At 55.4% G+C, this 57,671-nt stretch carries 60 protein-coding genes and 1 tRNA gene (2 of these 61 running past the window's edge); 14 read left to right on the top strand and 47 right to left on the bottom strand.

Annotated elements, in window-relative coordinates:
- Together HDF15_RS14140 and HDF15_RS14135 are read right to left on the bottom strand one after the other, a co-directional pair.
- Window positions 1-127 carry the 5' end (the start) of an alpha/beta hydrolase gene (locus tag HDF15_RS14140; RefSeq protein ID WP_184256586.1) on the bottom strand. The gene continues 521 nt to the left of window position 1, outside the view, so 127 of the gene's 648 nt are visible here — the first part of the coding sequence; the start codon lies at window positions 125-127; its stop codon lies beyond the left edge, outside the window.
- Entirely contained in the window at window positions 124-1,080 is a 957-nt protein-coding gene (locus HDF15_RS14135) for a ring-cleaving dioxygenase (protein WP_184256584.1), read from the bottom strand. Before HDF15_RS14135 ends, HDF15_RS14140 begins: the two co-directional genes overlap by 4 nt.
- A gap of 204 nt (window positions 1,081-1,284) precedes the next feature.
- On the opposite strand from HDF15_RS14135, the gene HDF15_RS14130 reads away from it, so the two are divergent.
- The 8 genes from HDF15_RS14130 (at window position 1,285) to HDF15_RS14095 (ending at window position 9,406) form a co-directional block, all read left to right on the top strand.
- Complete coding sequence (locus tag HDF15_RS14130) at window positions 1,285-3,093, top strand: sodium:solute symporter family protein (protein WP_184256582.1); 1,809 nt, start codon at window positions 1,285-1,287, stop codon at window positions 3,091-3,093.
- Window positions 3,094-3,226: 133 nt separating this feature from the next.
- A complete protein-coding gene (locus HDF15_RS14125; RefSeq protein WP_014266132.1) occupies window positions 3,227-3,421 on the top strand; it encodes a hypothetical protein in 195 nt (64 codons plus the stop codon).
- 32 nt (window positions 3,422-3,453) lie between these two features.
- Window positions 3,454-4,614 (top strand): galactokinase, encoded by a 1,161-nt coding sequence (galK, locus tag HDF15_RS14120; protein WP_184256664.1) that lies wholly within the window; start codon window positions 3,454-3,456, stop codon window positions 4,612-4,614.
- Complete coding sequence (locus HDF15_RS14115) at window positions 4,611-5,669, top strand: UDP-glucose--hexose-1-phosphate uridylyltransferase (RefSeq protein WP_184256580.1); 1,059 nt, start codon at window positions 4,611-4,613, stop codon at window positions 5,667-5,669. The genes galK and HDF15_RS14115 overlap by 4 nt, the downstream gene beginning before the upstream one ends.
- Window positions 5,670-5,738: 69 nt before the next feature.
- Entirely contained in the window at window positions 5,739-6,707 is a 969-nt protein-coding gene (galE, locus tag HDF15_RS14110; RefSeq protein WP_184256578.1) for a UDP-glucose 4-epimerase GalE, read from the top strand.
- Between the two features lie 49 nt (window positions 6,708-6,756).
- Entirely contained in the window at window positions 6,757-7,134 is a 378-nt protein-coding gene (crcB, locus tag HDF15_RS14105) for a fluoride efflux transporter CrcB (protein WP_184256576.1), read from the top strand.
- 35 nt (window positions 7,135-7,169) lie between these two features.
- Window positions 7,170-7,499 (top strand): DUF190 domain-containing protein, encoded by a 330-nt coding sequence (locus tag HDF15_RS14100; protein WP_184256574.1) that lies wholly within the window; start codon window positions 7,170-7,172, stop codon window positions 7,497-7,499.
- Window positions 7,500-7,618: 119 nt separating this feature from the next.
- A complete protein-coding gene (locus HDF15_RS14095) occupies window positions 7,619-9,406 on the top strand; it encodes a voltage-gated chloride channel family protein (RefSeq protein ID WP_260331084.1) in 1,788 nt (595 codons plus the stop codon).
- A 196-nt stretch (window positions 9,407-9,602) separates the two neighbouring features.
- Here HDF15_RS14095 and HDF15_RS14090 read toward each other — a convergent pair whose 3' ends face one another.
- Together HDF15_RS14090 and HDF15_RS14085 are read right to left on the bottom strand one after the other, a co-directional pair.
- A complete protein-coding gene (locus HDF15_RS14090) occupies window positions 9,603-12,053 on the bottom strand; it encodes a TonB-dependent siderophore receptor (RefSeq protein WP_260331083.1) in 2,451 nt (816 codons plus the stop codon).
- Between the two features lie 226 nt (window positions 12,054-12,279).
- Window positions 12,280-12,675, bottom strand: coding sequence for a septum formation initiator family protein (locus HDF15_RS14085; RefSeq protein WP_184256570.1), 396 nt, complete (start codon window positions 12,673-12,675; stop codon window positions 12,280-12,282).
- A 685-nt stretch (window positions 12,676-13,360) separates the two neighbouring features.
- On the opposite strand from HDF15_RS14085, the gene HDF15_RS14080 reads away from it, so the two are divergent.
- Window positions 13,361-14,215, top strand: coding sequence for a menaquinone biosynthesis family protein (locus tag HDF15_RS14080; protein ID WP_044178743.1), 855 nt, complete (start codon window positions 13,361-13,363; stop codon window positions 14,213-14,215).
- 236 nt (window positions 14,216-14,451) lie between these two features.
- Window positions 14,452-14,527, top strand: a tRNA-Lys gene (locus tag HDF15_RS14075).
- A 184-nt stretch (window positions 14,528-14,711) separates the two neighbouring features.
- Here HDF15_RS14075 and HDF15_RS14070 read toward each other — a convergent pair.
- From HDF15_RS14070 to HDF15_RS14020, 11 genes are all read right to left on the bottom strand, one after another.
- Window positions 14,712-15,146, bottom strand: coding sequence for a hypothetical protein (locus tag HDF15_RS14070; RefSeq protein ID WP_184256568.1), 435 nt, complete (start codon window positions 15,144-15,146; stop codon window positions 14,712-14,714).
- A gap of 12 nt (window positions 15,147-15,158) precedes the next feature.
- Window positions 15,159-15,398, bottom strand: coding sequence for a hypothetical protein (locus HDF15_RS14065; protein WP_184256566.1), 240 nt, complete (start codon window positions 15,396-15,398; stop codon window positions 15,159-15,161).
- Complete coding sequence (locus tag HDF15_RS14060; protein ID WP_184256564.1) at window positions 15,395-16,003, bottom strand: hypothetical protein; 609 nt, start codon at window positions 16,001-16,003, stop codon at window positions 15,395-15,397. The genes HDF15_RS14065 and HDF15_RS14060 overlap by 4 nt, the downstream gene beginning before the upstream one ends.
- Window positions 16,000-16,494 carry a hypothetical protein gene (locus HDF15_RS14055; RefSeq protein ID WP_184256562.1) on the bottom strand — a complete coding sequence of 165 codons (495 nt, stop codon included), beginning with the start codon at window positions 16,492-16,494 and terminating at the stop codon, window positions 16,000-16,002. The genes HDF15_RS14060 and HDF15_RS14055 overlap by 4 nt, the downstream gene beginning before the upstream one ends.
- Window positions 16,495-16,564: 70 nt before the next feature.
- On the bottom strand, window positions 16,565-18,646 hold the full coding sequence (locus HDF15_RS14050) for a GDSL-type esterase/lipase family protein (RefSeq protein WP_184256560.1): 2,082 nt from the start codon (window positions 18,644-18,646) through the stop codon (window positions 16,565-16,567).
- Between the two features lie 740 nt (window positions 18,647-19,386).
- Entirely contained in the window at window positions 19,387-19,608 is a 222-nt protein-coding gene (locus tag HDF15_RS14045) for a hypothetical protein (RefSeq protein WP_184256558.1), read from the bottom strand.
- Complete coding sequence (locus HDF15_RS14040; protein ID WP_184256556.1) at window positions 19,608-20,174, bottom strand: hypothetical protein; 567 nt, start codon at window positions 20,172-20,174, stop codon at window positions 19,608-19,610. The genes HDF15_RS14045 and HDF15_RS14040 overlap by 1 nt, the downstream gene beginning before the upstream one ends.
- Before the next feature lies 1 nt (window position 20,175).
- The gene (locus HDF15_RS14035) at window positions 20,176-20,571 is read right to left on the bottom strand and encodes a hypothetical protein (protein WP_184256554.1); all 396 of its coding nucleotides are present in this window, start codon (window positions 20,569-20,571) and stop codon (window positions 20,176-20,178) included.
- On the bottom strand, window positions 20,568-21,119 hold the full coding sequence (locus HDF15_RS14030) for a hypothetical protein (protein WP_184256552.1): 552 nt from the start codon (window positions 21,117-21,119) through the stop codon (window positions 20,568-20,570). Before HDF15_RS14030 ends, HDF15_RS14035 begins: the two co-directional genes overlap by 4 nt.
- Window positions 21,120-24,815, bottom strand: coding sequence for a hypothetical protein (locus HDF15_RS14025; protein WP_184256550.1), 3,696 nt, complete (start codon window positions 24,813-24,815; stop codon window positions 21,120-21,122).
- Window positions 24,816-24,827: 12 nt separating this feature from the next.
- Window positions 24,828-25,598 (bottom strand): hypothetical protein, encoded by a 771-nt coding sequence (locus tag HDF15_RS14020; RefSeq protein ID WP_184256548.1) that lies wholly within the window; start codon window positions 25,596-25,598, stop codon window positions 24,828-24,830.
- Between the two features lie 152 nt (window positions 25,599-25,750).
- Here HDF15_RS14020 and HDF15_RS25925 point away from each other — a divergent pair, with 152 nt between their 5' ends.
- On the top strand, window positions 25,751-26,251 hold the full coding sequence (locus HDF15_RS25925) for a 50S ribosomal protein L7/L12 (protein ID WP_260331080.1): 501 nt from the start codon (window positions 25,751-25,753) through the stop codon (window positions 26,249-26,251).
- A gap of 287 nt (window positions 26,252-26,538) precedes the next feature.
- Here the strand turns inward: HDF15_RS25925 and HDF15_RS14010 are convergent, their stop codons facing one another.
- The 4 genes from HDF15_RS14010 to HDF15_RS13995 all read right to left on the bottom strand — a co-directional run bounded on the left by HDF15_RS14010 (window position 26,539) and on the right by HDF15_RS13995 (window position 30,432).
- Window positions 26,539-27,240, bottom strand: a complete 702-nt coding sequence (locus HDF15_RS14010; protein ID WP_184256546.1) for a hypothetical protein — start codon at window positions 27,238-27,240, stop codon at window positions 26,539-26,541.
- A gap of 57 nt (window positions 27,241-27,297) precedes the next feature.
- Window positions 27,298-28,029: a hypothetical protein gene (locus HDF15_RS14005; protein ID WP_184256545.1), complete on the bottom strand. Its 732-nt coding sequence runs from the start codon at window positions 28,027-28,029 to the stop codon at window positions 27,298-27,300.
- Between the two features lie 164 nt (window positions 28,030-28,193).
- Complete coding sequence (locus HDF15_RS14000) at window positions 28,194-29,459, bottom strand: hypothetical protein (RefSeq protein ID WP_184256543.1); 1,266 nt, start codon at window positions 29,457-29,459, stop codon at window positions 28,194-28,196.
- Between the two features lie 706 nt (window positions 29,460-30,165).
- A complete protein-coding gene (locus tag HDF15_RS13995; protein WP_184256541.1) occupies window positions 30,166-30,432 on the bottom strand; it encodes a hypothetical protein in 267 nt (88 codons plus the stop codon).
- A 126-nt stretch (window positions 30,433-30,558) separates the two neighbouring features.
- Here HDF15_RS13995 and HDF15_RS13990 point away from each other — a divergent pair, with 126 nt between their 5' ends.
- Window positions 30,559-31,434 (top strand): hypothetical protein, encoded by an 876-nt coding sequence (locus HDF15_RS13990; RefSeq protein WP_184256539.1) that lies wholly within the window; start codon window positions 30,559-30,561, stop codon window positions 31,432-31,434.
- 232 nt (window positions 31,435-31,666) lie between these two features.
- Here the strand turns inward: HDF15_RS13990 and HDF15_RS13985 are convergent, their stop codons facing one another.
- From HDF15_RS13985 to HDF15_RS13885, 21 genes are all read right to left on the bottom strand, one after another.
- Window positions 31,667-32,491 (bottom strand): hypothetical protein, encoded by an 825-nt coding sequence (locus HDF15_RS13985; protein ID WP_184256537.1) that lies wholly within the window; start codon window positions 32,489-32,491, stop codon window positions 31,667-31,669.
- A gap of 251 nt (window positions 32,492-32,742) precedes the next feature.
- A complete protein-coding gene (locus HDF15_RS13980) occupies window positions 32,743-32,901 on the bottom strand; it encodes a hypothetical protein (protein WP_184256535.1) in 159 nt (52 codons plus the stop codon).
- A 208-nt stretch (window positions 32,902-33,109) separates the two neighbouring features.
- Complete coding sequence (locus tag HDF15_RS13975) at window positions 33,110-34,174, bottom strand: hypothetical protein (RefSeq protein WP_184256533.1); 1,065 nt, start codon at window positions 34,172-34,174, stop codon at window positions 33,110-33,112.
- Window positions 34,175-34,421: 247 nt separating this feature from the next.
- Window positions 34,422-36,602 carry a hypothetical protein gene (locus HDF15_RS13970; protein WP_184256531.1) on the bottom strand — a complete coding sequence of 727 codons (2,181 nt, stop codon included), beginning with the start codon at window positions 36,600-36,602 and terminating at the stop codon, window positions 34,422-34,424.
- On the bottom strand, window positions 36,603-37,199 hold the full coding sequence (locus HDF15_RS13965; RefSeq protein WP_184256529.1) for a hypothetical protein: 597 nt from the start codon (window positions 37,197-37,199) through the stop codon (window positions 36,603-36,605). It abuts the gene before it with no gap.
- A gap of 126 nt (window positions 37,200-37,325) precedes the next feature.
- Window positions 37,326-37,871 (bottom strand): hypothetical protein, encoded by a 546-nt coding sequence (locus tag HDF15_RS13960; RefSeq protein ID WP_184256527.1) that lies wholly within the window; start codon window positions 37,869-37,871, stop codon window positions 37,326-37,328.
- A gap of 114 nt (window positions 37,872-37,985) precedes the next feature.
- Window positions 37,986-38,555 carry a hypothetical protein gene (locus HDF15_RS13955; protein WP_184256525.1) on the bottom strand — a complete coding sequence of 190 codons (570 nt, stop codon included), beginning with the start codon at window positions 38,553-38,555 and terminating at the stop codon, window positions 37,986-37,988.
- Between the two features lie 255 nt (window positions 38,556-38,810).
- Window positions 38,811-39,608 (bottom strand): hypothetical protein, encoded by a 798-nt coding sequence (locus HDF15_RS13950; RefSeq protein ID WP_184256523.1) that lies wholly within the window; start codon window positions 39,606-39,608, stop codon window positions 38,811-38,813.
- A gap of 230 nt (window positions 39,609-39,838) precedes the next feature.
- Window positions 39,839-40,168, bottom strand: a complete 330-nt coding sequence (locus HDF15_RS13945; protein WP_184256521.1) for a hypothetical protein — start codon at window positions 40,166-40,168, stop codon at window positions 39,839-39,841.
- Between the two features lie 467 nt (window positions 40,169-40,635).
- Window positions 40,636-41,142, bottom strand: a complete 507-nt coding sequence (locus HDF15_RS13940; protein ID WP_184256519.1) for a hypothetical protein — start codon at window positions 41,140-41,142, stop codon at window positions 40,636-40,638.
- A gap of 15 nt (window positions 41,143-41,157) precedes the next feature.
- The gene (locus tag HDF15_RS13935) at window positions 41,158-41,709 is read right to left on the bottom strand and encodes a hypothetical protein (protein WP_184256517.1); all 552 of its coding nucleotides are present in this window, start codon (window positions 41,707-41,709) and stop codon (window positions 41,158-41,160) included.
- Entirely contained in the window at window positions 41,699-42,586 is an 888-nt protein-coding gene (locus tag HDF15_RS13930) for a hypothetical protein (protein ID WP_184256515.1), read from the bottom strand. The genes HDF15_RS13935 and HDF15_RS13930 overlap by 11 nt, the downstream gene beginning before the upstream one ends.
- Complete coding sequence (locus HDF15_RS13925) at window positions 42,576-42,842, bottom strand: hypothetical protein (RefSeq protein WP_184256513.1); 267 nt, start codon at window positions 42,840-42,842, stop codon at window positions 42,576-42,578. The genes HDF15_RS13930 and HDF15_RS13925 overlap by 11 nt, the downstream gene beginning before the upstream one ends.
- A 53-nt stretch (window positions 42,843-42,895) precedes the next feature.
- Complete coding sequence (locus HDF15_RS13920; protein ID WP_184256511.1) at window positions 42,896-44,449, bottom strand: phage terminase large subunit; 1,554 nt, start codon at window positions 44,447-44,449, stop codon at window positions 42,896-42,898.
- Window positions 44,446-44,868, bottom strand: coding sequence for a hypothetical protein (locus HDF15_RS13915; RefSeq protein ID WP_184256509.1), 423 nt, complete (start codon window positions 44,866-44,868; stop codon window positions 44,446-44,448). The genes HDF15_RS13920 and HDF15_RS13915 overlap by 4 nt, the downstream gene beginning before the upstream one ends.
- A gap of 14 nt (window positions 44,869-44,882) precedes the next feature.
- On the bottom strand, window positions 44,883-45,182 hold the full coding sequence (locus tag HDF15_RS13910; protein ID WP_184256507.1) for a hypothetical protein: 300 nt from the start codon (window positions 45,180-45,182) through the stop codon (window positions 44,883-44,885).
- Window positions 45,183-45,495: 313 nt separating this feature from the next.
- On the bottom strand, window positions 45,496-45,789 hold the full coding sequence (locus HDF15_RS13905) for a hypothetical protein (RefSeq protein ID WP_184256505.1): 294 nt from the start codon (window positions 45,787-45,789) through the stop codon (window positions 45,496-45,498).
- 45 nt (window positions 45,790-45,834) lie between these two features.
- Window positions 45,835-46,140, bottom strand: coding sequence for a hypothetical protein (locus HDF15_RS13900; RefSeq protein ID WP_184256503.1), 306 nt, complete (start codon window positions 46,138-46,140; stop codon window positions 45,835-45,837).
- A 34-nt stretch (window positions 46,141-46,174) separates the two neighbouring features.
- On the bottom strand, window positions 46,175-46,516 hold the full coding sequence (locus HDF15_RS13895) for a hypothetical protein (protein WP_184256501.1): 342 nt from the start codon (window positions 46,514-46,516) through the stop codon (window positions 46,175-46,177).
- Window positions 46,513-46,929: a hypothetical protein gene (locus tag HDF15_RS13890; RefSeq protein WP_184256499.1), complete on the bottom strand. Its 417-nt coding sequence runs from the start codon at window positions 46,927-46,929 to the stop codon at window positions 46,513-46,515. The genes HDF15_RS13895 and HDF15_RS13890 overlap by 4 nt, the downstream gene beginning before the upstream one ends.
- A 159-nt stretch (window positions 46,930-47,088) precedes the next feature.
- Complete coding sequence (locus tag HDF15_RS13885) at window positions 47,089-48,018, bottom strand: NADP-dependent oxidoreductase (RefSeq protein ID WP_184256497.1); 930 nt, start codon at window positions 48,016-48,018, stop codon at window positions 47,089-47,091.
- A 175-nt stretch (window positions 48,019-48,193) separates the two neighbouring features.
- On the opposite strand from HDF15_RS13885, the gene HDF15_RS13880 reads away from it, so the two are divergent.
- Complete coding sequence (locus tag HDF15_RS13880; RefSeq protein ID WP_184256495.1) at window positions 48,194-49,144, top strand: helix-turn-helix domain-containing GNAT family N-acetyltransferase; 951 nt, start codon at window positions 48,194-48,196, stop codon at window positions 49,142-49,144.
- A 38-nt stretch (window positions 49,145-49,182) separates the two neighbouring features.
- Here the strand turns inward: HDF15_RS13880 and HDF15_RS13875 are convergent, their stop codons facing one another.
- Complete coding sequence (locus tag HDF15_RS13875) at window positions 49,183-51,153, bottom strand: PAS domain S-box protein (protein WP_184256493.1); 1,971 nt, start codon at window positions 51,151-51,153, stop codon at window positions 49,183-49,185.
- Window positions 51,154-51,442: 289 nt separating this feature from the next.
- Between HDF15_RS13875 and HDF15_RS13870 the strand changes: the two genes are divergently transcribed.
- Window positions 51,443-52,387, top strand: coding sequence for an alpha/beta hydrolase (locus HDF15_RS13870; protein ID WP_184256491.1), 945 nt, complete (start codon window positions 51,443-51,445; stop codon window positions 52,385-52,387).
- A 224-nt stretch (window positions 52,388-52,611) separates the two neighbouring features.
- Here HDF15_RS13870 and HDF15_RS13865 read toward each other — a convergent pair whose 3' ends face one another.
- The 6 genes from HDF15_RS13865 to HDF15_RS13840 all read right to left on the bottom strand — a co-directional run.
- Window positions 52,612-53,145 (bottom strand): hypothetical protein, encoded by a 534-nt coding sequence (locus tag HDF15_RS13865; protein WP_221314426.1) that lies wholly within the window; start codon window positions 53,143-53,145, stop codon window positions 52,612-52,614.
- Window positions 53,142-54,599, bottom strand: a complete 1,458-nt coding sequence (locus HDF15_RS13860) for a B12-binding domain-containing radical SAM protein (RefSeq protein ID WP_184256489.1) — start codon at window positions 54,597-54,599, stop codon at window positions 53,142-53,144. The genes HDF15_RS13865 and HDF15_RS13860 overlap by 4 nt, the downstream gene beginning before the upstream one ends.
- Entirely contained in the window at window positions 54,596-55,390 is a 795-nt protein-coding gene (locus HDF15_RS13855; RefSeq protein ID WP_221314425.1) for a di-trans,poly-cis-decaprenylcistransferase, read from the bottom strand. The genes HDF15_RS13860 and HDF15_RS13855 overlap by 4 nt, the downstream gene beginning before the upstream one ends.
- 25 nt (window positions 55,391-55,415) lie before the next feature.
- Window positions 55,416-55,805, bottom strand: a complete 390-nt coding sequence (locus tag HDF15_RS13850) for a transcriptional regulator (RefSeq protein ID WP_014266195.1) — start codon at window positions 55,803-55,805, stop codon at window positions 55,416-55,418.
- Window positions 55,795-56,409, bottom strand: a complete 615-nt coding sequence (locus HDF15_RS13845) for a hypothetical protein (RefSeq protein ID WP_184256487.1) — start codon at window positions 56,407-56,409, stop codon at window positions 55,795-55,797. Before HDF15_RS13845 ends, HDF15_RS13850 begins: the two co-directional genes overlap by 11 nt.
- 89 nt (window positions 56,410-56,498) lie before the next feature.
- A protein-coding gene (locus HDF15_RS13840; RefSeq protein ID WP_184256485.1) for a TolC family protein crosses the window boundary here: on the bottom strand, window positions 56,499-57,671 show its 3' portion. Its footprint extends 282 nt past the window's final position; 1,173 of the gene's 1,455 nt are visible here — the last part of the coding sequence; its start codon lies off the right edge, out of view — the gene reads right to left on this strand; the stop codon is at window positions 56,499-56,501.

Here is a 57,671-nt window from a genome sequence, read left to right as displayed (position 1 = left end):
CGGCCAGCGACAGGATGTCCTCAGCCGACCCGCCTCGGCCGTGTAGCAGGATGACCGCTCCCGAGGCCTCTTCCAACGAGGCCCCGAAGCGATGCACCTTTCCGTCCTTGTGAGGGTCGGCGCTCATGCGGTCTCCTTCCATTTGTGCAGCTCGATCTTCGGCAGACGCTGTTCGATCGTTGCGCGCCTCGGCTCCAGCCACGGCGGCAGGCGCAGAGCTTCACCCAGCGATTCCACCGGCTCATCGGTAGCAAAGCCCGGAGGATCCGTTGCCAGCTCAAACAGCACGCCGCCCGGCTCACGGAAGTAGATCGAGTGGAAGTAGTCGCGGTCGAGCACCGGGGTCACGTCCAGGTGCTTCTCGATCTCCTCGCGCCACTCCTTCTGCGAGGCTTCATCCGCCGCGCGAAACGCGATGTGATGCACCGAACCCGCTCCAGGACGCCCATGGCTGGCACCGGGCTCAATCAACAGATCAATGTGATTACCCAGCGCCGAGCCCTCCGCTGCGAAACGCTGCCGCTTGCCCTCTTCGGCGACCTTGCGGAAGCCCATCACGTTCAGAATGGCTGCCGTCTCCTCCGCGCGCTGCTGCAGCAGGGTCACGCCGAAGAAGCCGCGAATTGCATGCTCCGCAGGCACCGTAGCAAAGCGTGGGGCTTTCGCCTCACCTGCACCGGCGTGGCCTACGATCTCGACCTTCATGCCATCGGGATCGGCGAAAGTAAGCACCTCTTCCTCGAAACGCTTGCCAGTGCGCTCCACAAGCACGCCCTTTTCAGTCAACCGCTTCTCCCAATACTCCAGGGAGGCCAGCGGCACGCTGAAGGCGGTATGCGTAGTCTCACCGGCGCCGGCAAGACCCCGCGAGGCGCGCGGCCAGGGGAAGAAGGTCAGGATTGTGCCCGGCGTTCCGGCGTCATCGCCAAAATAGAAGTGGTAGCTGCCGGGGTCGTCGAAGTTCACCGTTCGCTTGACGAACCGCAATCCGAGGACATCGGTATAGAAGTCCAGGTTCTGCTGTGGATCCGAGGCAATAGCAGTTACATGGTGAAGCCCAACAATCGGGAGTTGTGGCATTTGGTCCCTTCCTTTCATCTCTTACGGCTTCATAAGATTCATCAATAGGAAATTGGATTCATTAGCAAACTATCCGTCTTCCCCGCGAAGCTGTCCGCGCGAGCGAGCCGCCTGACTTTCGACATCATGATCCTCGCACGTATGATGGCTAACAAACGAACTCTTTGACCATCCTGTCTTAACCCTGTTTACGAGGCCCGACTCATGCATCTTTCGATCATCGACTGGCTCATCATGCTGGTCTACTTTGTTTTTGTGCTCGGTATCGGCTTTGCACTGAAACGATACATGCGCACCAGCACCGACTTCTTCCTCGCCGGGCGTTCGATCCCGGCCTGGGTCTGCGGACTGGCCTTCATCTCCGCGAACCTCGGTGCGCAGGAAGTAATCGGCATGGGGGCCTCGGGGGCCAAGTACGGCATCATCACCAGCCACTTCTATTGGATCGGCGCCATTCCGGCGATGCTCTTCGTCGGCCTCTTTATGATGCCCTTCTACTACGGCTCGAAGGCCCGTTCCGTTCCTGAATACCTCCGTCTCCGCTATGACGAGAAGACCCGCGCGGTCAACGCGTTCTCCTTCGCCATCATGACGGTCTTCAGCTCAGGCATCTCGATGTACGCGATGGCCCTGCTCATCCAGACGCTGGGCCTGCTGCACGGCATCGTGCCGGACGCCTGGGTCTTCCACGTGTCCATCCTGCTCTCCGCGGTCATCGTGCTGGGCTATATCTTCCTAGGCGGGCTTACCAGCGCGATCTATAACGAGGTGCTACAGTTCTTCCTGATCGTCGCCGGGTTCCTTCCCCTGGTCTGGATCGGTCTGCGCAACGTCGGCGGCTGGCATGGCATTCAGCAGAAGCTGCCCACATCCATGACGCACTCCTGGAAAGGCATGACGCATGCCTCTACCAACTCGCTCGGCGTCGAAGTCGTCGGCCTCGTCATGGGACTGGGCTTCGTGCTCTCCTTCGGATACTGGTGCACGGACTTCCTCGTCATCCAGCGCGCCATGGCCGCCGAGTCACAGGACTCCGCGCGCCGCGTGCCCATCCTGGCCGCCGTACCGAAGATGTTCTTCCCGTTCCTGGTCATCCTGCCAGGCCTGATCGCGGTCAGCGTTACATCGCACTCCACCGCCGTGCAGGCCCCCGCCGCCCTCACCCAACAAGCTACGACTTCGCAGCACGCGGTTCCTTTGGATGAAGAGCACCCTCACGGCATCATCCCGCTCAAGATCGATCCGATCAGCGGTAAGCCCATCCTCGATGCCAGCGGCAACCCGGTCTACAACTACGACCTCGCCATCCCCGTCATGCTGCTGCACTTCTTCCCGACGGGCATTCTCGGTCTCGGTCTCACGGCCCTGCTCGCGAGCTTCATGTCCGGCATGGCCGGCAACGTGACCGCGTTCAATACCGTGTGGACCTACGACATCTACCAGTCGTACATCAAGAAGGACGCCAGCGATGCGCATTACCTCTGGATGGGCCGCATCGCAACCATAGGAGGGATATTGCTCTCCATTGCCGCGGCCTATGCGGTGACCAACTTCAACAACATCATGGACGCGCTGCAGTTGATCTTCTCCCTGGTCAACGCCCCTCTGTTCGCAACCTTTCTGCTGGGCATGTTCTGGAAGCGGACAACCGGTCATGGGGCCTTCACCGGGCTGCTTACCGGCACCGCTGCGGCCCTGGTGCATCACGGCCTCACCATTCCGGCGGACGCCGTCCCCGGCATTCATGGCGGATGGATCCACACGGTCCACACCTACCCCAGCGATATGGCGCAGAACTTCTGGACGGCAATCTTCGCCTTCGGGGTAAACCTGCTGGTGACCATCGTGGTCAGCCTGTTTACGAAGCCACGTCCGGAGCCGGAGCTCGTCGGCCTGGTCTACTCGCTCACCCCGAGAGCCCCGGAGCACCACCTGGCCTGGTACCAGAAGCCCATGACGCTCGCGCTTGGGGTGCTGGCGGTGCTGATTGCGTTGAATCTGGTGTTCGCGTAGAGGTATTGCCTGTTTTCGTCGTCATCCTTAAGGATGACGACGAAACAAACTACGGCAAACAAGCAAACCATCCCGGTTTTGTGGTCGCACCCCAAAACTGATCTAATCAACAAAGCGAAGGAAAGCACACCTTATGGGACTCGACATACGCCTCCCCCTCGGCCTCATCTTCCTGATCATCGGCGGCATCATGGCAGGCTACGGCGTCTTTACACGCGGCAGCGCCATGTACGCCAGCTCCCAGGGGATCAACCTGAATCTGGTCTGGGGTCTGGTCATGCTCGCCTTTGGCCTTATCATGTTTATCGCAGCCCGTAAAAAAAGCTAACAGCATTCGATTCGCCGACTTGGCCCCAGGAGATCGTTCTGCAAAAGAACTCAAATGAACACGTATACATTGCGCCCGCCCGCGTCAACCTGATCGGCGAGCACACCGACTACACCGGCGGCCTCGTGCTGCCGATGGCGATTCCCTTCTCGACCACAGCCACCATCTCACCGAACAGCGACTCGCAGTACCATTTCCATAGCGAGCAGTTCAAAGAGACCCGCGAGATAACGCTGGACGATCGCTCCGAAGCCGCCGGCAACTGGAGCGACTACCCTGTCGGCGTGCTCCGCCAGCTTCAACTGCGCGGTATTACACCGCCGCCCTTCCATCTTGAGATCCACGGCAATGTCCCCTTCGGCGCAGGCCTCAGCTCCTCAGCCTCGGTAGAAGTCGCCTCCGCGATCGCCATACTAGCCCACGCGAACGCCACTCTCCCTCTGGAAGAGATCGCAATGCTCTGCAAGCTCGCGGAGAACGACTACGTCCACTCGCCCTGCGGCATTATGGATCAGTTCGTCATCACCGCCGCCAAAGCTGGCCACGCGCTGTTGCTCGACACGCGCTCGCTCAGCTACGAGCACATCCCGATGAATCACGACGGCCTCGTAAATATGCGGATCGTCGTCTGCAACTCGATGGTCAAGCACTCCATCGCCGATGGAGACTACGGTCTTCGCCGTCGCGAGGTCGAAGCCGGACAAGACGTACTGCGCGCCGCCTTTCCGCAATTGCGTGATCTCGCCGACGCGACTCTCGATCAGCTCGAAGCCTGCGCCGCGAAGATGACACCGGAATCCTATCGCCGCTGCCGCCACATCATCACCGAAAACGCCCGCGTTCGCAAGGCAAAGAACGCGATGGTAGCCGGCGACGCAGCAAACCTGGGCAAGCTGATGATCGCAGCCCATGCCAGCCAGCGCGACGACTTCGAGTGCAGTTGTGAAGAGATCGACTTCCTCGTAGACCAGGCGGTAGCACTTGAAGGCTGCCTGGGCGCTCGCATGACCGGCGGCGGTTTTGGCGGTTGCACCGTCAACCTCGTCAGCCAGGACAAGGCAGACACCTTTGCGCAGGCCCTGGCGGCCGCCTACCTGAAGCGCTTCAATATCAAGGCCGAGACCTACATCTGCGAGGCCGTCGACGGCGCCATGCTTCGTAACAGCACCAAAGCAAAGGAATCGCAAGCATGATCGACCCCATCTTTCGTGAGGCCTCCCACCGCCGCTGGAACCCCTTGAAGCGCGAGTGGGTCGTCGTCTCACCGCATCGCACGCAGCGTCCGTGGCAGGGCCAGACCGAAGAGAAGGCCACCCCGCCCTCGCTGGAATACGACCCCACCTGCTATCTCTGCCCCGGCAACACCCGCGCGGGCGGCCACAAGACGCCTGCTTACACCGGCACCTACGTCTTCGAGAACGACTTCGCAGCCCTGAAGTCTGACGTTCCCGAAACAACCATGGATCTGAACCAGGCCGGGCTGCTGCGTGCCGAGACTGAGCGCGGCATCTGCCGTGTGCTCTGCTTCGATCCGCGCCACGACCTCACACTCGCGACCATGGAGCTTTCCGCCATCCGCCGCGTCGTGGATATGTGGGACGCCCAGGCTGCCGAACTCGGCGCACGGCCCGAGATGCGCTATGTGCAGATCTTCGAGAACCGCGGCTCCATGATGGGCGCCAGCAATCCCCATCCGCACGGCCAGATCTGGGCGACCGAACACATCCCCAACGAGCCCACCCTGGAGCTCGCCGCGCAGCGCGAGTACTTCGAGCAACACCGCGTCTCGCTGTTGACCGCCTATCTCGAACTGGAGATGAACCAGCGCGAGCGGATCATCACCGAGAACGACACCTGGGCAGCGCTCGTTCCATTCTGGGCGGTCTGGCCGTTCGAGCTGCTCGTCCTGCCGAAGCGCCGTGTCGCCACACTCGCGGAGCTGACCGGCCCCGAGCGCGATGGCCTCGCTGCCATCCTGCAGCAGGTAACGCGCGGCTACAACCGCGTCTTCGACACGCCCTTCCCTTACTCGATGGGCCTTCACCCCGCACCCTCCGACGGCCCTGTCAACGGCGAAGCCTATCCGGAGTGGCATCTCCACGCCCACTTCTATCCGCCACTCCTGCGCTCGGCTACCGTACGCAAGTTCATGGTGGGCTTTGAATTGCTGGGGTCGCCGCAACGTGACATCACCCCGGAGTCCGCGGCCGAGACGCTGCGCAACGCCATGCAGGCAACCGCAGAATAAATTGGAAGCTTGAAAGGGGCGGGCTTCAGCCCGTCCGTACAGTCAGCGCAATCAACCCACGGAGAAGCAATGAACCTCTTAGTTACAGGCGGCGCAGGCTACATCGGCGGAACCGTCTCGACCATCCTGATGCAGGCAGGCCACCGCGTTACCGTGCTCGACAACCTCTGCCACAGCAAGCGCGCAGAGCTGCCCGCGGGCGCGGAGTTCGTGGAAGCCGACATCGCCGATCGTCCCCGCGTTGAAGCGCTGCTGCGCGAGCTGAAGCCGGATGGCGTCCTGCACTTCGCCGCCCTGATCGAAGCTGGCGAGTCCATGCAAAAGCCCGAGATCTACTTCCGCAACAACACCGCTTCGACCCTTGCACTGCTCGAAGCCATGCACGCGACCGGCACCAACCGCCTCGTGTTCTCCTCAACCGCCGCCGTCTACGGAGAACCAAAGTCGACGCCCATCGAAGAGACCGCCGCCCTCGCACCGACCAACGCCTACGGCGAGTCCAAGCTGATGGTCGAGCAGATGCTCGGCTGGTTCCATCGCGTTCACGGTCTACGCTATGCCTCGCTACGCTACTTCAACGTCGCAGGCGCACTCCCCGGACGCGGCGAAGCCCACGAGCCCGAGACCCACATCATCCCGCTAATCCTGGACGTCGCCCTCGGCCGCCGCGCCAGCATCAACATCTACGGCGACGACTACCCCACACCCGACGGCACCTGCATCCGCGACTACATCCACGTCCGCGACCTCGCCGACGCCCACATCCTGGCCATCAAGGCACTGAGCGAGCGCGACCGCATGATCCTCAACCTCGGCAACGGCAGCGGCTTCTCGGTCAAGGAAGTCATCGCCTCCGCACGCCGCGTCACAGGCCACGCCATCCCCGCCGAGATCAAGCCCCGCAGAGACGGCGACCCCGCGAGACTGGTCGCAGGCTCCGAGAAAGCCAAGACAGAGCTAGGCTGGCAGCCACAATACCCGGAACTAGATCGCATTCTGGAGAGTGCGTGGGAGTGGCATAAGCAGCGCTACGCCTGAGGAACGGTGTAAAGTCGGATAGCTGCCGAAGTGTCGAAGGAGCGTACGCTTGCAACGATACCTATTCATCGCGATCGGCGGCGCTTTAGGCTCCATCCTGCGCTACTACGTCGGCGCAACGGCTGCCGAGCGCTTCGGTCCCCGTTTTCCCATCGGCACGCTGGTGATTAACATCACGGCGTGCTTTCTCATCGGTCTGTCGATCGAATATCTGAACCGTCACGCCGGGCTCAACCCTGCATGGCGGTATCTTGTACCCATTGGATTCATCGGTGCTTTTTCCACCTTTTCTACCTTTGAATGGGAAGTTTGGACAAGTATCACTACCGGCGCGTTTTGGATCGCGCTCGCTTATGTGGTCATCAGCCTCGTTGTCGGTTTCGTAGCGGTTGCATTCGGAGCCGCAGCGGCCAGGTCGATCTCCTAGCTGCGTTTCATGGAGGTTCCTATATGGAGGTTCCTATGTTGATACCGGGAAAAGCAGTCAAGGTCTCCATCTACCTAACGGACGGCGCCTCCCATCATGGCGAGTCCGTGTGCTCAAGCATTTTGAACTTTCTCTTCCAAAGCAGCGTCTCCGGTGCCACGGCGCTCAAAGGCTTTGCAGGCTTCGGCTCCGATCATCATCTGCACACCTCGACCTCAATCTTTCTAGCTGATCGCCTTCCCGTGAAGATTGAGTTCATCGAAACTCGCGAGAAGGCAGATGAGTTGATGCCAAAGCTCATCGAACTGGCGCGCACCGGCATGATCGAAATGCAGGAAACAACCGTCGTGAAGGCCGCCGGTTAGAGTGATTGACGCCCGCTCAAACGCCCTGCTATCTTCTGGGTAACAGTCATGGCGATGGGGTTCGTCCGACGCTCCGCTCTGCGGCGCTAATAACTCCTACTCATCAGGTAGGAGGTTCTTTGTCCGAAACATCTCGTCACCGTTATCTCTCCGAACAACTTCGTTTACTGCTCGATCTGGCCCGCTGGATCCCGATCTCCGCGATCGTTGGCATTCTCGCCGGCAGCGCTTCGGCCCTACTGCTGGTCTCGCTCAACTTTGCCACAGAGGTGCGTGAGAGCCACAAGTGGATCATCCTCCTTCTGGCGCCTGTGGGCGTTCTCGTCGGACTGATGTACCACTACCTCGGCCGCTCGGTCGAAGCCGGAAACAATCTTCTCCTCGAAGAGATCCACGATCCCAAGTCCGTCATTCCCTTTCGGATGACGCCCCTCATTCTGCTCGGAACCTTTCTCACGCATCTCTTCGGAGGTTCCGCCGGGCGTGAAGGTACCGCGCTACAAACCGGAGCTTCGCTGGCCGATCAGCTCACCCGGCCACTGCGTCTCGCATCTCGCGACCGCCGCATCCTGCTGATGGCGGGCATCAGCGCCGGCTTCGGCTCGGTCTTCGGAACCCCCCTGGCTGGCGCGCTCTTCGGCATCGAAGTACTCGCCATCGGCCGTCTCAGCTATGAAGCGCTCGCACCCTGCATGATCGCCGCCTTCATCGGAGACCTCGTCACCCACGCCTGGGGAGTGCGTCACACGCTCTATCGAGTGACCACCGTTCCGGAGATCAATATCAAAGGCATCCTCGCCGCGATAGCTGCGGGCGTGGCCTTCGGCCTGGTGGGTATGGCCTTCGCCAAAGTTACACATGCCATCGCCCACTTCGTCCGCAGACACATCGCCTTCGCTCCACTGCGGCCTGCCGCCGGCGGCGTGCTCGTCACCGCCGCAGTCTTCGCTCTCGGCACCACAAAGTACATCGGCCTCGGCATCCCCACCATCGTCGCCTCGTTCGATCACAAACTGCCTATCTACGACTGGGCGGCGAAGTTTCTCTTCACCGCCGTAACCCTGGGTAGTGGCTTCAAAGGCGGCGAAGTCACACCACTGTTCTATATCGGCTCTACGCTTGGCAATGCTCTCTCCGGCATATTGCCCTTACCCCCTTCACTTCTTGCAGGCATGGGTTTTGTCGCTGTCTTTGCCGGAGCCGCCAATACTCCCATCGCTTCCACCCTCATGGCCGTTGAGCTCTTCGGCGCGGAGGCTGGAGCCTACGCCGGCATCGCCTGCATCATTAGCTATCTCTTCTCCGGGCACTCCAGCATCTACCAGTCCCAACGCGTCGGCAAAAGCAAGCACCTCAGCATGAACCTCGATGAAGGCATGTCGCTGGCAGTCATTACTAAAATGCGTAATGAGGCGAATGACGAAGACGAGGCGGATCTGCTCGAAAGCATCAACGATTTCGGCTATGTTCAAGGGAGCGATATGGAACATCTCAGTGTCTTACGGCTCTACTTCTCCGCATCTGAAATGCACAGCTCCGGCTCGTGGTGGAAACGGCTCGCGCCGCAAAGCCTCGGCGGTTATCTCCTGCGCCAGGCCAAGGAACACGGCATCGAGCAAGCCTTGCTGCACCGTGTAATCGGCGGCTATCTCAAGAACGAAGATCTCGTTATGGATACCGGCGAGATTCCACCGGCCCGTCTCCCTCAATGCCTCGAACTGGTCGGCGAAGAGGAAGACCTGCAAGCCTTCCTCAAGCACAACCGCGATCGCCTTACGAAGGTGCGCACGGTATTTCTGCGTGGCGAAGAGGCTCGCATCGAAGCTGCCATCGAACGCGGAGAGCTCGAGCAAGCTCTCGATATGGAACATGATGAAGGGTTCAACAAGCCGAACAAAGAAGTGTAGCCGGATTAACTTTTGCCATTCTTTGAGCAAAGCCAAAGAGCAGAAACCTGCTTCTCGATGTGTATCCATAAACGTTTCTGGATACACATCGGACGCGGCGGAGAGCTCAACTCCTTATCTTTTAGCGTCAGAAGACGGAGGGAGCCGGGCCTGAAGCCTTCCACTCCCTCCGATGAAACCGACATGAGCAACCATCCTAGAACCGATACTTCAGGTTCACGCTCCCACTAATCGGAGCTCCTGGAAAGATCTCCAGGTCCGAGTGCCCCGTGTCGTAGTACCGCGTGTTCGTCAAATTATCCAGGTGCGCCGTCACGTCCACATGCCGCTTGCGATAGAAGAACATCGCATCCAGCCGCGTATAGCCGGGCAACTGTACCAGGTTGTCATCCGCCGCAAAGCTGTCGGTGTTGAATACCAACCCGCCGCCCGCGCCGAATCCTCCCTTGAAGCTGTATGTCGTCCACAAGCTGCCGCTATTCACCGGTACATCGTTCGGACGCTTGCCGTTGTACGACACCCCATTGAACGTGGTCGGCGAGTTCAGCAGCACAGCATCGTTCCACGAGTAGCCGCCGTACACCATCCAGTGCGGCGTGATGCTGCCCTGCACCGACCACGTCGCTCCCAGCGTTCGCTGTTCGCCCACCTGGATCAGTTGGTTCGGGTTCGTAGGGCTCACCTGCAGGATGTTCGTCCGATCCAGGTCATAGATCGCAACCGCAGAGGTCAGCTTGTCACCCAACAGGGCGACCTTCGCCCCAACCTCATAGTTGGTCGTCACCTGCGGTGGCAGGTCCGCGCTCGAGGTTGAGAGGCTCAAGCCCTCGCCCGAAGGATCGAACGTCCGGCTGTAGCTGAAGTACACCGTGCTGCTCGATACCGGCTGGAATAACAGTCCCACCCTCGGACTGAAGTCGTTATCTACACGCGACGGGCTCGTCGCACCCGGCAGCCGGTTGTCCACGTTTTGCTTGAAGTTATCGAACCTAACTCCAGCCAATAGCTTCCACTTAGAGGCAAGCTGCATGAGATCCTGCGTATACACCGCTGCCGTCTGAAAGAACCCACGACTGTTGGTCGAAGGCGTCGCCGACAAGGTCGGCGCAAGGCTCGTGTCCGGGTTATACAGGGTCACCGAGGGAGCTGTTCCCGTGAACTGCAGCCTGTCCTGCGTCTGACGTCCATACTCCGCGCCTATCAGCAGCAGATGCTCCATTCCCAGAAACTTACCTGAGCGGTAGGCCTCCGCCTGGTCGAAGACGTTCTGCTGGCTCTGCGTAGCATTCGTCTGTCCACGCGTCAGGATCGGATTATCCGGGCTACCACTCGCATTAGCCTGAGCAAAAGAAAACAGCGTCACAACTCCAGGCTTACTCCGCACGTCCGTGCCAAAGATTCCACTGCTGAGATCCTCATTGAGATAGGTCTCCGACCAGACCACGACATCGCCCGCCTGCCGAAACACATTGTGAACATGCCATCCGTCCACAAACTCATGCTTGACGTCCAACGTCTCGTCCGTCGCGGAAGTGTGACTGAAGTTATGCGGAGCCGTCGTCGGCGTTCCCGTCACATATCCGTAGTTGGTCCCAATCGGCACCACGCCCTGTGGCCCGCTGATGGCCGCGAGACCACGATCCGGCTCACGCTCATCGCGCAGCCGCTCCCACTGGGCATAGACCTGGGTCCTGTCGTTCGGCTGCCAGCGCACCGTAGGAGCCCAGGCATAACGATCAAGGTAGAAGAAGTCTCTCTGACTTCCCGATTTTTCCGCTGCTCCGGTTAGCCGCACGCCCAGCTTATTGTTCAGCCAACTGTCCGCTACATCGCTCTCAAACCGTTTATCCCCATAGCTTCCGCCGAGAAAGCCAATCTGTCCCTGTAGGCCTTCCATCTGCGGCTGCCTCGTGACACGGTTGATCAATCCACCGGATGATCCACGTCCATACAACACAGCCGCCGGCCCCTCCACCACCTCAATCCGGTCGGTGTTCGAGAGGTCACGAAAATAAGGAGCATCGTCCTTGACGCCATCAATATAGGTGTCCGTGCTCGCACTAAAGCCCCGAATCAACACCTGGTCGCGGCGCCCTTCGCCAAGACTCACCGCCTGCACACCGGGAACCCCCATCAATGCATCCTTCAGCGACTCTGCTCCACGATCCTCTATCAACTGGGAAGTGACGGCATAGATTGACTGCGGTGTATCCAGCAAACTCATCGGCACCCGAGTAGCCGTTATCGCTGAGGTCGCCGTGTATCCGACATCTGCCACAACGGTAATGCTCTCCACATTTCCCTTGATCTTCAGGGTCAGCGTCAATCTTGTGGGAGAACTGCTTGCAAGCTCTAGAGGCCGCTCCTGTTGTTCATAACCGGTCTGCACGGCAGAGATCTGATAATGTCCTATCTTCAGCAGCACATGAAACACCCCGGCAGAGTCCGCCGTCACTTCGGTAGGGGCGCCATTTACAGGGCTGAACCTCACCGCTGCTCCCGGCACCATCGCTCCTGAAGCATCCACAACTACACCAGAGAGCTCTACCGGTGCATTCGCGTCTACGGCTCCCGACGATACCGCCTGGTCCTCGGGGACTCCAGCCCAACCCTTTCCCACCACAACGAAACCAAAAAGAATCAACAAACTAGAAACAAAAGCTCTTTTAGCGCAAGAACTCCTACTAAAGGCGGCGGCCATCCTTATTATCCCCTTAAAGCTAATATCGGACTAGAACAGTCGGAATCCGACTGTTCTAGTCCGATATTAGGGGAACCCAATGCCTCACTTGTCACAGTCTTGTCGCCAAGATGTCATGATTTTGTCTTGATAGTCCGAGATCCCTTTGGAGATGAATATCAGCCAGAAAGCCTTACGGATTGGCCGCTGGTTGCGCTGTCGCAGGAGCGTTCGGGGCAACGGGCAGCGTATAAATGACCTCACCTGCCCGAGTGTAATGAAGCTCCTCGCGGGCCTGATGTTCAATCGCACCAGGGTCATTCTGCAGACGGTCTACGTGTCCACGCAAACGATCATTCTCAGCCTGCAGCAACTGCATCTGCTGCTGCAACGACCGAGCCTCCTGCCGTTTATGCAGGAAGACCGTAATTCCGTTGTTGCCGAAGACTACGCCATACGCCATGCCCAGGGCCAGAACACCAACCGCCACGGTAGCCGCCTTGCGCCGCCAACCGTAGACACGTTCGCGCGCGGTCCCAGCGACCGTCACCAAGCGCGAAATGTTTTCGGATTGTCCATTGACTGGCATAACGAGGCCCTTTTATAGCTACTGCATCTTTCAAGTATCACTTATCACAACAAAGAATGCGTCCACAACCAAATAAAGGAACCACACTTGTTACATTTCCCTCATCTGGAGCGGGTGAATCGATAGTTATGAATAGATAGCCATTGCCCTACCCTTTTATTCTTTGGTGCTATTTCTAGTGATGCCGTTGCTTTCCAGATTATCGTCTCAACGCTCTCGAACGAAACGTGGGGCGAAGAACCCGTTTTCTATGGATGCGTTTTCAAGTGCCAGACATTCAGAGGGTTTGGAAGAATAAAACGAGACCCGCCCTGTAAAGGGGAGATCCCTGGAACGCCTCTTTTCGGAAACGAACACCGGCGCCCCCCATCGCCTTCAGGCTTTGCTATCCTTAGCAAGGCCCATGCATGTCCTTTTTGCCATCTCGATTCTGGCGCTGATTGCTCTTTTGTGGGCCACCATATCAATCGCACAGCACATTCGCCGGACAGGTCTCCGCCGGCGCCCCGGACGCATCGTAGACGATACGCCCTCAGCCATACTAGGCCACACCACTAAGCGCCATGACGAAGACTAACGATGCAAACCGTACCTGCCCAACCCGCCTTCCCCTCGTCTTCCGGCTTTCTTCCATCGCAATACAGGAAAAGTCGCTACGATAGACCTCAACATCAGTAAGGACAGAATGACCTCCGCATCAACTGAAATTCACGACATCAGCATCGCCCATAGCCCTGACTCCGACGACGCGTTCATGTTTTACGGACTCGCCACCAGCAAAGTGCGCGTTCCGGGCTATCGCTTCAACCACACGCTCACGGACATCGAAACGCTCAACCGCAAGGCTATGAACGAGCAGTTCTACGATGTTACGGCCATCAGCTTTCACGCCTATCCGTACCTTCAGGAGCACTACACCCTGATGGCCTGCGGCGGCTCCGTCGGCGAGAACTATGGTCCGATGATCGTTGCCCCCAAGGCCTACACCCTGGACGAAGTGAAGAAGCTCCGCATCGCCGTCCCCGGCACTCTCACCACGGCTTATCTCACCCTGAAGCTCTTTGCTCCGGAGATCGAGACTGTTACGGTCGACTTCGACAAGATCATTCCCGCCGTGGTGGCGGGCGAGTTCGACGCCGGGCTCATCATCCACGAAGGCCAACTCACTTACACGCGCGACGGACTGAAGAAAATCCTCGACCTCGGCGTCTGGTGGCGCGAGCAAACCGGCCTGCCGTTGCCGTTGGGAGGCAATGCCATCCGCCGCTCCCTGGGCACAGAGGTGCAGGTCATCACGACAAACGCGTTGCGCGAGAGCATTCAACACGCGCTCGACCACCGCGAAGCGGCGTTGGAATACGCAATGCAGTTCGCCCGCGACCTTGACCCAACGTTAGCCAACCGCTTCGTCGGTATGTACGTAAACGAGCGCACCCTGAACTACGGCGAAGACGGCCGCGAAGCCATTCGCAAAATCCTCGACATGGGCTACGAACGCGGCATCATCCCACACAAGGCCAACGTAGACTTCGTAGGCTAACGCCACAAGGTTCCAGCTATGAGTTGCAGGTCTCGTGACTCGCAACTCGTAGCTGGAACCTCAAAGCAAATACCTCCTCCAAAACGCTGGCGGACACCACGCTTCTCCACAACCAAAAACGCAAGACATCGTGTCAAATCGTGCTATACTTATCTTCGTGCGGTGATGTTCTCCCGCGCATTCCTTAGCGAGCCAAAATGTTCGCTCTTCACTCTCCCGAGTGAGATTCAAGGCTTGGACGCGTAGCTCAGCTGGTAGAGCATTCGACTCTTAATCGACTGGTCGTAGGTTCGATCCCTACCGCGTCCACCAATTTCTTCCTTAGACATCAATCAACTTACGCAACATGCTGAGAGGCATCCGGGCACCCTCCAGCATTCACGTTGTCGTTCGTTATTATGGGCTGTTCAACTACAGTCCGCCGGGAGAAAAACGAAAGCCCCGCCATGCGCGTAAGCGCATTCGCGGGGCTTTTGTTGCAGGAAAGAGGATCGGCCTAAACGTCGGCTTCGAGCTTTTGGAGAGCAGCAACGGCATCTCCCTTGAATCCGTCGAAGTCAACCACCAACTTCTTCTCGGCGGCGATGACATCGACATAGTTACTCGAAGTCGTAACCTCGGCAATAAAGGCCTTAAACGCCACCAGGACAGCTTCATCATCTGAGATATTGAGCGCATCGGCCTTTGCTGCAGTAGTGATGGCGGCGACCAGGTTTTCGGCTGAGGTGATTGCAGAACCTGAGTCCTTCACGGCCGCCACAACCAGAGCATCCACATCCTCGATAATAAGAACCGTCTCCGGGAGCAATATTTCGGCGTCCTTCTCGACGTCGTTCGTAACGGTGACAACCTTCTTGATCCAGTCGGGGACGATTGCCAACTCCTTACCAACCCATGTCAGTCCCTTTACCACTTCCGAAAAAATGTTCATGAATGCCCTCTCTTATACAGTTGGGGCCGAATCGGCCACGTTGATGGTCCCACCCTGCTTGTTGTTGAGGGCGTTGCGAATCTGGTTAGTCAGCATGTTGATACCGGCGCCGGTAACGCCGGCGGCTGAAGTCGTCAGTTCCGCATAATGGAATCTGCAGCCTACGAAGATGGCGACTATCCCAAAAACGACCATGGCGAGGCCTATAAATTGATTTTGAGTGGACTGCTTAGCTTCAATCTGGTCGCTCAAACTGCCTCCTTTGAAGCCTGAATAAATTGCGCCACTGTCCAGGAGTTGCGCTTGCTGAAAGCCGGATTGTTCCTGTCGCGATAGCACTCCTGCGCCATTCGCACAAAGTTCGGCGGGATGGAGTTGGCCGCGGCATTGAAGGCGGGATAGTCATGCAGCCCGGTAGCTGGCCTTTCCGTTGTCACAGGTTCTCCAATCCCCAGCCCATAGGCCATGTCAGCAATGCCGACCTGTGCGCACTGGGGAAATAAGTCGAAAGCCGGATATAGGACGTGCAGCGGCTCATCCAGAGCCTGCACTGAGGTACGTGTGAGTGCATCGATATCGAACTGGAGAAGATGCAGGCCGGTGAGCGACTTATAAAACTGAGCATCGCGGTCACCCGGCATAGCCTTGACCCGTTGCCACTCATCCGCGATCTGGTCGGAGGTCGCAGGTGTGCCGTCTGGCATGTACCAGAGGAGTTGCTGTGAGTCGTGCAGATTGGCTACGAGATGGCCCTGACCGGTGGTCGCATTCGGTGGATCATCCGAGTCCAGGTACAGGAAGTTTTCGTTGCCCTCCCAGACTGGAATCTGTATGCATTCTGCGTCGATGTAGGTCACGGCTGCACTCCGTGTGTAAACAACCAGACGATGCCGGTAATGATTCCGCCGATCACTGTGGCGCACGTCCCAATGATCCCCACTGCGATCCCAACTCCGCGCCAGCCGTCCATCCAGGACTTCGCCTCAGTCTGCGAACTTCGGATCGCCCGGATGTCGTTTCCGATGTTGTTTACATCGGCGCGCATATCCCGCACTTCGGCACCAAGCAGGACTACGTCGCCACTCATCTGCTTCAGGTCTTTTTCTAGCCGTGGAACCATCCCGCTTGATCCATCACCGCTTCCGACAAGAGACACGATCACCCCCTTCAGGAGCTTTAGTTCCCCGTCGATCTCCCACACCTTGTCCGCATTCTGCTGCACGGCATCGTGCAGGTTGTGGCGCTGCGCATCCTGAGCGACGAGGTTCGCCACCAGGGCTGCATTCCCCTCCACCACGCCTTTGCATATGGCTGTACTCAACGCGTTCAAATCAAAGCTTGGCGCCATCCGTGTTCCTTTCTTTGCGCAATAGAAAAGGCCCCAAAGAGCCTTCTCTCTGCACTCGCCTCAAAGTCTCTTACAACCATTGCTGGATGAAGTTCGCCACTGCCGGTGCGTACACGTTCTGGAAATTGAAGTCATTCGGGTGAATGAAGTCCGTGCGCGTGTAGGCCGTATTTGTGAAGAGTGAGTTACCGCCCACGTTGAAGAGATCCAGATAAGGGATCGCATAGGACTGAGCGAAGGCCTTCTCCGCAGCCGCCACGGCCTGCTGTGCCGCGAGCGTCGGTGCGTCGCCTCGATATGTGTTACCGATCATGACAATTCGCAGAGTAGGCTTTGCGGTGAGATAGGCCTCCACGACCCATCTCATGTTTCCCCAGAGAGTTCCTGCTGTAGTAGGATCGCTCGGAGCCCCTACGGCATAGGTGCTGTCGTTCTCACCCAACTCGATAATCAGCAGTTCCGTGGTGGCGAGATTCTGAGCGAGAGTGTTTCCGAGCGTGGAAATCTGCGGAGCGCGGCCTGTCAGATTGAATGCAAAATTCGTCTGGTCGATGATCGGGTAAGTGGTGCTATAGGTCGACAGCGCCGCTCCCGGTGTGACCGTGCCGTAGCACTCAAGGGCCTGCGTCCATTGTCGACCTCCTCGCGAATCCTGAAACGTAAGATTCGCGCCGGTGCGAGCGAGAACGATATTCTGCCATTCATTGTTGAACCAGGCGGAGAAGCTGTCGCCCAACACGCCGATGTTCTTGCCGTTGCCCGTCGAGTAGGTCGCCGCCGTGGGAGTTGGAGTCGATCGCCCAAACGGAATGTAAGGCGAAGGCACAGTCGTTCCAGCCGTAAACATCTGCACGGCAGGTCCACCCTCAGAGCTCGCTAAGACTCCCGTGAAGAGGAAATACACCGCTTTTGCGGGTGCCGTGAAGTTTTCCCCGTCTGTCTCTGGAGTGGCAAATGTGCTGATTACGTTCTTGGCTGCATCCAGCCACGCGCCTCCAAAACTCGAATTTGATGCTCCTCCCGTTCCCTTTGCCATTGTGTATGTTTGGCCGCCGACAACGGGCATATTCCCAGAGACATACAGCGTCGTCTGGGTTGGATCGATGGCGTTGGTAAGGGTATTGTAGGCACCCACCGTGATGCGGTTCAGGTCGAAAAGGTTGATAACGAGAGGTTGCCCCGCTGCCACAGCAGCCTGAGCCTGAGCCACTGTCATAAGGTCTTTGCTGTCGATGATGTTTGTCGCGTAGGTTCCGAACGCGATCGCCGGAGAGGGAAGCACAGTGCCCGCAATTACCATGACCAGCCCGACCGCGGCGGCCAAAACCGAAGTCTGCCAGGTGAGCCTGACATAAGCGGCTGTTGCCGGGACAGAAAACGTTGTCGTTGTTGGGGACAATCCGCTGATGAAAGTAAGATTGCCATCGTAAAATGCTACGCCAGCGTTTCCGTTGTTAGCGAGGGGAAGGCTTGACGTCATCGAACCACCCGCGTTCGCCACAATGAAACCGGTTGCGGTGAAATTCGCCAAAGTGTTGATCGTTCCATCGACATGGCTCACAAATGAATTTGCGACCGCGTTCGCAGGATTGTAGAAATTTTGGAGGGTCGGCTCATTGACGCGCAGAGACGCCAGTTGTGCCATCGACGCCACGCCGTTCGCGCCAGAAGCTCCAGTTGCGCCAGTGGGGCCCTGTGCTCCGGTCGGCCCGACGGGGCCTTGCGGAATCTCGAAGTTGAACACGGCCGCACTCTGAGTGCCGGAATTACTCACGCTCGCGGCGCTGCCTGGTGCTCCTGTGCCCACAGTCCCGATCGCCACAGTCGCCGGCGTTCCCATTGGCCCTTGAGGGGCGGTCAGTGTCAGGTTGTAGTTTCCGATCAGCACGCCGTTCGCCGACTTTGCGGTGTAGGAATACACGCCTGCCACGATCCAGAACCCGAACCGACCTTGCGAATCAGTGGTGATCGGGTTCAGAATCGGCTCTGTCAGTGCCCCATCTGCGAACAAGGTCGCGAGGGTAAGCGGAGGCGTTCCGTATTCATAGACTGTGACCTGGGCATAGGGCATCGTGTACATGGGAGCTGCTGCACCCAAGGGAACATTCTGTGCTGCGGTTGTGATATTGCCGTCGTATCGAATGCCTGACATAGGTCCTCTTTCGTGCAATAGAAAAGCCCTCCGAAGAGGGCCTGATTGAATTTGTTTTTTGCGGTCGATCAAATCACTGCTGTACGGTAACCGTTTCCATCTCCCTGGCGCGATCGGCATAAATAAAGATGTTCGAGTACACTATCACCATCATGAAACGCTTCTGCGATGTGCGACTCTGTTCCTTTTGCTGTGCGTTTAGCTACTAGCCTTAGCAGCTAAGCAGGGTGCCGCTCCCAGATGTGATCTATAGCGCCAAGACTTCCTATATCGTGAGCCAAACAGACACACAGAAACCTTGGATGTGCCCGATGCACAGTTATCAAAATGGAGCACTACTCATCGCGACTGACAAAACAAAGGCCTATTGGATTGTGACTTTTACTCATGCCTCCTAATTGACCGCTGGGACCACCATAGGATTTACTCAGGTAGTAATAACTGTGCCCAGATCAGATGAAGCCGGGTTTCAGACAACCCTGAGGTATAGAAGCAAGTTATTCGGAAATTCTTCCATCAAAGCTTGCGTCGAGGGCTTCAAGAGCCGCGTTGAAGAAAAGCATTGATTAACTTTCTGCCTCATAGGGGTTCGTGCTTACCCTACTTACCGTTGTTCGTGAAAACGTTCGAGTTGTACCAAAATGGATTAGCCGGAAAATTACTAAAAAACTTTGCCGCTCCTGGAGCAAATGCCCCAGACCCAGGATTCGCGATGTAGTAAGAGATCGGCTGTGTCGACATTAGCGCTGCGACCTCCGAAGAGCACAGTCAAACAGAGCCCTGAATAGAGCGCGCAGCATTGCGTACTTACGAATCGCGACGGCGGTGCGCTTACCGAACTTCAAATAGAGAACGCACACCACACGCCCGGCGCGAGACCGAATGAAATCGGTGAAGATCCAATGACGGACAGAGATCGTGCGCGGATCATCCCGGCCACTATAGAGCTCAGCACGATCCATCAACTCCAAGCTCCCCCATTGCCGAATCCAGCCGATGCGACTTCTCCACCGCTCTTTATCCCCTGCTGCAACAGGCTCATCCATGGATTCTGGATCTGACCCGCATTATTGAGTGCCTGATTAGAAATTCCCTGCTCGCCCATCTCCGCATTCACATTCGTTCCATACAAACTACTAAGGCCGCTCAGGCCCTCCTGCTGCTGTTTCTGCTCGAGATTTGCATCCTGAAGATCAGTGCCGATGGCATTTTCGGAGTTCTGACGCTGGGCAGACTGGCTGGACGCATCTAACGCGGCAGTCGTGCCACCGGCATTGCGTGTGCGTGCCGCCTCAAGTCCTGCTTGGCCAGTAACCCCAGCATTCGAGCCTCCGAGGGACTGCTGAGAATCAGTGTTCATCTTCGCGAGGGTTGTTGGTCCAAAACCTTGCGGATTGAACGCCTCGGCCGTGAGCGCGGGCGCGAGTGAACTATAAAGCCCGCTAGCTTGGCCGCCATACGTTGTGGCTGCATTTTGTGCATACCCGCTGTTCGCGAGGTCCTGTTGTTTGACTCCCGAAGATCCCATATCACTTTACCTTTCTGTGCCAATGCGCCCAGCCGTTTCCGCTGACCCATCCGAATGCTCGACTGAGACGCGATCCAAACCGTTTTGCGAGGTCTGGCTGAATAAAAGCCAGGCCACGAGTAAATCCCTTTGCCTTTATTTCGAGTTCAACTGCGTCATGCAGTTCTGCGAGTGCCTGAAGCCTCCAGCGTGGCGTCGACCATGAAGAATCGGCTAGCAGTGTCGTGCATGCCATCGCCACAGCTCCGGCGAACATCACCACACGGTCGGCGTCGTCTACGAATACATAAGCCGCTATCAACTCTTCCATCTTTGGGAACTCCCATTCGAAGCCACGCAACTCATAAATCTCTTTCAGCCTGGCGACATCGCTCTCTGCTGCTTTACGAACTTTCATCCGCGCGTCGGTGCCTTTCCGGTGCTTGATCGATAAGGCAACGAACCGAAGCCCTGTGCCGTCTGGGTAGCACTTCCAGTCCCACTCCCCATACCTTGTTGCATCGGAGGTCCTACCGTACCGCCGCTGCCTACAACAATCCCAGATCCGCCGCCGTGATACACCGGCTCGCTCGGAGCCGAGCTTCCATACGCGCTATAGGCCCTGAAATGTAGCGGCCCCGCTCCTAAATTGCCTCGCCAGTTGCGTGATGGCCCCAGATGAACGGTGTGCGCATTCTGGAAGTTCGGCGTATCCGAGTATTCGAGCAAATAGCTCGCCCCCCGATTGAATTCCGAGTGGTCGGTAATCTGTGCGTCGAACACACCGTTCTTCTCGACAACATTCAGTCCGGAGATCTTCGGTGGCGGCGGCGTTACGCTCGTAGGATCGGCGTTGACCTGCCGCGCAATGTTATTGTGTGCATTTACGATGTCCAAAAGAGCCTCGTGCAGTTTTGGATCAATCGACCGTATGTAGGCCATATTGCGAGGGTTGAGATTTGCCACCTAAAATGCTCCTCGGACAGGTATCAGCGCATCAGCACGAACGCTGAAGATCATCTTGTTCATGCTCCAGAATGAAGGCCCTCCGGGCGCCACCGGCTGTCCTTCGATGCGAAAGAAGCAGCGTGTAGCCAGCACGTTTAGACCGCATTCGACATCGAACATACTCGAGCTTTGCAGCGGCAGCCAGGGCGTCGGAGCCCACCTGTTAGCCAAGCTCTCTGCGAGCGGTACAAGCCTTATCTGCCCTAGACCGCTTGCGCTCAGGGAGACGAAGGCGAAGAGCTTGCGGTGCATTCCTATCTGAAGCTGGCGTTCGTTGTCTGTGCCGGTAAAGGCATAGGTGGTATACGTCGCCTGAAAGGAACCAGTATCGTCGTCGATGCCATGCTGGTCGTTCAAAAGCTTGTAAACACCAGCGCCAGTAAAGCACATCTGATTCGTCCCATCCGGCAACGTCAGCAAGCCCCCGAATGTCGCGGGCCCCGTCCATGTCGTCCACTTGCGGACGACATCGGTAGAGAGGACGCGCCCGGAATAGCTGACCTTGATAGGTCCGCTGCCGTCGATCGCCGCCGCCGTGTTGAGCTCGCGATAGTCAAGAACATAGGTCGCGGGTGATGAGGAGGCTAAGGACACCAGGATGTAGATCCTACGCGTTACAGGATCATTCACCACGACCGTGTTCTGAGGTGCTGCGATCGCGTCCCAGAGTGTCTGTATTTCCTGCGAAATCTTGAAGACTTCGCCGCCTTCATAGGCGCGCAAACCCGTATCGGAAGCCCACACAAACCAATCTTCGCCCGAGCTATCGCCCCATACCGAGGTGGCGCCGCAGAGAGTAGCGATTTGCGCGACATTCCATGAGGAAGGCTCTGAACCAGAGGAGTCCTGCGTTTCATAGAGCGATCCGTTCGGCCCCGTCGTCAACATGCAAAGGTTGTCGCGATGCTTCTGGAAGGTACGGACTGGGTTCGCATCAGAATCAGGCCCGAGAATTCCCGTCACGCCGTCGATGCCCTCGGGATTGTTCACATAGGAGACGCGTGCATATGGAATGTAGAGATTGTCCGTATAGTCGATCTCCATCTCGTCAATGACGATTACCTGACCAGCCTGGAGGTTGATACCGAAGACCTGAAGCTCTGTATCGGGCGTGATCTGCGCTGGCGTCATCGCGGAGAAATCAGCCTGAACGAAACCAGTACCAGCCTGAATGATGAAAGAGGCGGTGGCGATGATGCCGCCTGAGTTGACCAGAAAGGCTCCCAGGTTCCCCGCCGTTATTGGTGAACTCAGCCAGCAGCGAAAGGTGTATTGCGTGGAAGGCTGCAGGATGGCTGCAAAGAAAGAGTCTTGATAGGCCGATTGGGAGATGAGCCCGCGTTGGTTGCTGGTGCCGTCGCCGGTAATCTGCCAAGCCCCTCCGGCATCCGATGGAGATTGTACGAGCGCACCTCCTCCTCCGGATCCAACAGTCCAACCCAGCGGGTTTGCCGGCGTCGACGCTTGATACCCACCATCAAAACCCATATTGAGCAGGTTCGGGATCTTGTTACGCTCTCCCCACCAGATCATCCGATCGGCATAGGAGAAGACACCCAGGCATGGACCAAGCACGACTTGAGCAAACAGATTGTTCCCCGGTATGTCGATAGCCGTGGCTGCAAAAAGCGCATTGTCGCTGAAGTCGAGCGTTATCTCGGTCGTCGTGTTGTCTGGGATTAGCGTCGAGGTCGACGTCACCTGACCATTCAGAGAGGCTGGCACAGGAAGGTAAAAGTAGTTTCCACCCGATGCTCCGGTAAAGCCCAGGATCCTCGCTACAGTGTTAGATGGCCCTATAGGAATGTTCGTGACGTTGAGATACTGCCCACCATTCGCGATGAATTGAATTGAGGGCGAAGGCTTTGTTATGCCACCCTGACGCGTCTGAAACATTACAACCATCTGATGGGTGCCGGGCGATGCCTGTCCGAACGGAGTTACAGTTCCTACCGCCGTAGTGGCTCCATTAGGGCCCTGTTGCGCGTAGTAGAACTGAGTCGGGCTCACCACCTGGCTCACATAAAACACGCCCTCCCAGATGAACCCCACGGTCCCATTCGTCCATATCCCATCTGGATAATTCAGCGAGATATAGAACGACTCGAGCGTGGGGCACGACTGAACCTGGAAATAGCTTGGCGTTGTAGTGTTGTCAGGGATGGGCCATGAAACGCTCACCGATGCGCTGGTGGTGGTTCCATCGATAACATCAGGATCGTTAGCCGTTATTGGCGTCTGCTCGTAGGTTAGCTGGTCAGGCGAGGGAACCGTCAGGATCGTAAAGTTTCCATTGAAACTGAACGCTGTCCCGCTCGTTGATGTAGCGACCCCTAAAACCTGAATCACTGCTCCGGGGCCAAGATTGTGGTTATTCACCGTCCGAAGCGTCGTTAGACCTGTCGCCCATTGCGCCGCAGACAAGCCTCCAGGTACTGGTGCAGGCTCTACTCCGTTGATCGAGCAGAACGTGCCAGGGACCATCCCATTAGGGCCGCTGGTTGTGACAAGAGCCTGTCCTGGATTCGTCTCGTTGTTGATGACGATGCTAGAAACAATGCCTACAGTTCCCGAACCAGACAGGGTGTAATAGACCGTGATCTGGTAGACCTGAGTGATAAACAGTCTGACATTGTCTGGCTGGCTGACCGCAACCGAGAATCCGAAGCTTGGATCGTTGATAACCGCAGGCGTTATTTTATCGGGTGTTAGACCCCACGTATCTGCCGATGATCCATAGGATTGCTGTGTGTTTACGTTTGTAAACTCGGTGCTCTCTGGCTTCGCGGAACCAAGGATGCCGGCGGAGTTCCAGAGAGATACCTGCGAAAGTATGCCTGCCGTGGGGCTCTGCGAGATCAAACCCATTCCGACTACAACCCCGAGGATAGTCGCAGTGTTTGGGATGGCCATTCCGAATCCGGAGAAAATAAGATCACCCAGCGCCGTAGTCGTCGGCTCGCTGATTGTTTCGTAAGTTCCGCCGCCACCCTGCTGCCAGTCGTTCTGTGCGAAAAATGTGCTAGCCTGACCCGTCTGGTTCACCGTGGTCGCATTGGAATCTGGGACGTTTGAAATCTGCGCCTGATAGCCGACCTTCAGATTGTGTGGCGCAGCAGTAGTGCACAGAACCTGATTGTTGTTTCGCACGAGTGTATTACTGCTCGCTGCCATAGATACGCCAGGGTGCTGGAGATTGGCTATTGCCGGAGGTGCGCCGGGACCATCCTGCGTCACGCGGTCGAAGAAGGTCCCATCGAACTGCCGAGGGATGTCCTGCCCTAGATTGCCGTCAGAGATCGCAAAGTATTCGCGCCCGAAAGCAGTCACTGATTTGACCTTATTGCCCGGGATCGTATTCCCGAAAGTCGTGTATGTGCTGCCGTCAATAGTTCTGAATCCCCCGTCCTGCCCAAGCAGAATCGTCACAGGCTTCTGCGTCGGAGGAACATAAGTCTTAGCATAGATAGGAGCCGACGGCGGCATAAGCAACGCCGCTTTGCGCGAAGGCCTTGTAAACACGCTGCCGGGCAGGTAGGCTACATCGACATTTGCCGGCGATACCCCCTCCGGAAGCTCAGACGGAACAAGCTCCGTATCGAGCGAACCAAACAGGTCGAGTGACACATCTACAGATCCAGCGGCATTATCCATGAGTTTCTCCTCCTAGTAGTTACTGGCGCTGCCGCGCACTCGTCCATACGGTTTACGCCTGCGCGAAAGCCGTTGCTTGACCCGCGCAATACGAATCGTCATCTTCTGCACAGCGTCATCGCCCTTACTCATCAGATCGGCTGCAGCGGTCGATCCGCGAGCTGCGGCAAACTCTCCAGCGATATAGAAGCCCATCGCTCGCTGACAGCGCAGAATCCCGAGCTGAGCCTTTGGATCGTTTGGGATATCGGGCAGATAGGCGTAATACCGCAGCAAGAGATCGTTCAACTGCGTCGCGCCCGTAAAGTACAGGCTGTCATCTTCCCAGTCCCACCAGCGCAGTCGCTGCCCTTGCACAATACGTGGCAACCCATCTGTCGACTGTTTCATGGGGATAAAGTTCCCAATCATCCCGGTCTGCCGCTCATGCAGCCGCATTGGCTCCATCAGGTCCTGTGGCAATATTGGCGAAGACCACAGCAGTGCGCCATCATTGCTGCCTATATAACTCACACTGACCTGCACGGCAGGGTCAAGCGCAGAAGCAATAGGAACCTGCTGCAGAATCACCTCGCGCTCTAACCTTGGCGCTCCGGCCTCCGCAAGCTCGTCTTGTAGCTTGTGCCAGGCGGAGTTCACATATTCCAGCGTGTAAGGCTGCGACAGAGCAAGCAGGTTTCCATCCAACGTCTGCGCAGCATCGTTGGTATAAACACGCGCCAGACGCAGCACATGGTCCAGCGTGGGATAGGGCGAACGCGGCGGCAGTTCGACGAGTGGCATAGTCTTTCTCTCCTGTAGCTATGAGCGGCCGATGCAAGATGAAAATCTGGTAATCATGCGCAGACGCATAACGACAGACAGCCCTGCACCTGCGCCGGAAGATATACTGCTGAGGTCTTGTAATTGCCACGCTACGGACGGAACAAGGAAGCATGAACAACTGGGATCAATGGATCAGGCAGTCGTTGCTGCCAACGGCCACTGTCATTCTTATTTACGAGATCATCAAGGGCATCATTCGAGGCCTGGGCCGCAGTCGTTCCGATACAAAGCAGCGCGAAGATCAGTTCAACGGCTCATCCAATCAACTCAACACCAGCCAGATTGACGCTCGCATCGATGCTCGTATGAACTCCATACTCGAGGCCAAAATAGATGCTCGCATCAGCTTTCTACTCGGCTCTCCGGTACCTGGCCAGATAGGCGCCTCTGCGGCGGAATACAAGACCGCCTTCACCATCATCCTGAAAGAGCGCGGCAAAAACATCATTGGCACCATCAAAGTGGTACGAGAGGTTACCGGCTTCGGTCTAAAAGACGCCAAAGACCTCGTAGAGGGCACACCCAGAACCGTGAAGACGAACCTCTCAAGAGAAGAGGCTGCGGTGATCGCTAAAAAATTCGAGGGCATTGCAGCTATCGAAATTCAGTGAACATCGCTAACGTTAGCGCGCCTCATTGGTACTCGGTCCATCCATAGAGATTGGTTCTGGGCGTTCCGCTGCTGGGGAATGCTGCAGGGGCCAGAGATTTCAAGATGATCGGTGGACCTTGAAACCTCTGCTCGTTATCGTCCACGCTTGGTTGCGGTGTATTGAAGTAGTTGGAAACTTTGCCGGGAGCCGATTCATACCCGAGCAAATGGCATCTTCTGGCTGTTAGCCCTCAGTAGAGAAAGCTAGAACTCGCTTCAACTGAGAGCTAACAACCTGACAACTCCTCACCTTGCCACAGTGGTAGATCGTTGAGCCATAATCGGATACTCCATCGGCCAAAGCTCACGGCACTTAACTAAGTCGAACGGAGCCTTGCACTGTGGGCAGCGCGGCAACGTCGGCTTCACGAAGGCTCCGCAGCCGTGGCACTCACGCATCTCAACAGGCTCAGCATTGATCCAGTCGCGATGTTGCTTCAAATAATGCGCCGCCTTACGATGCATCGCCTGGATCTGCGCAAGACCACTATCTCCCTGCAAGGCAAGTGCATCGCCAGCAGCCAGCACCTCGCGCATCTTGGCTGTAAGCTTCTCACGCGCCGCAGACAACTCCTCCCGCGTAGGCTTTTTATCGGCGGCGAGAAATACTCCCCAGGCACTCAGGTCAGCTCCATCACGATGGCCGACATTCAAGATAGCCTTCGCAACGTCAGCACCTGTCTCATAGGTCCACCCCAGCGAGCCTTCACCACGGTCGAACTCATCGAAAAACTCTCCCGGAACGATAAGTGGCTTCGAGTAAGCCTCACCTGGCTCACAAGCCGGCACACGAAAGGTGCCCAGCGATCCCAGCCCACGCGTATGCTTCATCTCATAGATATTGAAGATGTACAGTGGCGGATTGCGTTTCAACGCATCCGGGATAGGTTGACGCGCCCGCTTATTCAGCCCGCCGACAGCGGAGGCTACTTCGTTTGCTGTAATCATGCATCTCCTTTGAGTTCTCGCAGCGGGAACGGACAAAGCGTCTTCCCTGTTCCCTGTCTACTGTTTCCTGCTTGCTGATATCTGGTGCCCACCGCGTCTTCCCAGCTCTGGCCTTCTACGCAGCAGGTCTTCATGCGAAATATTAATCCGCATATCATCCGGACGCTTATCCGTCGAGTGTCCCCCAAAGCCTGAAAACGCCGCACCACGCATCGCTGCGGTCTGCACATCATCAACGGCATCGGAGATCTTCTGTCGCTGCTGCAGCTTACGATCTTCCTCACGCTGCCTCAGGGCTAGTTGCTTCTCTGCTGCGCTGTACAACTTGCCTCGTTCAATTAATTGGGCAATTAGCTCCATCGCTTGAGCGTTGCAAGGCACCCCCTCACCCAACGCAAAGGAAAAGTTGTAGTAACCATAAGCTGGATAGGGCCCAAGGACGCTCTTACCACTCTCTACATCGAAGTTCTTGATCTCCCATTCAGCCCGCGACATCCCGCCGGTATCATCCTCAACAGAGAGCCACTTCTCGAGCACCCACTCCTCGCCAAGATTCGGATACTCCGGAACCTGTTCCTCATAGCTCCAGATAAGTTTTTGCGGAGCCCAAACCGCGCGATAGATATTTTCGCCAAAAGGGTTCTGGCCAAACCGGCGAAGAACGCGTTCAGCAGTATCGTTCCTGGGGCCAACATAGTCATTGCGAATAAGCATGAAGGATCTCGGTTCTCCGGTGTAGGGATTCTCGTTTTTTGCCGTTGCTCTTGCTTTTCTTTCTGTCATTCCCACAGGGAATCTGCTTTTGCTTTTCTGCTTGTCTTTCCGAGCCCGCGAGCGAAGCGAAGGGCGAGGAGCCTGCTTCCTCACCCTCGTTCATCCCTCCCCACAAACGCCGCCCTGGAAGGCAATAAACTTCACGGGAAGCACGATCCCTCGTGCCTCCCACAAAGCCATTAGTATCCCGGCGGCAACATCAGCCCATCCATGTACGCCCCAAACCGCGGACCATCCATACAAATCTGCATACCGGTAAACAGGTAGAAGATATTGGTAGTCTGGATGCCTCCGGTAGTGTCATACGTCGGGAAGATGGTCTGGCCATCGACATCGTAGTAATCCATCGCCCGGTTCTCTGCGCGGAACCAGTGGTCCGGAGCCAGCAGATCGATACGTCCGGGCTGCGCATGAATGGACACCAGCGTCGAACGTCCCGCGATCGTCGTAGGCGCATTCTTCTTCAGCATGTCCTGCGAGCTCGACCCCGTAACTTGGTTCGTAATGACCTGCGAGACCACAGAACCCACATTTTCCCACGCTGCCTCTTGGTCCAATCCTAGATGGAAGAGCATGGAGTCCTTCGCACCCGTCGCCGCACCCAGGGCACGCCGCTGCTTCTGAATCAGCATACGAACCAGCACCGGCGTAATCAGTGATCCAGCCGCTCCAACATGCGGCGTATCCAGCTTGCCGGGATATGCCGAGCGCTGTAGCTGCATCCACGTGCCCACATTCGAGTCCACATGGTGATACTCGATGCCGAACAGAGACGAAGCGGCCGTGCCTGGAGCGCCGTCGATGATGAGCAAATCACCGGGAACGGTACCGGCCGGTACCGGGGTTGCTGCGGCGAGGTTCAGCGCCTTATTGTTGGCATCCACCGAAAGAATGGTCACCTTGCCGCGGTTCGTTCCACCCAGCGCAGAGAAGATCTGGATGTCCTGATTGTCATAGAACGCATTTGCGTTGTTGACAATAATCTGGAACGAACCGACGACCGTCCCCGTCCCCGTCGCCACCGAATCGAGAGTCCCCGATCCGTCTGTGTTCAGAAGCGCCTCCACAAAGGTGCGGAAGCCTTCCATCGCATTCTCGAGCTCGGCCTTCGCCGCATTCTCGACAGCCTTTTCTTTGCTGTCGGTCGAGATCTCAGTGAGATAGCTCATCTCCGACGCAAAGGCCAGATAAACCGGCGTAGCCTGTGCGATGTCGTACGTCGTGCCGGACCCGCGGCCAAGACCGCCGCCATCCGGATTAACCTGGCGAGCCTTGCCGCCTGCCAGGATCTTCAACGGGATGCGCATATTGCGCGAGGAGACCTTCTCCACATCCCGCTTCATGATGCGATCGAACAGAGAGTGGTCCTGCTGATAAAGCAGAGGTACTTTGTCGCGCACCTTCTCAAGCTGCAAACCAAGGGTCTGTGCATTGAACTGAGACATATTTTTCCTGTAAGTCTTTTGAGCTTGCCGGCCACCGATTTCCCAGAAAAACAGAGTGTAGAGCTTAGAGAAAAGCCTTCTCTATCCTCCACACTCTATCCTCTACACTCTGTTTTTTCCTTCCAGCCTCGGCTCTGCTGAAGAAGAGACCTGCAGCAATCACGCGTTGAGGCAGGTTCGCGCACCTGGCCTGGCTACAGGCTTCTTTGCGGCTCGCCCCGGTTTGTGTTCAGGGTGTCCGTATCCCTGCGACTCGCCGCGAATCTTGAAAGAGCATGAGACATCAACCGCATTTGCAGCAGTGCCTGCAGAACCCTTCGCTTCTGCTCTTTGCTTTTCTTTCTGTCGTTCCCGTGGGGAATCCGCTTTGGCTTTGGCTGTTGCCTTTGCCTTCCTGGTTGTCATTCCGAGCACAGTGAGGAACCTGCTTCCTCCCGCTCTTCGCCAGTAGCAGCAACAATGCCAGGCCAAAACAAGGGGGCCTCAAAGTGCCTTTCGGATACAACAACCCGTGCCGCAACCCACTGGACTTTCCCACTGGGGCTCCATCGTAAATCAGGAGCTCTAACTCGCCGTATCAGGCCCAGCGAGACGGGCACATCAGGTTGTGAACTACTCAAGAACTACTATGCCAGAAGAACGGGATGAACCCAAGCAAATTGCAGTTAGAAATCTTTATCCCAAGACCGCACGCTAGCCGTTCTATTCATTTGCCGACCTCAGCCTTGTAGCTCGTGAGAATCTTGTTTCGATTCCCTTCAGCCAACAATCGGTCGCGCCCTTGAACAAACCCTGAATCCCCACGCAGAGTCGCATCGAGTTCGGCAGTAATCACTCCCCGGAGCCGGGATTTCGCTTCGGACGAGAGCTTTCCTCCAGAGAGTTGATCGATGATCTTACCCGCCTGCGCACCACAATCTCGTTCAATCTCACTGACGACGTCCCACCCCCAGATTCCGCACCGAACCGGCATCTTCCCCGCTCATTGTCCGTAAATCCAATAATGAATGGCATATATCGTCGGTACAACTCCAACCGAAGATATACTTTGAACCATAAGGTTCCGTGGCGCATATGTCGCGGACGGAGACGGTGAAGCATGTCCAGACTGAGATTTACAATATGTCTTCTTATCGCATGCATTATCTTCTTTTCAGCCATGGGACCAATCAGCGCTCTTATCACTGCGCTGATCGGTAACAGTGCTTCGGCATTTGTCTTTGGGTTGTCATGCGCCCTGACGGGCATCATCACATGGGTAGCAACCCGAGCGTTGAATAAGAGATGGATTCGCCCATCCTTTGACCGTTTTGCCCTCACACTCGAAGAGAAAATCAGAAGAGAGTATCAACGTAAAGGTCCTCGCCAGACTTTCGATAACCTCAATCTGCCAGAAGCACCGGCAGCCCATCAGGAACCCACAGCAACACTGCATCTCTGGCATGATATAGACAACAAAACACCAGGTTACAAAATATTAGCCAGAGTGGTAGTTGTAGTCCTTATTTCTGCCACGGCCGGGGCCGCTTTTGGAGCGCTCTACGGGACATTATCCAGAACAAACATTGCCCAGCAAGCTGTAAATATGGCTGTCTTTGCAGCATTACTTGGCGCTCTAATCAGTCCCTTCCTGGGAGATTTCACAAGAACAGCCCCCAACATTCTTGCGAAAGCCCCTCCAGTACTTAATATATGGGGCGACACAGAAGATACAGTTCCTGTTCTCGTCCTATTGACCAGGTTCTTGGGAGTTACCTTTTTTGCAACCTTAGGTGGCGCTGTATATGGAGCCCTCTATACTGCCAGCAATGCTATAGGAAGCCATGACCGACTACATGATGCCTTAATGGGAGCCATAATTGGAGGGTTGATTGTCGGTCTGTGGATCCCCCTGGGTATGGCATTCGAAGGGCACTTTAGAAGAACACTGCATAAAAAAACCAGTAACACTGACTCAATAGAACCGGATCACTAATTTTACGTTTTGAATGATGGCAACGAAGAACCTACAGCTCATCGAGATCCACGACCTTAAAGCGGGTTCCATGCACGGCTACCCAAATCCAATTTAAATAAACTCAATTGCGTATGAAATTGAAATTCCTGATTAGTGCGAATTTACATGGACGGGGGTGGGTTATAAAGTGGGTTGTTCACGGTAGCATTGGCTGTACCTGAGCATCGCATTGGGGAGCCACCAATGCGGCCTATCGGGCAGAATTAGTAGGCAGCAATGCCAAAGAATTTGAACCAACACCATTACCCAATAGCCCCTTCGGAAGAGTGCCTGCCGGAAGTGACCGCGGCCGAGGAACAGATACGAGTGGGCTTGGCTCCGGTAACAATCCAAACGGTCGCGCAGGCTGATCGAATAGCCCTCGTGGATGGCCAACTCCATGATTACCTGGCTCGAACAGCGAACGCGGTATTTCATCAGGGCCCAGATACTCAGGTTTTAGGTTTGTCAACCGATATGGAGAGGACATAGGGTGCGCTGGATCATATTGAAAGTTGCTATGGGGAGACTCATAAGCATGGTCGTGATTATTTTCCATCGCTCCCTCTCGAATATCATTCGCCAGCAGCGCGCTTTCTGGAAGCGTAGACCCAAGAGTCTCAAGAGCTTCGTTGGTATTGCCACCCCGGTACTGATCCCATGCATCTTTCCAGTGATTAATAAGCTTGTTTCCGCTCCAACCCATAAGAGCCCCCTTCGCAGCAGCAGGCATGTAACGTGCAATCGCTGGAGCTTCTTCCAACATCGGCCCCAATTCCCCTACCCCGCCGGTAGCACCAATAAATGCGAGGTTCTCGGGACTTGTTAACTCCCCAGTACCTTTCGCAATACCAACGCCAAGAGAATGTGTACGTCCCTGCAAACTATTGGGGGAGACATTCGGTTGGAGGTAAGGTGCCATATACTCGAGCGGAAGTAATTGATTCCCGTGTTCTTCATACTCTGGAGATCCAGAATTTTCTGTCGGAAGGAGGCGCAGCCATTTTCCAAGATCCGGAGCATTTCGATCTAACATGTGCCCAATCGCTCCATTGGCTACGGTCTCGCGTAGATGCTCAATTGCTCCTGGATCTGGATTGGCACTAAAGAAGGACTGTGGTTGCGTATTGGGAGCCCTGTCAACTATCGGGCCAGTAGTCCTTTGAGTATTGGGAATGACGCTTTGAGGTGAACCGTTCCTAAGGAAGTTACTGGACTGGGTATGCAACGATTGATTTTGCGAGTTTCGTATAGCGGTGCCGCCAGTAGAGGGACTCCACGATTGAGTTACAGGAGATACCCAAGGGGCAGTAGCATCAGCACCCGTAACATCAGGTGCATATGGCACTCCGGCCCACTGAGCGCCTGAAGCTTCTTCTGATCCGGGTAAGCCTCTTGCGTCATCGCCCACGCCTTGAAATGCTTTTCGGGTGTGCTGAAAAACACTTTCCCAAGGCTCCTGTGAGGGTTCGGGAGACTGTAGAGCCGTATTCGTCAATAGCTGGTCAGTTGCTACCTCCGTCGGACGCGGCTGTTGCGTCAGAGGAGTTGTAGTTATTAATTTATCTTTCGCTGGATCATTTCCCAGATCGTCCATAGTTTCTCCTTATAACTCTCACCGTTGACTCACGCTCAAAATGTCGCAAAATCTTACTCACCAAAGTATCTGTTCAGATTTTCCTTTTACATATGCCTTGCCATCGAGCACATCTCGGCGGGAAGTACGTGTCCAATCAATCTCACTGGTGCTCGGCTGTCGGCTGGTCCGTGCAGCACGCCCTGTTCCAATATCCACCGGAGCCTTCACTACTGGCCTCGTCGAACCATAAAACTCGCGATGCACTCTTTTCACGATCTCCGGCAAGCGCTTGCCTACCTCGGCCTTGTAATTCGTGAGAATCTTGTTGCGGTCCCCTTCGGCCAACAGCAGATCACGCTTCTGAATAAAGCTTGGATCTCCGCGCAGAGCAGCATTTAGTTCAGAAGTAATAACCCCCCGCAGCCTGAACTTTGCTTCGGACGAGAGCTTCCCTCCTGAGAGCTGGTCGATGATCTTATCCGACTGCGTGCCACCATGCTGCTCTATCTCCTTAACAATGCCGTGCTGAAACGTCCCTTGCCTTTGCGCCTCAAATTGCCGGCGATCAGCATCCAATCGTCTGCGTTCGGGCTCCACTCGCCGTTGAGGTGCACTCTGTGCCAATCTCATCAACGGGTTATACCAATTCACCAGATGCTGTGCTAACCCTGTTGTGCCCTCATGAGATGACAGAACTTGATGGATCGCAGCAATCAGCCCCTCGGGCATCGATTCTGCCGCAACCCTCGCCATAACATGACGAAATTGCTCAGGGTTCGCCTCCGCTAGCTTTCCAAATGCGGCCGGCACGAGCTTCGAAAATCCCTCTGGAGAAACGCCCACAAGATGATCAAGCACTTTCACGTCACCCGCCGCAAACTGCTGGTCGAGATCCCTGTAACTCTGCCGCTCCTGCTCGATCTGTTGAATCCCTTCATCGCCCCCGAGCCTCTCCTTGAACTCGCGCAACGCACGAGCCTCGTTCAACCCGCCAGGAAACTCCTTCTTCAAGGCAAGGTCCGCGAACCATACGTTCTTTAGCCGGTTCGCCAGCTTTGGATCGCTCAACCGCAGGTCGTTGAGTGCCGAACGCAGCGCAGGAGGAATCTGCCTTCCATCACCCGATACATCGGCGTCCACAGAAGCAGCCTTATCCCGAGGATCGGCGGTCTCGTCGTGTGTCTCTTCACTCGATTCAGTGCCGGGAGTAGCATCCTCTCTGCCGGTAGCCACCCCATCATCATGCCCAGGATCCACAACAGCATCCGCCATATCTATATCTACCGAAGTCCCTTGTTGGGATATCGCCGCCACCGGCTTCGCTCCTGTTGGATCGACACTATAACCACCCATGATTCACTCCTCATTGCCTTCGTAATTGAATCGCCTATGCCTTCTGCTGCTGTTGCAGAGGCAGCGTAATCCCAGCCTGTGCCGCCATCTGTGCCTGCCCCGCCGGAGGCATGTCCTTGAAATTGATAGTTTCTCGCGGAAGCTTCTTATCCGGCTGCTGTTGTTGTTCGGCCTGCTGCGCATCCATCACCTTTTTGTGCTCCAACCCATGCAGCCGCACATTCGCAAAGCCCAACGGATTCTGCGCTTTCGCCTTTTGCCCATCAGGAGAGTTCACAAAGGTCTGCACCTCCGCAAATTCCACGGCATGCATATCAAAATCCGCATCCACCGAGATCGAGCTTGACTGAAACTGCTGCTGTGCCGGAGGTGGCGACGCCTGTTGCCCCGTGGTCTGTGCTTGCTGCGCAGCTCCCTGCCACTGCTGCATGGCCGCCGCAAATCCCTGGATATCCGGAATAGGAGTAGCGGCCAGTAACTCATTGATCTCGACCAACTGCTTATCCCGCGAGTCCGCCCCAGGAATGACCAGATCTTCCAGTCCCAATAGGTTCTTCGCAAACGCCTGATTATCCGGCTGCTGCAGAATAGCCTGTCCCGCTGCCGATGACCCGAACTGTTGAACGAAAGAACTAAATTTATTCACCTTCTCGGCATACGAGTCAGGAAAGTTCTCATCCGTCTCAGGGGTCCATCGCGCCTTGCCCTCGCGCAGCGCATCGAAGTCCACCGAAACAGTCTCGGTCTGCCCCCTCTTTCCGCTGGATGGCACCAGCGCCGAAAGAGTACCCGACCGGACTTCAGCAGCCGCACGTACCGCCTGCCCGATCACCGTCGACCAGAACTGAACATACGGTAACCAGTTCAGCCCCATCACCCCCATCGCCTGATTCCGAGCCATCGAGTAGCCCGACGCTGTCTGCTGCGCATCCATCTCCGCACCAAACAACGACGGCTGCTGCCCCGTAAGAAACTGGCACAGCGGCCCCTGCACATCCTGCATAAACGACATCATCGAAGGCGAAGGTTCCGCCGCCGCCTCCTGGAAGAAGTGACTCTCCGCCGAAGCATCGTTCTGCCGCTCGAACGGCAGATACATCTTCGGCTTCGACTCCTGCTCCGTGATCGCATCGATGTCGATCGCATCCTGATCCACCCAGGTCGAAGGGACTCCATACTCGAACGTCTCCTGCGCCAGGTTCATCATGTCGTTGAACGCCTCTTGAGCAGACATCATCGACTTGCCCAGCGACGGACGATGCATTCCATCACCAGGTAGCGCATGGCACAGCGCCAGGTGGTCATCCATCGATTCATCCCGGCTCTCGCAATAAGTCTCTCCAGCAAACCCCACGTAACAGCCACGCGGAAAAGCCTCTTTCAGAGCATCTTTGTCCTCACCATCGGGCAACTCTTCAAACACCCAGGGCCGCATCCAGGTCCGGCTAAAAGTCGCAAGGTATGCGCTGGAGTTCCCCGTATTTACCTGCTGCTGGTTCATCCCCTGGGCCACCGACAACCTGGAGATGCGATCGAACTCATCGCCACTGTCGCTGGCTGTAATCCTGCTCGCAGCTTCGGGGAACTTCGACTTCAGAAAAGCAACATCGTGTTCCGTGTTGATCTGCGCATACCCACACTCCGCAACCGTCCCCGCAGTCATCGGAAATCGCGTCTCGAGTACACCGAAGAGGTCGATCTTCTCCCCCGGCTTATCGTCCTTATCTGATACCGAACGCGTATAGGTCACAACCATCCCATCCGTCCACAACAAACGTGCCGCGTCGATCTGTAAAGCCTTTGGCGGATTCTGCTTCTCAATAATCCGTCGAGCCTTATTCGCCTCAGCTGCCGCGGCAATATCCAACGGATTCATCGGGTCATCCGCCTCTGCCCGCGAGTTCGGCGAGTTCTGGCTGAACACCGCCATAAAACTCTTCGCATAGGCCTGGTAGATATTAAAAGTCTGCCGATAGCTGGCCGCAGTGTCTGCATCCTCCGTCACCGAGGCAAGTCCATTAATCGAAACCAGCGCCTGGTCCTTCGCATCCCATGCCAGATACTGCAGGCCGCGATAAAAGAAACGCTGGGTGCGTGCATCCAGCACCTGCACACGACGCGCGGTTGAATCGCGCGTCGTGTGTTTGCGAACCAACGAAAGCAGAACACTCTGCAGATGCTGGTCGAGCTGATCCTGCTCTTGTTCGTCGGACACTTAGTCCCCCAATCTGTTCAGGCCCTTCAGGGCGTTTGAAAACCTTGCATTGGAAGGGGCAATGTGTTCCTCTTCTTCAAAGTCATCGTCATCGTCGTCGCTACCCAACACCTCGCGCAGATGCTCCATCACGCTCCGCAAGTCGGGATGCTCACGCTCTTCCATCCCATCCGGCCCATGATGCACGCACTTATAGCCGTCGAGCATCTTCTCGACCTCACACTTGCCCTCGCAGTCACCACGATCGTGACAGTCATCCCACTGATCGCGATCCTCATCGGAGACGTCCATCTTGCTCTTTCCTGTGGGCCAATCGCCCATCCTACGAGCAATATGCCCGCTGCGGTAATACTTACCTGATTCACCAACCATCACTGCCTCCTTTAGTAACGTTTGTAATAACGCCCATAACCCCATCAAACTGGGGCTAAATATTCGGCATTTTTTGTCTTGACTCTTGGCTAACGTTCGCTCTCGAGAGAAATCGAAAAACAGGAACACAATTCCCGCTTTTGCAGGCAATACAGCATCCCAATAAGCAACAACGAAGAGGGCGTGGAATACACCAGGACTCTTTTTGGTCTTGGTGTATTCCACGCCCTCTTCGTTGTTGCTAAAACCGCCAATCAGGGTCTAGTCAATGAAAAACCCCGCCGCAAATGACGGGGTATCAGACCCTTTTGTCGAATGACATGGTTGCCACATCATCGCATCCTTACCAGCCTAGTCATCCCAAGGCTCTGTTCCATTGATCGTAAAGATCCGAAATTCCCCTTTATCGTAAATATCAAACCACAGCACGCCACTCCCGATCGTATAGCCCTTGTCGCCCACCCTATGTACGCAGGAAGAGTCGTGTCCAAGAATGTACTGTCTAAGCCCAACAGGAAATAGCTTGTCGTAGTCTGCTACAAACTCGTGTGCTGAGCGTACAGATACACGCCCCTTTACGCCATCTAATAAAGGATAGTGCATAAACCCCACCACCTTGTCCCGGCGACCTTCCCTGATTGCAGTTTGAACCTCGTTCCAAAAATACGCGTTGTCCTTTATTTCATCCTCAGACATTGAGTCGCCTAGGTCATTACTGCCTGGCAGCGGGCATTTCACCTGGACAACAGTCTCTTTCGGCTTAGAAGAGGGCGGCACATCGGCTTTCCTGGCAGCTTGAGAATGGGTAGGATTGGGAATCTTTCCCGAATTCGCCTTGCATCCTGTCATCGAGACCGCAATAAGAACTGGAACCCACATGTAGCTCTTCATTTTCATAAAAAATATTCGAAGATTTATCTATCGGCCGCATTGAATAGTGCTGTCCTTCCACCAAGCGCTTCATTACTTTTGCACTCCGGCCCGGAGTCAATTTCACATCCCGCGGTTCACTCAATGAGTATAAAGCGCAAAGATGTTGTATTCACCTGGACCATAAAGATCAAACCACATCGTAATATCTCCGAGTTCATAGCCATGATCCCCCATCCTGCCTATGCATTCAGGTCTTTGCTTAAGCAATATCTCGCGGGTAGCCGGCGGGAGCAGCCTGTCGTAATTGGCCACAAAGTCGTGGCTTGAATTGACATATTTCGGTCTCTTCGTACCCTCCGGCCAAGTGCGCAAAGGGTAGTGCATAAAGGTAGCTACTTTAGCCCGGCGATCTTCTCTGACAGCAGCCTGAAGGTCGCTCAAAAAATCTGCCGTACCCGCAATCTCATCGGAAGACATCTCACTGCTGCTATCGCTTCGATCGTCAGCCAAACACCCCTTATAATCCACAACCTTTTTGGGTTGAGAAGAAGGAAGCGCAGTAGTTTTCCTTGCAGCTTGAGAATGGACAGAACTGGTAACTTTTCCCGGTCTAGCCTTGCATCCTATTACCGGCACCATAACAAAGACTGGAATCCATAGGTAGCTCTTCATTTTTCTCGAAATCACAGCCAGGGCGCAGCGCTTCATTTTTCTTCCTTGAGTAATCTCTCAGGAGCAGGCTCCCGTCGGGTGCAACTCCAACGGGAGGTTTAAACCCAGGGGGAGGAACATATCCGGGAGGAGGCACGTGACACCCCGCAGGAATTTCGTTACGTCTATACATAACATCCTCACCCTCACGTCTGGGAGTAATCCCGCGTCCCCCTGCAAGCAACGTCATTATATCCGAAGGTACGGCATCATACTTTCCATCATTGAAATCCGTCCATGCCTGATGATTGATCACGCCGTGCTGATGTGTGGAGTCATCCACCCCCATATTGAACGCCTGATCGACGAACGAATGAGTCTGCCCCATGTTTGCATTGGGAATACGGCTATGAATATCTCGATAAAACTTATCGTAATCCTGCCCCAATCTTGCGCCTCGGTCTCCCCTTGATATCGTGAGTAATCATCGGGTGTGCAGAGACTCTGGTGCAACAACTGCCCATAGCCGGTTGTACAGTAATTCTTTGAATCGTTATAGGCACCCCATTCGTTGGGCTTTGCCTGCCCCTCGCAATCGGCGATGTAATTCAGCATCTGCTCCCGTTGCGGATCAACCGCAAATGCTGGCGCCGCGCCCTGAAGCCTGTTCGCCGCTCCCTGCGAAGGCTGTTGCCGATTAGAATTGAATCCGGTACTTTGCACTGGCTTTGCTCCAGAAGCCATGCCGCTACGTGTACCTGCGAATGATTCACCAGAAGCGCCGGGGTAAGCCGAACCAGCCAAAGCTCTTGTGCTTCTTTGTTGCGATGCAGACGTCGCAGACATAGGCGAGCCAGTCTCCGGGCCCATGGTTGCATCCAGCGGCGGCGAATCAGATAAAGGCATCGGCGGATTCGGAGCAGCCGTAACATTGATAGACTGATTTGGATTCTGAGAGCCATCATATTTAACTGGTTGAGTCCCTTGCTGTTGATCATCTGTCTGGCCCAAATCTGAACTCTCTGGGTCTATTGTCTGCGCGTCGGGCCAATCGCCTGCCATACGGCAGAGATAGCCTGCACGGTAGTACTGACCAGATTTACCGATCATTTCCACCTCCTATAAACGTCAATGCCATCCTTTATTCAAAAAAGTTGGGCACCCTTTAGGGTGCCCAACTGGAAAAGCGAAATGAATATTGGAATTGAATCATTCAGAACATGCCAACCTCACCCAGACGTCCCGCGTGAATCCCGAACCACTCACTTTTAAAAAGAAAATATATTGATAATTACGACGTCGTCGTCTCCGCAGACAAGCCTGAGAACTGGCATCTGCGATTACTCGCAATGGCCGCCATATTCTTTACGAAGCTTTTTGTCTGAAACCAATCTGGCTAACCTATTTTCTTTTGTATCTACAATTGCACCATAACAATGTCCCACTATCTTGTTGGAATTCCCTGCTGCAGATCCATCGGTATCTTTTTTTACAGAATCTACGGAGATGGATACGATCAGACTGTTTCCTCGCCACCACGCAAATCCCACGGCGTAGTGGTAGAGATCCATGTCACTTCCCACCCTATTTTCGACGGCATGATGTATCTCATCAGCTACATGGCTCTTGGCACGGGTATTTGGCTTGTCTTCATGCAACCGGGATTCCACATCTCCAAACAAGAGCGTCTGAACAGACGGCACATTGCTCGTCGACGATAAGGAGACTATTGCCGTTTGGCCCCCAATGTACGTCCGCCTCCGATTCCAGATACATGATCGTGTGCGTCTTGCCATCGGCACAATCCGTCAGTTGCACCGGGCTGTGATTGTCCTTCCCGTCAAACACTGGAAACACATCCAGCTTCCACCTTCGATCAGGAGAGGTGAGGGTTTCTCTCTCGTCCCAACGAATGTGGTTCTTTCCCTTTCTTTTCCGTGTTGGGGTCATAGCCTGCGAACTGAAACACATAGGGCTTTGCCGCGGGGCCGCTGGCACGTAAGCTTGAGAAAAAAAAGAAGCATGACGCACAAATATCATGGTTCTTGCTTCCAGCCACAGGACATTTCCCACCAGAAACGACTGGAAAACTGATCGTCGTATTAAGACTCTGAGACCTGTAATCCTTTCCAAGCGCCTATTTGTTATCCACAAACGATCTACAAGTGACACCTGAAAGCGGAGCAGACAGCGTTTTCACATCGAAGAGAACTTCCACTCGCTGATCCGCCTGCTTAATAGCTCCTTGAAGATGCGCCTGCGTCCAAACTCCTCCAAGCGGTGGCTTAAAAAAATCAATCTTACTTCCCGATCTCGCAAAGCTGCCATTGTTTTGTACATCGAAGACCACCGTGTGGCCCTTTTGCTGATAGATCAAATCGAACACCTTGCCACGGGTACGACTTCTATTCGCATAGGCCACAACATAGGTAGTGTTTTCTGTTCGATGTGATGCTGTGTCGATCGCATAGCTTACACGGATAGACTGTGCTTGAGACTTTTGGACAGCAAGCCAATCCGTGTCTTTTACAGCCAGGCAGTGTAAAGCCCCACGCAATAACGAAGAACCATGGCTTTGAGTAGGGGCTGCAACGCCACTCCATAATATAAACAGAAACAATATTGAAGCCTTGAACATACTCATCTTATTCTCGTCAAACTAAAGAAAACTTGTCTCATCTACCTCGGCGGAGCACTTTCCCGGTTTCAATTTAATCTCGTCACTCGCTATCATATTAGTTAATAATGTGACTTCTTTGCCTAGCATAAAATAGGTAGGCCCTCCTCCATTTCCCTCGCTTGCTTCCCACCGCCTACCCACTCTATCCAGCTTGTAGGTCATCGCCTTGCTCACATAGGGACCAGTTTCATCCACATACATTGTAAAAAATGCTCCATGCAGTCCATCTTTTGCATAAAGAACAACATCGTACTCGTAGTCTCGATCGTAGTCTGGGTCGGATCCCCAGTATTCTTTATGCACGTGAACACGGGCCTGCACTACCTTACCCGGCCTGAATTCATGTCGCGCTAGGCCAAACACCTTGAAGTCATTATCATCCATGCCTGCAAGCACTGTTGCCAGGCATCCAAGGGCACCTTGAATGCGTGCAGGTGTAGGTGCAAGGTTCACTCGTCGTTTTTCCGGCAACGCGTGCCCTGTTCCTACAAACAATAGACTGAGCAATGCAACCATCTTCTTATTTGCCATAAGTATTGATCACCTTATATATTGACGGACTGATATAGGGCCCAGCGTGCGTATGTATTACCGGTCCATTCTTTCCACCAAATGGACTGATGTCGCCCATGGAGGTTCGACCATTGTAATTGGTCGCTCCATGTGTTGGGTCGACACCGTTTAAATCTTCCATAGCAGCATCTGTGGCCGCATTCAGGGCGTTCGGATAATCCGGCCCTGACATCAAAGGTGTCTCGCAATTTCCCAGCCCGGCAAGCCCCTTCACCCTATCGCCCCACTGTCTTTCGCCATTGATGCGCATATGCGCAATATCTCCTCTGGCTACGGAAAGCGGCATATTTTCGTTCCGTGAGTCTCTCATGCCTCCCGTTTCACAGTTGATATTCCCTGCAAGTTCGGCAACTGACTCCTTTGTTCCGGCCGGACGATATCCGGCAAGCGACGCTCTATATACCCTTGGGTCTATCCCTGGCGTCGCCAATCGCGGCGGCGGCGCTAGTGGAGCCGGTGGTAGCACCTGCGCGTTGGTTCTAAAGCCATTGCCACGCTGCCAATTATCGACCCGCTGCTCCAGAGGATCAATATTCTGGTGATACGAGTCCTGCGCTCTTTGAGACAGGCTCTGAACCGCCTTATAAAGATCTCCACCGACAGAGTCCTGCACCGCATTTGTTGTGGGATACGCAGACGCACGGGCAAAAGGGGTTGCCGCCTTAGTAGCTACCGCTCTCGCCTGTACCACGGATGGAACGGACATATTTATCTGAGCCAGCGCTGGAGTACCATCCTGCGTTTCTTGTCCTTCGTTGTCTGTGCCGTCAGGCCAGTCCCCCGCCTGCCGTGCCAAATAGCCTGCTCGATAATACTGACCTGATTTACCGATCATCTCTCTTCTCCTTAGCCTTCTGAACAAACCTCTCTACCTGTTTCATCGATACCCTTCGAGGGTCGTGCGCATCCTCAAACTGCCTCTTCACTTCACGAAACGCCTTGCGCGCGCGAAACGGCTTCGGAACGGACACAGGCTTCGACTCCTCAAAAACCATGTCCTCAGCCGGAACGATCTCAGCTATCTCTTTTGGCCACAGCACAATCAACAACACATTGATTGCAACACTCACAACAAACAATGCGTCGATCATCAGTAATCCCTCCCTAATATCCGTCATGGTCTTGTCGTCTTTGGTTCAAGCCGTCATCTTCCGACAGTGAACCCAGCGGACCGTTTCCGGTTCTTCCTCTTGAAGTCAAGATGCGCCAGGTGCTTCGCGGTCATATCCTGAATCGGAGCCAGCGTCTCGCGCAGCCTCACCTCATAGGGCTTGGCACTCGGTCCCAGCATGGAAAACAACCCGTACCGCACTTCGTCCGCGATATCGTCCGAGACCTTGCTTGTCTTCATCACGTCTTCAAGCTTCTTGTCGTCATAGATCAACGAAGGAATCGCAGTTAGCGCCCCCTCACACCGGTCCGACACGAACCATCGATCCTGCTCAATCAATGTATGGATAAATCGCCAGCCATTCACACGATCGTTGCGTGCCTCCTCTGGCTGTGGCAACGAGTGTTCGCGAAACACCTTGCGAAATATATCCGCCACGGCATTACGCTCGCCAAAGGTCTCAGGCGACATAAAGAACCGTGACAACTCACGCCTATCGTCGTTATCACATCGCTCCACAAAGTCCTGGGCCAGCAGCATCTCAGGACGCCCTGCAACTACATGTTCGCGATAAGTAATCACAACCTCGCGAGCCTCACTCCACTCACGCCCGAGATGCCTGCGCGCATCTTCAGGAGACACCAGGCCCGAAGCATGCCAGTGAATGGAAGCCGCATGTTGATAACCCCAATCGCACGAAGCCCAGCGCCTCCACCACGGCTGCATTAGCTGTCCCACCTGTGCAGCCTTAAGCTCCCGCTGAGCACGGATAAAGTTCGGATAGTACTGTCCCTCGAACGTGTCCCAATCGCCAAAGAGATGCGCCTTCCGTTCCTTCTCGGGCATCTGGTTCAACTTAGCCCCATAGTCAGAGTTCGCAATAAAACACTGGAACCGCTGCTGATCGGTCCAGGTGTTGTAGTACTCAAAGTCTGTAATGTTCTGCTCGTGCAGATACGGCCGCACCCACTCGATGTTGTCCCACCCATAAGCCTGAACAAAAGCAAACGAATCAGGCTCTTCATGTTCCTGGAATCTGCGATCCTTAAAGATGCGCTTGATGTAATCGTGCCCTCGGCTACCGGGATTGCAGGTATACAACATCTTCGGAGTAATCCCGGACTTCCCTGTCCAGCGAAGCGCCGTAGGCAGAAAGATCAGCTCTTCCTCGCTGAAGTGTGTAGCCTCTTCCACAAAGATGTCCGCATACTCAGGCCCCTGGGCTATCTTGCGAATGTCATCCATCGTGTCCGCGGAGGCGAAATAAATACGCGAACCATTTGGCAGCGTCAGGTGCTTCTTATCGCCCCCGACATACCAGTTCGCCATAAATGGAAATTCGCGAAACAAAGGTTCCAGATGGTTGCGATAGATCTGCCCCCACACCCGCATAAGGAAGAGCCCATTGGTACGGGCATACTTCAGCCGCCTCAGCAGCATAATGCCACGTGCCCCGTGCGACTTGGCACCGCCACGCGCGCCCCCATAACCAATCTCAGTAGCCGGCGAATTCTCAACCAGTTCGTAAATCGCGAGTTGCTTCGGCTGAAGCGCAATGTCGAATTTGATCGCGGCTGATTTGCTCACTTCGCCCCCACCGCCACAATGTTTACCTGCACCGACGGAGGCTCTCTCTCCTCCGACTCGACAATGCCCAGCATCTTATGCGCATGCTGGATGTACTTCAGACGGATATCGAAATCGTCCACCATCTCAAATGTCGCGGCCTTACCCGTCCCGCCGGACAACAACTGGGGCCGCTTCGCATCCAGCCCCTCGCGTGTCTTCTGCGCTAGGAACGCAAGGGTCAGTCCAGCCTCTACCATCGCCCTCCGCATTAGCTCCTGAGTTATCGGCCCTTCGATTCTCCGCTTCGGATTACGTGCGCGGCTCAATGGAAATCCCGCATCCAGGGCAGACCGTTTTTTCGTCTTGCCATCCATCAGGCCTTCCACATAAGCTTCGTGCCGGCTTTTGTATGGCTGCATCGCACAGTCTGAGTCCATTTGAGCTTCATCCATCACGCGAACCCCGCCTTTAACTGCTTCGTCTTGATGCGCAAACTCTTTCCACCCGGCAGAAAACTGCGGTTCACACTCAGCCAGGTGTGCTGCAGAATATAGCGAACCTGCCTGGGACCAACCCACTCCGCTACCGGCTCCGCAGCCTTGCCGTTCCGTTGCATATAGAGGGGAGCCGTCATGCCGAAGGCTTCGTCAGCACTTACATGTTTGTGCTGATGGCAATAAACTGGACGGCCGGCGCGAAGCTCTTCCGCTTCTCCGTCTGAAAGAATGCACACACGACTGGAAGTAGCCATATTAAATCTCCAAAGAAAGCATCCGCAGAAGATACTCATCTAAAAATGAGGGAAGAAGTTAGTGAGGCACAGGAATCCGTGCCGTAACCCACTGGATTTTTCCACTGGGACTCCATCGAAAATCAGGAGTTCTACTCGCCGCACAAGGCCCAGCGAGACAGGCACAACAAGTTGTAATCACGACTCGAAAACTACTATGTCACGCCACAAGAGACGTACCAAGCAAATTGCGGTTAGAAATCTTTCACAATCGCGGTCGAAATAGTTGACTCAACTAACTCGTTACTCGCAGCTCATAACTCGCAGCTCGTAATTAGGCAGTCTTCACAGAAGCATGGGCGGTGCCAGAAATATTTTCACGGCTACGCCCGTCTCTCCCCAGCTCAATCATCCGCAACCTTCGCAAACGCTCACGACCAATGAGTTTCTTGCAAAATGCGGCAATCGTCATACCATCAGCGTGCGCCATCGCCTTGAGATCTACATGGTCCTGCACCTCTAGCGTTGTAGCAAATGGAATGACCTCACCTGGTTGGTGCCGGACATAGCCCCTCTTTGTTTGCGAATAGTTCGCACTTACTCGATCGAACTCCGTATCTGTAGCCATCTTCCCCCTCCAGCTTCCAATAATGTCCACTCAACGCTCGATTACTTATGCAGCCTCTATCAACAACTGCATCGGAAAAGCGCGATAGGCAATCCACACCTCAGCCCCATAGCGCATCTGCCCTGTGCTCCGAATCTTTCCTGAGTCTTTCAACTCTGTAAGTCGCCTGCCAAAGGTATGGAGAGCCCAGCCGGTTCTCTGCGCAATCTCTTTACTGGTCATACCGTCGCTGGATTCAGCAATGAGTGCATAAATCGTCTCGCGAGCATTCGCATATCGAGCCTCACCACTTCGAAATGCCACGACATTCATCTTGTTGCCTTCGTATTTGTTCACCGTAATACCCTGCATCTTTTCTCTCCATTTAAGGCACAGACGTCATCCATCACGCGGCGATCTGTTGTCCGCCCAATTCTTCTTCCGCATCCAACTCTTCGGCCGCACGATCATGCTTCGCGCACCATCCTCCTTCACTCTTACTTATCGCGGGTTCACGGCACCGCTCGTCATAGGAACAGATCTTCCATCCGCAGCGCGGCACACAGGCTTCGCAGAGTTGCACCTCTTCCATCCGCCGATGAATCCACGAGTAACGTTCGAACAAGTACATCTCTGACCGCGAATAAAGCTCGCAACAGTCTCCGCACTCTTCTATTCCATGCGACATATCGGGCAGGTTCCACGGAGCACGCGAGTCATACAGCACACCGGCAGGTAGGTTGTTCATCGCGAACCGCCTTCCACCCAAGTCACACAGACTGCAAGCCACACCCCCGCCAGCACTACAAAGGCCAGCAGAAACTTAAGGCCAATCTGCGCCGCCATCCAAAACTCTGACGCTTCGGAATCCTTCAGCTCATCTTCCAAAGCTTGATCGACAGCCGAACAGCAGACCTCAATGGTTAGCTGTCTTAACCTGATCGCCTGATTCATAGAGCAGACGTCGTCTCCAACCTGATTGCGATACCAACTTGCGGAATGCTGCATCGCAACTTCCATGTCGTACAGCAGAAAATCCGCGAGAAAATCCGCCACCTGGCGCAACTCAAACTCACTCAGCGGATTGGGAACCAACGCTAACGCCGGAGGCGCTGCCAGTTCAGGAAGAAAGGTGGAAGGGGGAGCAGGAGATGCTGGCATGGCTGACAATCCTCGATGAATCGAAAATAAGCATGCTTATCAATAGAGTCAAGCATAATTATCAAATTCTTGAAATCAATCGTTGTCCGCACAAGGAGTACTTATCAAGCGGTTCCACACCTGGAGTTAAAGAGTACTTATCCGCTTTTAAAGAGGGCATCAATTTTGCAAGGCCGACATCAGTAGGAGGATCTTCCCCACGCCACCTTTTTCAGCGAGTGCATGGGCCTCGGCCGCGTCACGTAGCGCCATCCGACGACCAATCGGCAGAACAAACTTGCCATCGCGGACATCATCCGCAAACTCACGCACTTTGGATGGATCGGCTTTCGCAAACACACGTGCAATCTTCACCGTAGGATTCTGCGCCACCGCGCTCCCTGGCAACATCGAGGCGTAACCAAAGGAGCCACCCGGCTTTACCTTCACGAGCAGTCGCGCGGCAACGTCTCCGCCAACGGTGTCCGCAATGGCATCTACCATCTGGAATCGCTCCATCGCCTCATCATCATCGAGTGCCAGCACGCCGGAGACACCAAGGGCATGAGCATCATTCAACTCTTTCCTGCGAACCCCTGCAATCACCTGCGCACCAATCTTCTTCGCCGCATGCACCGCAGCGCGTCCAACGCTGCCCAGCGCCCCTGTTACCAGGACAACCTGTCCCTTCTGCACGTTGCTTGCAAGGCGCACAAGCTGGTCCCCCGTCAGTACGATCAGCGGAAGCGCAGCCGCATCGTCCAAATCCAGTCCATCCGGCAGGTGCGTCACCTCTGAATCATCCACGGCGACCCATTCTGCATAGGTCGCATTGGTGTAGGCAAGAACCCGATCGCCTGGTTTGAAATACTTCACGTTAGAACCAACCGCACGCACGATGCCACTCACATCGCGGCCCAGAATGGCAGGAAGCGATAGTGGAAAATCCTTTTGCCGCAGCCCGGCACGCACCTTCCAGTCAATCGGGTTGACACTCGCAGCAACCGCCGCAATCAGTACCGTGTCTCCACCAATCTGCGGTTCAGGAACGTTGTCTTCAAACTTCAGATTCTCGGGACCACCATACTCATAGAGCCTTACTGCCTTCATCGCGTATCTCCCTGCCGGCCCGCTGGTTCGCAGACATCCGCAGTACCTTCATCAGATGCGTGAGAGTTGACTGGGGTCTATGGGAATGGCGGCCTGGTCTGCCCCGCATGCCCTTGCAGGGGAAGGCAAGCCAAGCTATGTTGTATATGACAACACATGTTTGGGGATCATACAGATGTCGATAGTCGATCAAATTCGGAGTTTCAATAGGTTCTATACCCGTGAGATTGGTTTGCTCGCTGAACACTTGCCGGAAAGCGAGTTGTCTCTGGCCGAGGCAAGGGTACTTTACGAATTGGCGCAGTCAAAAGAGCAGACTGCGGCGACTATCGTTCGAAGCCTGGGGATGGACAAGGCGCATGTTAGTCGCATCGTTGCTCGTTTTCGCAGGGGAGACCTGCTTCAAAGCCGCATCAGCCCAGCGCACGGTAAGCAAAAGCTCCTGACTCTGACATCCGCAGGCCGGAAGTCCTTCAGACGATTGAATCTTGGAACTCAATCTCAGATCGAAACACTTCTTTCCCCCCTCGCAGAGGGGGAGCGACGAAAACTGGTCGCGGGCATGCGAGATATTCAGACAGTTCTTCAGCCTGAAAAGGCATCAGCGGACAGCGTAAATCTGCGACCGCTACGAGTGGGTGACATGGGATGGATTACCCATCGCCAGGGGGTTCTCTACCACGATGAGTACGGATGGGACTGGACCTATGAGGGCTTGGTGTCGCAGATTCTCGGGGAGTTTGCCGCGCACTACGACGCAGACCATGATGATGCATGGGTCGCTGAAGTTGGGGGCGATGTAGTTGGTTCCGTGTTTCTTATGAAAACGGTCGATCCCGGAGAAGCAAAACTGAGACTGCTGTATGTGGAACCGTCCGCCCGCGGTCTAGGCGTCGGCACTCGGCTGGTTCGTACGTGCATCGACCGGGCCCGGGCGTTAGGTTACCGAAAGCTGACGTTATGGACATATAGCGTGCAGGTCTCCGCTCGTCACCTCTATAAAGCGACTGGCTTTCACCTGCTCAACGAAGAGAAACATCGCTCTTTCGGACAGGAATTGGTTGGACAAACCTGGGTGCTGGACCTGCAGAATAGGAACGAAAACACGGTCATAGCAAGTAACTAATCACTGACAAGAAATTTCAAATTGTCGAGCGGACTCAACTATGCATAGGCTGTTTGAAGAGGCAGAAAAATACGGACGGTAGTGCCATGGTCTTCTGGTTCACTACGGCTCTCGATGCTGATCCGTCCCCCATGCCCTTCGACAAACTGCTTCGCAACGAACAGGCCAATTCCTGTTCCGACAGTCGTCCGCGTCGTAAAGAACGCCTCGAAAACCCTTGGTAAAACATCCGGAGTGATACCTACACCCGTATCTTCAATGGCCAGAACAATGCCTTCGTTCGGGCTTGTAACGTCGTGCACAGAGACGGATAGAGTTCCTCCCGTGGGCATGGCATAGATCGAATTCGCAATCAGGTTGGAGATCACCTGCATCATCTCACCCCGGCGAAACACAACCTTGGTCTTGGAGTCGAGGAACTTCTTGATGCCAATACCGGCGATAACACAGCGCGGCTCATAGATGGTGAGGGCATGTTCTGTGATCACACTGAGAGAGGCCAGGCTCGCCGCGGCATGCTCGCGATAGTACCCAAGCGTTTGTTTGGCGATATGTGACACGCGTCCCAGCTCGTCTTCCGCCGTTGCCAGATAACCGCGTCCATCGTCATCCGTGATCTTCGGCCGCAGCAGATAGAGCAGATTCATCACCGCTTCAAGCGGATTATTAATCTCATGAGCGATCGTCGCCGCCATGCGGCCTGTCGCCGCAATCTTCTCAGCTTGTAGCAAAGATTGTTCGATCCGCTTGCGGCTTGAGATGTCCCGAAGGATCTTGGACGCTCCGATCACTCGGCCCGTTTTATCCTTGATCGGGGAAACCGTGAGCGATACCTCGATTGTCCTGCCGTCCTTTGTTACCCGAACCGTCTCGAAGTGTTCGACACGTCGTCCAGCGCGAATGTGTTCGATGATGGTCTTCTCGTCGGAGTAAAGCTCCTCAGGAATCAGCTTGAGAATCGAAGTGCCGACAATCTCATCCGCGGAGTAACCGAAGACCCGCACTGCCGCATCGTTCCAACTCGTGATGATGCCGTTCAGATTCTTGCTCAAAATCACATCATCCGAGGACGCAACAATCGCAGCGAGTTCGCCGAGGCGCGCGGCGCCAGCCAGCACCTCCTCCTCTACCTTTTGCATCTCCGTAATGTCCCGCATCGTCCCTAGGATTTTGCCTATAGCGCCATCCGTTGACGGTTGAAGATTGCCATTCACTTCAATCCATCGGAGGCTTTTATCCGCGAGATACATCGGACCTTTGAAGTGGAACGGCTCGCCTTCTTGCAGCGTAGCGTCCATGGCCTGCCGAAAGGCGCTTCGATAGTCCGGATGCACGATCTCGTTCATGAAAGTGTCGCCGCTGACCGGACCATCTTCGCGAGTACGCCCGAAGATCTCGTACATGCGGTCGTTTTCCCAGCTTCCGAGATCTTCCACCGTGTCCCAGACAAAGACTCCCAGCTCCGCGACCTCGGTCGCCAGCTTCAGTCTCGCCTCGCTTTCGCGAAGTCTCCGGGCTCCCACCACGACCTCAGTCATATTGCGGAAGGCATCATAGACACCTCCAATCCTGCCGTTCTCATAAACAGGAATCAGAGAATAGCTCCAAAAGTGGTCCTCGATGACCCCGTTGAAGAGGATGGGAATGAACATGTTATCCCGCACCGCTGTCTTGCCCCGGTAGAAACAGTCTTCCAGATCAGCGCTCACCAGCTCCCAGGCTTCATGAAAGACGTCTCGATAAAGACCGCCAAGAGCGTTCGGGTGCTTCGTGGTCAGGGTAGAAATGGCTGCGTCGTTGTAGAGGAACACCATCTCTGGACCCCAGGAGAGGATCGTCGGAAACGGCGAATGCAGCATGAGGTTGACGGTTGCGAGTAGGGTCTCGGACCATCCTTCAATTGGACCAAGCGGCGTCTTCGACCAATTGTGCACACGAATGAGAGCAGCCATCTCGCTAAGCCCGGTAATCAGTTCGTTCGCTCGGGAAGTAAGGCTGGCTTTATTCATGGTTTATCGGCAACAGCAGGTTATCAAGCTTCTAACATCCTAATGGAAACCAGGATTCCACATATGAGCGATACCCAACTACCGTCCAAGCGGCAATTGCAGGTTAGCAGGCCCATTTCCAGCTAAGACGATCCTGAAAAGCATGCAGTCATCCTTGATCGATGGCTGGCGAGAAGCCAGCGAACGCTATTAATCGATTCGATTCCGGCTGCGGACTACTCGCTTATACACAACCCTCCACGCCTCTGAGGCAGGTAGAACTGGCCTTGCACCAGCCCTGGAGATTGCGATGAAACTTCTAACCTTTGTTCTTTGTGTTGTGTCTGGATTGAGCGGCCTTCACGCACAGACGTCTGCCTGGCAGCCATCGCCGAGACATAAACAATTGCCGATCTGGCCGGGAGCAGTGCCCGATGCGCGATCTTACACCGGTCCCGAAACCGTTAAGAACACCGGAAGCACATCGCTGGTCGGCGGCCGATCGTGGACCTACATCAACAATGTCTCGCGGCCGACAATGACGGTCTATGCTCCGAAGGGACAGAACACAGGAGCTGCCGTCGTGGTGTTTCCCGGCGGAGGCTATCAAATCCTTGCCATCGATCTTGAAGGCACCGAGGTATGTGATTGGCTCACCGCCAAAGGGATTACGTGTGTGCTGTTGAAGTACCGAGTGCCAGGTGAGGAGAAACTACCTAAATCGGGGGCCTATCCGGCGTCACCAGAAGCTTTGGAAGATTCCCAGAGAGCCTTGGGGCTGGTGCGCTTTCACGCCGCCGAGTGGCACATCGACCCGCACAAGATCGGAGTGCTTGGGTTTTCTGCGGGAGGACACTTGGTAGCAGCGACGAGTGTGCACTTTGACCATCGTTTGTACCCGGCAGTCGATGCAGCCGACAAGGAAAGCTGCCGCCCGGACTTTGCGGTGGCAATCTATCCGGGACATCTGGCCCTTGACGAAAATAGTTTCAGGTTGAACCCGGATATCAGTAGACATATCACGCTTCGGACTCCGCCGACATTCATTCTGCAGAATGAAGACGATAACGTGGACGGAGTACAACAAGCACTGAGTTACTACGCTGGACTGAAAAAGGTAGGAGTTCCCGTAGAGATGCATCTCTACGCACAGGGAGGACACGCCTTCGGCCTGCGCCGCACCAAGCTTCCGGCGACGAAATGGCCCGAGTTGGTGGAGACGTGGCTAACGACGATCGGAATCATTCCAGAGTAGAAGTCCAGCTTTGCATCCTCACAGAGCGGCAGTGCAGATTAGCCGGGTGCCCCATTCATGCGCGTTCTTTGCGCATGAGTGGGCAGCCACAGATCCTCACACCCCACTCATATACGGCACGTAATGTTGTTCTTCTTAATAGCGAGTGGCTTCATAGCTCAAATCCTCGACTCTATACGCGGACCTGAAAACAGTCCGTAGGAGACCGTTCATGCCGCCGAGGTTTACCGCGAGATAAGCCACCGGCACCGTAACAGAGGAATAGCCCCGAAGATTCCAAAACTGCAATCGATGAGCTGCCACGGAATCGGAATGCCGCGAATATGTCCCGCGATGAGAGCAAGCGGAATAACTCCTCCACAGGCGATCAAGCCAAACGTGATGACCCACCTGTTACGGAGGGGATCGCGATACGGGCCGAAGAACAAGACAGCGAGCACGAGGTGAGCAAAGGCCAACCAGTCCGTTCCGTACGCGAGGAAAGGGTAATGTGCATTCGTGTCGGAGAGCGCCGCCTGCACGTGTGCGATCCACAGCAGCAAAGAGGTGGCTTCAGCGATAGGCCGTACAGGTGAGGTTTCCAGCAGAGACACCGCCCAGGTCAGTTCAGTCTGCAGCGGAAAAGCAGTGACTCCGCTGAGCACCAGCCCTGCGATAAAGAGGCCCAGCCAGAAACGAATCTCGCGGAGATGCTGATGCGACAGCATGGGCTGCTCTCCCTCTCCAGCAGCCTCTCTGTATGGAACTGCATTCTTCATACCATCGTCTCCGGTTGAATCACCGGCAGGAGTTGAGTCTCTGCCGGTCTCGTCTGTTGAGGTTTTTTTTTCGTCACTCGTGACAGCACCGCTTCGAGCAGCGGTGTAACCCGAGCCAGTTGCCGTGCCCGAATCAGCAGATCCCACACAGGCTCGAACTTCTTCCATCCTGAAGCGTAGAAGAAATGTTTCGCCTGATGCTTCAGCGTGCCGTGATGCAGTGCAGCACGCCCAATCGATCCCCATCGGTAAAACTCTCGATACGCCCAATCGTATCCGTCCTTCAGTGCCTCCGGCCTTAGCCTGGTGGGCTGATAGACGACGTGCCTCGTATCGTAAAGGCTCCAATCTCGTGTCAGCATGCGGCCTTCGCGCTCCATCCTCGCATGCAGTTGCGTTCCAGGATAAGGCGTCTGGATATGAAACGTTGCAGTCGTAATTCCCTGCTCGACGGCCCAGTCCACCGTCCGCCGGAAGACATCTTCTCCATCGTCATCCATGCCAAAAACGAAGCTTCCATTGATCATGATGCCGAGCGAGTGTAGCCGGTCCGCAACGGCTTTGTAGTCGCGGCCCAGATTTTGCCGCTTGTTACTTCGCCTCAGATTGTCTGGAGTAAGCGTCTCAAATCCGACGAAGAGGCTGCGCAGTCCCGCCTCTGCGGCATGTTCAATCAAGTTACCCCGCAGAATGGAGTCGACTGTGGCCGCGCCCTGGAAGAGCCGTCTCATTCCCTTCATCCCCTCGAATAGAGCCTCCGAAAACCGCCTGTCGCCCAGCAGGTGATCGTCAAGAAAGTAGAGATGCCGTCCAGGCAGACGTTCGATCTCTGCCAGAGCGTCATCCACTCGTTGCGTGTAGAAACCTTTGCCTCCCTGGAAGAATGCGTCCTTGTAGCAGAAGTCGCAATGCTGAGGACAACCTCGCGTCACCACGATGGAGTTTGGGACCAGGTACGACGCACGACGAATGAGATTGCGGCGAATCGGAGGAACGCGGTCCAGCGTACGGCCTGTGGTCGAGGTATATATTCGCTCTGGCCGCCCTGCACGGAAGTCCTTCAGGAAGTTCGGAAAAGTCTGCTCTCCCGGCCCGAGAAAAATGCAGTCCGCATGAGCAGCTGCCTCTTCAGGAAGCGCCGTGACATGCAGTCCACCCAGACAGACAAACGCACCCCGGCTACGATAGAGATCTGCAATCCTGTACGCTCGATAGGCATTGGTGATGTACACCTGGATCACAACCAGATCAGGCGCATCGTCGAGTTGGAGCGGCTCCACGTGTTCATCTGAGATGACCGCATGGTCCTCAGGAGTCAGATACGCGGCCAACGTGGCGAGTCCCAGCGGCGGAAACAGAGAGTACTTGATTGGACGCCATTGAGGGTCGGACGCCTCCTTCAATGCTGGCAGAATGAACTTCACCTTCAATGGACGCGAGCCTGGGGCAATCATTCCGCACCTCCAGCTAACTGCTCCGCAAATTGCGCGGATGCCTCTGGTATCCCGCCGAAGCGTCGTTCCCTGTGCCTGAATTCTTCAAGCGCAGCTTCCAGATCGGCAGCATCGAAGTCTGGCCACATGCGATCGGTAAACAGCAGCTCGGCGTAAGCAGACTCCCACAACAGAAAATCCGAGAGACGCTTCTCTCCACCCGTACGAATCAGCAGATCCACATCACCGTTCCCTGCCTTCAGTTCCTCCGCGAGCATCTGCCCCAGCATCTCCGCCGAGAGTTCTGAAGAATCGCAAACCTTAGAAGAAGCGCGCATGGCAGCACGTGTAATGGCGTCCCGAGAGGAGTAATCCAGGGCAACCCGCACGTTGAGACATCTGCCTCCAGCCGTTGCCTCTTCGGCTTCGTGGATCTCGCTCAGTAAGACTTTGGGCAGTCGATCGCGCCGCCCTATCGCCTGAAGCCGTACACCGCGCTTCCTCAATCGCTCCCGCTCCAGGCGCAGAAAGGCACGCAATAACCAGAAGATCCTGTGTACCTCCAGAACTGGTCGCCTCCAATTGTCCGAGGAGAACGCATACAGCGTCAGACACCGAATCCCCATCTCCAGGGCGTGCTCGACCACCCGCCGTGCAGCAGCACCACCGGCACGATGGCCGGCAATACGAGGCAAGCCGCGTTGCGTAGCCCAACGTCCATTGCCGTCCATAATGATGGCCACATGCAGACCCGCACAGGGATCGCTTTGCACCGCAAAGCTTTTAATCGCAAACAGAGAACTTTGCATCATAAAGTAACCTCCGAAAAAAAGGGGCTTAGGCCCGTGATGTTGTAAGACCACGTAGTGCGACGGGCGCAGGCTCGTCTTTGCTTCCCTTAGCGGCGTCCTTCACCACCTGCTCAAGCGTCGCCAGATACTCCAGGTAGCGTTTCCGTCCGGAAGGAGTAATGCGGCATATCGTCTGCGGCCGGTTGTGATCGTACCCTTTCACAATCTCAACCATCTTTTCTGTCTCCAACACCTTCAGATGACGGCTCAGGTTCCCATCTGTCAGCGAACATAGCTCTTTCAGCTTGTTAAAGACCAGCCCTTTCGGATTCGTAATCAGGGAAGTAAGGACGCTCAGACGAGCGCGCTCATGGATCACTCGATCCAACCCTTCATACGCAAATCGTCCTTCGCTCGCAGCCGTCTTAGATTTCATCGCCACCCTCCCGAGCCGTAACAAACAGAATGCAGGCTGCAAGCAACTGCCCTACCCCATAGCCAACACCCATCGTCCACGGGGCAAGTGCACGGCTATCTCCTAAAGAGATGCAGACCAACCCCGCCAGCAGATACCACGCGCCCGTCGCAATCATCGGTCGTGGGAGAAAGCGGCAGGAAGAGAAAACACCCAGGCTAAAGATCACCTGCCAAAGGCCCGGAAGCATCCACAAAACCGAGGGAGCATAGAGAAACAGCGCCAGGGTCATGAGCGCACCTGCGCCAACGGCCGGCAGAAACTGCTCAACTGCCATCTGGATCATCTCATCCGACAGGCCCGAATGCATGCGGCGAGAGCGCCGATACATCTGCGTGCCCGTCAAAGTAGAGCCCAGTACGGCGGTCGCTATCCAGAGCCCCAGATAAGCCGGCATATGACTCGCAGGCTCAGGCAGCCAGGTCGCCTGCGCTGCGGAAGCCAGAAACGCTAGAGCCCCCGTTGCCGCCAGAGTCGCCGGTCCATAGCCACGAAACTGCGTGCTATGGGCCATCTCCCTGCGGATGCTGCTGATGTCGCCAAGCGCCTTGTCAAGATCATCCATAGGAAGTCACTTTACACTGCAAAGTACGCCAGGTGCTAGGGGTTTGTCAAATTGGCGGGCTGCAGGCTCTGCCTGACAGCCCGAATCGATCAAGGTGCAAGCTGCCCCCCGGCGTAGTCGAGAGACCGCAACGCGAGCAGATAGTCATATCGTGCATTGACCGCTGCGACGGCGGCCTGTGTGCTCTGTAACTGCGCCTGGCTAAGTTCGACGATAGAACTCAGCCCGAGCTTATACCGAGTCTGGGCAAGAGCAAACGCCTGCGCCGTTTGGTTACGAAACTGGTCAGCCACACCAATGCGCCTGAACGCTGTTTGCGCATTCAGGACTCCAATGCGCACATCACGAGCGATCGTGTCGGAAAGCTCCTGCGCCTGCTTCTCTGTAGCTCGTTGCCGAAGCCGAGCCTCTTCTGCCTGCGCGTCGATGCGAAAACCAGTGAAGAGCGGCAAGGATAAGTTGACTCCGCCCGCAGCATACCAATGCGGCACAAAAACACCATCAGGAGCTGCAGGTGTTATCCCTCCCACAGCTAAGGCTGAGATAGTCGGCAGGTGCTGCAATTGTTGAGCGCGCGCGTACTTCTGGTAGGCCTGCGCATTCAGCCGGAGCGCCTGCAGATCCGGGCGTTGCATCTGTGCGTCGGCATTCAAGGCTGCGGAGCTATCCGTCCCTGGAGGCGGAGGAGGAGCCGCATTCGAATCTTCGACTGCCTGATACACCGTATCCGGCGGCGCCGCCAAAAGAGCCGCCAGGGCAGCACTCGCAGACGCTACGGCATTCTCTGTATCCAGTTGCAGTAACTGCGACTGGGACAAATCCGCTGACGCGATATTGAGGTCCAGATCGCTTTTCAAGGCGCTCCTGGTCAACGCAGAAGTAAGCTTTTGAACATCGCTTCTGGCCGCTACGGTTGCCTTGGCGACATCCAGCAGAGACTGCGCATTGAGTAATCGATAGAAGGCTGCATCGGTAGCCATCAGAACATCCTGCTCTGTAGCAACCGCCGTCCTGTCTTGAGCCTTTTGCTGAAGTTTGTTAGTCGCAACGAGGTCTCGGGTGCGGCCGAAGTCCGTGATGAGTTGAGTAAGACCTCCTCCTGTTCCTGCGTGCGAATACAGGCGCGAATCCGTCAGCGCACCCGATCCGATTCGGCTTCCATCTTCCGCCTTGGAGGCGGTGATGGAACCGTAAATCTGCGGCAACCCTGCCGATCGCGTCTGGCGTGTAACCTGTCCTGACGCCAGCGCCAGCAGTTGATT

It is taken from the genome of Granulicella mallensis, assembly GCF_014203225.1.
Lineage (GTDB): Bacteria > Acidobacteriota > Terriglobia > Terriglobales > Acidobacteriaceae > Granulicella > Granulicella mallensis_A.
This window is presented reverse-complemented; position numbering and strand designations above follow the sequence as displayed.

Coding starts and splice junctions, on each gene's coding strand:
- HDF15_RS13895 (WP_184256501.1), bottom strand. CDS start 46,516: ATGAACAACCTACCTGCCGGTGTGCTGTATGACTCGCGTGCTCCGTGG.
- HDF15_RS14050 (WP_184256560.1), bottom strand. CDS start 18,646: ATGTCAGGCATTCGATACGACGGCAATATCACAACCGCAGCACAGAAT.
- HDF15_RS13875 (WP_184256493.1), bottom strand. CDS start 51,153: ATGAATAAAGCCAGCCTTACTTCCCGAGCGAACGAACTGATTACCGGG.
- HDF15_RS13880 (WP_184256495.1), top strand. CDS start 48,194: ATGTCGATAGTCGATCAAATTCGGAGTTTCAATAGGTTCTATACCCGT.
- HDF15_RS13915 (WP_184256509.1), bottom strand. CDS start 44,868: ATGGACTCAGACTGTGCGATGCAGCCATACAAAAGCCGGCACGAAGCT.
- galE (WP_184256578.1), top strand. CDS start 5,739: ATGAACCTCTTAGTTACAGGCGGCGCAGGCTACATCGGCGGAACCGTC.
- HDF15_RS13860 (WP_184256489.1), bottom strand. CDS start 54,599: ATGATTGCCCCAGGCTCGCGTCCATTGAAGGTGAAGTTCATTCTGCCA.
- HDF15_RS14010 (WP_184256546.1), bottom strand. CDS start 27,240: ATGATTACAGCAAACGAAGTAGCCTCCGCTGTCGGCGGGCTGAATAAG.
- HDF15_RS25925 (WP_260331080.1), top strand. CDS start 25,751: ATGAACAACTGGGATCAATGGATCAGGCAGTCGTTGCTGCCAACGGCC.
- HDF15_RS13885 (WP_184256497.1), bottom strand. CDS start 48,018: ATGAAGGCAGTAAGGCTCTATGAGTATGGTGGTCCCGAGAATCTGAAG.
- HDF15_RS14055 (WP_184256562.1), bottom strand. CDS start 16,494: ATGGCGCCAAGCTTTGATTTGAACGCGTTGAGTACAGCCATATGCAAA.
- HDF15_RS13995 (WP_184256541.1), bottom strand. CDS start 30,432: ATGCCGGTTCGGTGCGGAATCTGGGGGTGGGACGTCGTCAGTGAGATT.
- HDF15_RS13985 (WP_184256537.1), bottom strand. CDS start 32,491: ATGTTAGATCGAAATGCTCCGGATCTTGGAAAATGGCTGCGCCTCCTT.
- HDF15_RS14125 (WP_014266132.1), top strand. CDS start 3,227: ATGGGACTCGACATACGCCTCCCCCTCGGCCTCATCTTCCTGATCATC.
- HDF15_RS14045 (WP_184256558.1), bottom strand. CDS start 19,608: ATGGATCGTGCTGAGCTCTATAGTGGCCGGGATGATCCGCGCACGATC.
- HDF15_RS14025 (WP_184256550.1), bottom strand. CDS start 24,815: ATGGATAATGCCGCTGGATCTGTAGATGTGTCACTCGACCTGTTTGGT.
- HDF15_RS13850 (WP_014266195.1), bottom strand. CDS start 55,805: ATGAAATCTAAGACGGCTGCGAGCGAAGGACGATTTGCGTATGAAGGG.
- HDF15_RS13910 (WP_184256507.1), bottom strand. CDS start 45,182: ATGGCTACTTCCAGTCGTGTGTGCATTCTTTCAGACGGAGAAGCGGAA.
- HDF15_RS13870 (WP_184256491.1), top strand. CDS start 51,443: ATGAAACTTCTAACCTTTGTTCTTTGTGTTGTGTCTGGATTGAGCGGC.
- HDF15_RS14020 (WP_184256548.1), bottom strand. CDS start 25,598: ATGCCACTCGTCGAACTGCCGCCGCGTTCGCCCTATCCCACGCTGGAC.
- HDF15_RS13855 (WP_221314425.1), bottom strand. CDS start 55,390: ATGATGCAAAGTTCTCTGTTTGCGATTAAAAGCTTTGCGGTGCAAAGC.
- HDF15_RS14070 (WP_184256568.1), bottom strand. CDS start 15,146: ATGAACATTTTTTCGGAAGTGGTAAAGGGACTGACATGGGTTGGTAAG.
- HDF15_RS13930 (WP_184256515.1), bottom strand. CDS start 42,586: ATGATCGGTAAATCAGGTCAGTATTATCGAGCAGGCTATTTGGCACGG.
- HDF15_RS13960 (WP_184256527.1), bottom strand. CDS start 37,871: ATGAAAATGAAGAGCTACATGTGGGTTCCAGTTCTTATTGCGGTCTCG.
- HDF15_RS13990 (WP_184256539.1), top strand. CDS start 30,559: ATGTCCAGACTGAGATTTACAATATGTCTTCTTATCGCATGCATTATC.
- HDF15_RS13925 (WP_184256513.1), bottom strand. CDS start 42,842: ATGATCGACGCATTGTTTGTTGTGAGTGTTGCAATCAATGTGTTGTTG.
- HDF15_RS14130 (WP_184256582.1), top strand. CDS start 1,285: ATGCATCTTTCGATCATCGACTGGCTCATCATGCTGGTCTACTTTGTT.
- HDF15_RS14085 (WP_184256570.1), bottom strand. CDS start 12,675: ATGCCAGTCAATGGACAATCCGAAAACATTTCGCGCTTGGTGACGGTC.
- HDF15_RS14115 (WP_184256580.1), top strand. CDS start 4,611: ATGATCGACCCCATCTTTCGTGAGGCCTCCCACCGCCGCTGGAACCCC.
- HDF15_RS14040 (WP_184256556.1), bottom strand. CDS start 20,174: ATGGGATCTTCGGGAGTCAAACAACAGGACCTCGCGAACAGCGGGTAT.
- HDF15_RS14080 (WP_044178743.1), top strand. CDS start 13,361: ATGACCTCCGCATCAACTGAAATTCACGACATCAGCATCGCCCATAGC.
- HDF15_RS13890 (WP_184256499.1), bottom strand. CDS start 46,929: ATGCCAGCATCTCCTGCTCCCCCTTCCACCTTTCTTCCTGAACTGGCA.
- HDF15_RS13955 (WP_184256525.1), bottom strand. CDS start 38,555: ATGAAGCGCTGCGCCCTGGCTGTGATTTCGAGAAAAATGAAGAGCTAC.
- HDF15_RS13900 (WP_184256503.1), bottom strand. CDS start 46,140: ATGCAGGGTATTACGGTGAACAAATACGAAGGCAACAAGATGAATGTC.
- HDF15_RS14100 (WP_184256574.1), top strand. CDS start 7,170: ATGTTGATACCGGGAAAAGCAGTCAAGGTCTCCATCTACCTAACGGAC.
- HDF15_RS13845 (WP_184256487.1), bottom strand. CDS start 56,409: ATGGATGATCTTGACAAGGCGCTTGGCGACATCAGCAGCATCCGCAGG.
- HDF15_RS13940 (WP_184256519.1), bottom strand. CDS start 41,142: ATGAGTATGTTCAAGGCTTCAATATTGTTTCTGTTTATATTATGGAGT.
- HDF15_RS13905 (WP_184256505.1), bottom strand. CDS start 45,789: ATGGCTACAGATACGGAGTTCGATCGAGTAAGTGCGAACTATTCGCAA.
- HDF15_RS13950 (WP_184256523.1), bottom strand. CDS start 39,608: ATGATCGGTAAATCTGGTCAGTACTACCGTGCAGGCTATCTCTGCCGT.
- HDF15_RS14135 (WP_184256584.1), bottom strand. CDS start 1,080: ATGCCACAACTCCCGATTGTTGGGCTTCACCATGTAACTGCTATTGCC.
- HDF15_RS14035 (WP_184256554.1), bottom strand. CDS start 20,571: ATGAAAGTTCGTAAAGCAGCAGAGAGCGATGTCGCCAGGCTGAAAGAG.
- HDF15_RS13865 (WP_221314426.1), bottom strand. CDS start 53,145: ATGAAGAATGCAGTTCCATACAGAGAGGCTGCTGGAGAGGGAGAGCAG.
- HDF15_RS14000 (WP_184256543.1), bottom strand. CDS start 29,459: ATGTCTCAGTTCAATGCACAGACCCTTGGTTTGCAGCTTGAGAAGGTG.
- HDF15_RS13935 (WP_184256517.1), bottom strand. CDS start 41,709: ATGGCAAATAAGAAGATGGTTGCATTGCTCAGTCTATTGTTTGTAGGA.